The organism is Paucilactobacillus suebicus DSM 5007 = KCTC 3549, assembly GCF_001434475.1.
In the GTDB taxonomy this organism is placed as follows: Bacteria; Bacillota; Bacilli; order Lactobacillales; family Lactobacillaceae; genus Paucilactobacillus; species Paucilactobacillus suebicus.
In genome coordinates this window covers 1-57,671 of the sequence record NZ_AZGF01000014.1, presented here as the reverse complement: position 1 = coordinate 57,671, position 57,671 = coordinate 1, and the positions used below count along the sequence as shown (strand labels likewise).

At 38.8% G+C, this 57,671-nt stretch carries 57 protein-coding genes (1 of these 57 running past the window's edge); 26 read left to right on the top strand and 31 right to left on the bottom strand.

The genetic code is table 11. From position 1 onward, the window contains the following. A protein-coding gene (locus FD16_RS07190; protein WP_010622690.1) for an Nramp family divalent metal transporter crosses the window boundary here: on the bottom strand, positions 1-1,185 show its 5' portion. It extends 186 nt beyond the left edge of the window; only the first 1,185 of its 1,371 coding nucleotides appear in the window; its start codon is at positions 1,183-1,185; its stop codon lies off the left edge, out of view. A gap of 478 nt (positions 1,186-1,663) precedes the next feature. Between FD16_RS07190 and FD16_RS07185 the strand changes: the two genes are divergently transcribed. Together FD16_RS07185 and FD16_RS07180 are read left to right on the top strand one after the other, a co-directional pair. After that, the gene (locus FD16_RS07185; RefSeq protein WP_010622689.1) at positions 1,664-2,899 is read left to right on the top strand and encodes a multidrug efflux MFS transporter; all 1,236 of its coding nucleotides are present in this window, start codon (positions 1,664-1,666) and stop codon (positions 2,897-2,899) included. Positions 2,900-2,926: 27 nt separating this feature from the next. Beyond that, positions 2,927-3,610 (top strand): YjjG family noncanonical pyrimidine nucleotidase, encoded by a 684-nt coding sequence (locus FD16_RS07180; RefSeq protein WP_010622688.1) that lies wholly within the window; start codon positions 2,927-2,929, stop codon positions 3,608-3,610. Positions 3,611-3,668: 58 nt separating this feature from the next. Here FD16_RS07180 and FD16_RS07175 read toward each other — a convergent pair whose 3' ends face one another. Next, on the bottom strand, positions 3,669-4,607 hold the full coding sequence (locus FD16_RS07175; RefSeq protein WP_010622687.1) for an amidohydrolase family protein: 939 nt from the start codon (positions 4,605-4,607) through the stop codon (positions 3,669-3,671). Between the two features lie 100 nt (positions 4,608-4,707). Between FD16_RS07175 and FD16_RS07170 the strand changes: the two genes are divergently transcribed. Both FD16_RS07170 and FD16_RS07165 read left to right on the top strand, forming a co-directional pair. Beyond that, entirely contained in the window at positions 4,708-5,289 is a 582-nt protein-coding gene (locus FD16_RS07170; RefSeq protein ID WP_010622686.1) for a TetR-like C-terminal domain-containing protein, read from the top strand. A gap of 59 nt (positions 5,290-5,348) precedes the next feature. After that, the gene (locus tag FD16_RS07165; protein ID WP_010622685.1) at positions 5,349-6,185 is read left to right on the top strand and encodes an SDR family NAD(P)-dependent oxidoreductase; all 837 of its coding nucleotides are present in this window, start codon (positions 5,349-5,351) and stop codon (positions 6,183-6,185) included. 15 nt (positions 6,186-6,200) lie between these two features. On the opposite strand, the gene FD16_RS07160 is transcribed toward FD16_RS07165, so the two are convergent. Both FD16_RS07160 and FD16_RS07155 read right to left on the bottom strand, forming a co-directional pair. Beyond that, the gene (locus FD16_RS07160) at positions 6,201-6,605 is read right to left on the bottom strand and encodes a MerR family transcriptional regulator (RefSeq protein WP_235778174.1); all 405 of its coding nucleotides are present in this window, start codon (positions 6,603-6,605) and stop codon (positions 6,201-6,203) included. A 17-nt stretch (positions 6,606-6,622) separates the two neighbouring features. Next, positions 6,623-7,153 (bottom strand): TetR/AcrR family transcriptional regulator, encoded by a 531-nt coding sequence (locus FD16_RS07155; RefSeq protein WP_010622683.1) that lies wholly within the window; start codon positions 7,151-7,153, stop codon positions 6,623-6,625. A gap of 93 nt (positions 7,154-7,246) precedes the next feature. Here FD16_RS07155 and FD16_RS07150 point away from each other — a divergent pair, with 93 nt between their 5' ends. Continuing rightward, positions 7,247-8,950 (top strand): MFS transporter, encoded by a 1,704-nt coding sequence (locus FD16_RS07150; RefSeq protein WP_010622682.1) that lies wholly within the window; start codon positions 7,247-7,249, stop codon positions 8,948-8,950. A 146-nt stretch (positions 8,951-9,096) separates the two neighbouring features. Continuing rightward, positions 9,097-10,287 carry an MFS transporter gene (locus tag FD16_RS07145; RefSeq protein ID WP_010622681.1) on the top strand — a complete coding sequence of 397 codons (1,191 nt, stop codon included), beginning with the start codon at positions 9,097-9,099 and terminating at the stop codon, positions 10,285-10,287. Positions 10,288-10,360: 73 nt separating this feature from the next. On the opposite strand, the gene FD16_RS07140 is transcribed toward FD16_RS07145, so the two are convergent. The 3 genes from FD16_RS07140 to FD16_RS07130 all read right to left on the bottom strand — a co-directional run bounded on the left by FD16_RS07140 (position 10,361) and on the right by FD16_RS07130 (position 13,773). Then, positions 10,361-11,365 (bottom strand): GGDEF domain-containing protein, encoded by a 1,005-nt coding sequence (locus FD16_RS07140; protein WP_010622680.1) that lies wholly within the window; start codon positions 11,363-11,365, stop codon positions 10,361-10,363. A gap of 199 nt (positions 11,366-11,564) precedes the next feature. Then, on the bottom strand, positions 11,565-12,029 hold the full coding sequence (locus tag FD16_RS07135; protein ID WP_010622679.1) for a hypothetical protein: 465 nt from the start codon (positions 12,027-12,029) through the stop codon (positions 11,565-11,567). Positions 12,030-12,552: 523 nt separating this feature from the next. Then, positions 12,553-13,773, bottom strand: a complete 1,221-nt coding sequence (locus FD16_RS07130; protein WP_010622678.1) for a YhgE/Pip domain-containing protein — start codon at positions 13,771-13,773, stop codon at positions 12,553-12,555. 150 nt (positions 13,774-13,923) lie between these two features. Here FD16_RS07130 and FD16_RS07125 point away from each other — a divergent pair, with 150 nt between their 5' ends. Both FD16_RS07125 and FD16_RS07120 read left to right on the top strand, forming a co-directional pair. Beyond that, positions 13,924-14,571 (top strand): TetR/AcrR family transcriptional regulator, encoded by a 648-nt coding sequence (locus FD16_RS07125; RefSeq protein ID WP_010622677.1) that lies wholly within the window; start codon positions 13,924-13,926, stop codon positions 14,569-14,571. A gap of 155 nt (positions 14,572-14,726) precedes the next feature. Next, positions 14,727-15,251, top strand: a complete 525-nt coding sequence (locus FD16_RS07120) for a GNAT family N-acetyltransferase (RefSeq protein ID WP_010622676.1) — start codon at positions 14,727-14,729, stop codon at positions 15,249-15,251. A gap of 347 nt (positions 15,252-15,598) precedes the next feature. Here FD16_RS07120 and adhE read toward each other — a convergent pair whose 3' ends face one another. Continuing rightward, positions 15,599-18,202 carry a bifunctional acetaldehyde-CoA/alcohol dehydrogenase gene (gene adhE, locus FD16_RS07115; RefSeq protein WP_010622675.1) on the bottom strand — a complete coding sequence of 868 codons (2,604 nt, stop codon included), beginning with the start codon at positions 18,200-18,202 and terminating at the stop codon, positions 15,599-15,601. Between the two features lie 671 nt (positions 18,203-18,873). On the opposite strand from adhE, the gene nhaC reads away from it, so the two are divergent. After that, complete coding sequence (gene nhaC, locus FD16_RS07110; protein WP_010622674.1) at positions 18,874-20,268, top strand: Na+/H+ antiporter NhaC; 1,395 nt, start codon at positions 18,874-18,876, stop codon at positions 20,266-20,268. Between the two features lie 285 nt (positions 20,269-20,553). Here the strand turns inward: nhaC and FD16_RS07105 are convergent, their stop codons facing one another. Further along, positions 20,554-20,751, bottom strand: coding sequence for a hypothetical protein (locus tag FD16_RS07105; protein ID WP_010622673.1), 198 nt, complete (start codon positions 20,749-20,751; stop codon positions 20,554-20,556). Positions 20,752-20,756: 5 nt separating this feature from the next. Then, positions 20,757-21,956 carry an MFS transporter gene (locus FD16_RS07100; RefSeq protein ID WP_010622672.1) on the bottom strand — a complete coding sequence of 400 codons (1,200 nt, stop codon included), beginning with the start codon at positions 21,954-21,956 and terminating at the stop codon, positions 20,757-20,759. 210 nt (positions 21,957-22,166) lie between these two features. Between FD16_RS07100 and FD16_RS07095 the strand changes: the two genes are divergently transcribed. The 3 genes from FD16_RS07095 to FD16_RS07085 all read left to right on the top strand — a co-directional run bounded on the left by FD16_RS07095 (position 22,167) and on the right by FD16_RS07085 (position 25,268). After that, positions 22,167-23,063, top strand: coding sequence for a LysR family transcriptional regulator (locus FD16_RS07095; RefSeq protein ID WP_010622671.1), 897 nt, complete (start codon positions 22,167-22,169; stop codon positions 23,061-23,063). Positions 23,064-23,232: 169 nt separating this feature from the next. Next, the gene (locus tag FD16_RS07090; RefSeq protein WP_010622670.1) at positions 23,233-24,396 is read left to right on the top strand and encodes an MFS transporter; all 1,164 of its coding nucleotides are present in this window, start codon (positions 23,233-23,235) and stop codon (positions 24,394-24,396) included. A 77-nt stretch (positions 24,397-24,473) separates the two neighbouring features. Further along, positions 24,474-25,268, top strand: a complete 795-nt coding sequence (locus tag FD16_RS07085; RefSeq protein WP_010622669.1) for a CPBP family intramembrane glutamic endopeptidase — start codon at positions 24,474-24,476, stop codon at positions 25,266-25,268. A gap of 337 nt (positions 25,269-25,605) precedes the next feature. Here the strand turns inward: FD16_RS07085 and FD16_RS07080 are convergent, their stop codons facing one another. Then, on the bottom strand, positions 25,606-27,000 hold the full coding sequence (locus tag FD16_RS07080) for an FAD-binding oxidoreductase (RefSeq protein WP_010622668.1): 1,395 nt from the start codon (positions 26,998-27,000) through the stop codon (positions 25,606-25,608). A gap of 159 nt (positions 27,001-27,159) precedes the next feature. On the opposite strand from FD16_RS07080, the gene FD16_RS07075 reads away from it, so the two are divergent. After that, positions 27,160-27,642: a MarR family winged helix-turn-helix transcriptional regulator gene (locus tag FD16_RS07075; RefSeq protein WP_010622667.1), complete on the top strand. Its 483-nt coding sequence runs from the start codon at positions 27,160-27,162 to the stop codon at positions 27,640-27,642. Positions 27,643-27,741: 99 nt separating this feature from the next. Here FD16_RS07075 and FD16_RS07070 read toward each other — a convergent pair whose 3' ends face one another. Next, positions 27,742-28,320 (bottom strand): TetR/AcrR family transcriptional regulator, encoded by a 579-nt coding sequence (locus FD16_RS07070; RefSeq protein ID WP_010622666.1) that lies wholly within the window; start codon positions 28,318-28,320, stop codon positions 27,742-27,744. 149 nt (positions 28,321-28,469) lie between these two features. On the opposite strand from FD16_RS07070, the gene FD16_RS07065 reads away from it, so the two are divergent. Beyond that, entirely contained in the window at positions 28,470-29,243 is a 774-nt protein-coding gene (locus FD16_RS07065; protein WP_010622665.1) for an alpha/beta hydrolase, read from the top strand. A gap of 106 nt (positions 29,244-29,349) precedes the next feature. Here FD16_RS07065 and FD16_RS07060 read toward each other — a convergent pair whose 3' ends face one another. Next, the gene (locus tag FD16_RS07060; RefSeq protein ID WP_010622664.1) at positions 29,350-29,949 is read right to left on the bottom strand and encodes a TetR/AcrR family transcriptional regulator; all 600 of its coding nucleotides are present in this window, start codon (positions 29,947-29,949) and stop codon (positions 29,350-29,352) included. A 160-nt stretch (positions 29,950-30,109) separates the two neighbouring features. Between FD16_RS07060 and FD16_RS07055 the strand changes: the two genes are divergently transcribed. Both FD16_RS07055 and FD16_RS07050 read left to right on the top strand, forming a co-directional pair. Beyond that, entirely contained in the window at positions 30,110-31,525 is a 1,416-nt protein-coding gene (locus tag FD16_RS07055; RefSeq protein ID WP_010622663.1) for an MDR family MFS transporter, read from the top strand. After that, positions 31,525-32,229, top strand: a complete 705-nt coding sequence (locus FD16_RS07050) for a DUF4811 domain-containing protein (RefSeq protein ID WP_010622662.1) — start codon at positions 31,525-31,527, stop codon at positions 32,227-32,229. Before FD16_RS07055 ends, FD16_RS07050 begins: the two co-directional genes overlap by 1 nt. A gap of 38 nt (positions 32,230-32,267) precedes the next feature. Here FD16_RS07050 and FD16_RS07045 read toward each other — a convergent pair whose 3' ends face one another. After that, positions 32,268-33,029, bottom strand: a complete 762-nt coding sequence (locus FD16_RS07045) for an SDR family NAD(P)-dependent oxidoreductase (RefSeq protein ID WP_010622661.1) — start codon at positions 33,027-33,029, stop codon at positions 32,268-32,270. 132 nt (positions 33,030-33,161) lie between these two features. Next, positions 33,162-33,575 (bottom strand): arsenate reductase (thioredoxin), encoded by a 414-nt coding sequence (gene arsC, locus FD16_RS07040; RefSeq protein WP_010622660.1) that lies wholly within the window; start codon positions 33,573-33,575, stop codon positions 33,162-33,164. Positions 33,576-33,792: 217 nt separating this feature from the next. Here arsC and FD16_RS07035 point away from each other — a divergent pair, with 217 nt between their 5' ends. Further along, positions 33,793-34,128, top strand: a complete 336-nt coding sequence (locus tag FD16_RS07035; protein WP_010622659.1) for a hypothetical protein — start codon at positions 33,793-33,795, stop codon at positions 34,126-34,128. A 218-nt stretch (positions 34,129-34,346) separates the two neighbouring features. On the opposite strand, the gene FD16_RS07030 is transcribed toward FD16_RS07035, so the two are convergent. Beyond that, positions 34,347-34,823 carry a transcriptional regulator, SarA/Rot family gene (locus FD16_RS07030; protein ID WP_010622658.1) on the bottom strand — a complete coding sequence of 159 codons (477 nt, stop codon included), beginning with the start codon at positions 34,821-34,823 and terminating at the stop codon, positions 34,347-34,349. A gap of 113 nt (positions 34,824-34,936) precedes the next feature. Here FD16_RS07030 and FD16_RS07025 point away from each other — a divergent pair, with 113 nt between their 5' ends. After that, positions 34,937-35,536, top strand: a complete 600-nt coding sequence (locus tag FD16_RS07025) for an NADPH-dependent FMN reductase (protein ID WP_010622657.1) — start codon at positions 34,937-34,939, stop codon at positions 35,534-35,536. A 112-nt stretch (positions 35,537-35,648) separates the two neighbouring features. Continuing rightward, entirely contained in the window at positions 35,649-36,035 is a 387-nt protein-coding gene (locus FD16_RS07020) for a hypothetical protein (RefSeq protein ID WP_010622656.1), read from the top strand. A gap of 5 nt (positions 36,036-36,040) precedes the next feature. Here FD16_RS07020 and FD16_RS13030 read toward each other — a convergent pair whose 3' ends face one another. Together FD16_RS13030 and FD16_RS07015 are read right to left on the bottom strand one after the other, a co-directional pair. Continuing rightward, the gene (locus FD16_RS13030) at positions 36,041-36,190 is read right to left on the bottom strand and encodes a hypothetical protein (protein ID WP_010622655.1); all 150 of its coding nucleotides are present in this window, start codon (positions 36,188-36,190) and stop codon (positions 36,041-36,043) included. A gap of 249 nt (positions 36,191-36,439) precedes the next feature. Continuing rightward, a complete protein-coding gene (locus FD16_RS07015) occupies positions 36,440-37,669 on the bottom strand; it encodes an ROK family transcriptional regulator (protein ID WP_010622654.1) in 1,230 nt (409 codons plus the stop codon). Between the two features lie 133 nt (positions 37,670-37,802). Between FD16_RS07015 and FD16_RS07010 the strand changes: the two genes are divergently transcribed. Together FD16_RS07010 and FD16_RS07005 are read left to right on the top strand one after the other, a co-directional pair. Continuing rightward, on the top strand, positions 37,803-38,279 hold the full coding sequence (locus FD16_RS07010; RefSeq protein ID WP_010622653.1) for a hypothetical protein: 477 nt from the start codon (positions 37,803-37,805) through the stop codon (positions 38,277-38,279). Between the two features lie 6 nt (positions 38,280-38,285). Next, positions 38,286-38,765 (top strand): XRE family transcriptional regulator, encoded by a 480-nt coding sequence (locus FD16_RS07005; protein ID WP_155804381.1) that lies wholly within the window; start codon positions 38,286-38,288, stop codon positions 38,763-38,765. 75 nt (positions 38,766-38,840) lie between these two features. Here FD16_RS07005 and FD16_RS07000 read toward each other — a convergent pair whose 3' ends face one another. The 3 genes from FD16_RS07000 to FD16_RS06990 form a co-directional block, all read right to left on the bottom strand. Continuing rightward, complete coding sequence (locus FD16_RS07000) at positions 38,841-39,359, bottom strand: hypothetical protein (RefSeq protein ID WP_010622651.1); 519 nt, start codon at positions 39,357-39,359, stop codon at positions 38,841-38,843. A gap of 667 nt (positions 39,360-40,026) precedes the next feature. Then, on the bottom strand, positions 40,027-40,857 hold the full coding sequence (locus FD16_RS06995; RefSeq protein WP_010622650.1) for a transporter substrate-binding domain-containing protein: 831 nt from the start codon (positions 40,855-40,857) through the stop codon (positions 40,027-40,029). Between the two features lie 502 nt (positions 40,858-41,359). Next, entirely contained in the window at positions 41,360-42,265 is a 906-nt protein-coding gene (locus tag FD16_RS06990) for a LysR substrate-binding domain-containing protein (protein WP_010622649.1), read from the bottom strand. A gap of 144 nt (positions 42,266-42,409) precedes the next feature. Between FD16_RS06990 and FD16_RS06985 the strand changes: the two genes are divergently transcribed. Beyond that, positions 42,410-43,738 carry a D-serine ammonia-lyase gene (locus tag FD16_RS06985; protein WP_010622648.1) on the top strand — a complete coding sequence of 443 codons (1,329 nt, stop codon included), beginning with the start codon at positions 42,410-42,412 and terminating at the stop codon, positions 43,736-43,738. A gap of 194 nt (positions 43,739-43,932) precedes the next feature. Here the strand turns inward: FD16_RS06985 and FD16_RS06980 are convergent, their stop codons facing one another. The 4 genes from FD16_RS06980 to nudC form a co-directional block, all read right to left on the bottom strand. Further along, a complete protein-coding gene (locus tag FD16_RS06980) occupies positions 43,933-44,241 on the bottom strand; it encodes a cupin domain-containing protein (protein WP_010622647.1) in 309 nt (102 codons plus the stop codon). A gap of 153 nt (positions 44,242-44,394) precedes the next feature. Continuing rightward, complete coding sequence (locus tag FD16_RS06975) at positions 44,395-45,390, bottom strand: LacI family DNA-binding transcriptional regulator (protein ID WP_010622646.1); 996 nt, start codon at positions 45,388-45,390, stop codon at positions 44,395-44,397. Positions 45,391-45,460: 70 nt separating this feature from the next. After that, positions 45,461-46,753, bottom strand: a complete 1,293-nt coding sequence (locus FD16_RS06970) for a hypothetical protein (RefSeq protein ID WP_010622645.1) — start codon at positions 46,751-46,753, stop codon at positions 45,461-45,463. A 292-nt stretch (positions 46,754-47,045) separates the two neighbouring features. Further along, positions 47,046-47,882 carry an NAD(+) diphosphatase gene (gene nudC / locus FD16_RS06965; RefSeq protein WP_010622644.1) on the bottom strand — a complete coding sequence of 279 codons (837 nt, stop codon included), beginning with the start codon at positions 47,880-47,882 and terminating at the stop codon, positions 47,046-47,048. A 380-nt stretch (positions 47,883-48,262) separates the two neighbouring features. On the opposite strand from nudC, the gene FD16_RS06960 reads away from it, so the two are divergent. The 3 genes from FD16_RS06960 to FD16_RS06950 all read left to right on the top strand — a co-directional run bounded on the left by FD16_RS06960 (position 48,263) and on the right by FD16_RS06950 (position 50,830). Continuing rightward, complete coding sequence (locus tag FD16_RS06960) at positions 48,263-49,210, top strand: alpha/beta hydrolase (RefSeq protein WP_155804385.1); 948 nt, start codon at positions 48,263-48,265, stop codon at positions 49,208-49,210. A 143-nt stretch (positions 49,211-49,353) separates the two neighbouring features. Further along, positions 49,354-49,929: a TetR/AcrR family transcriptional regulator gene (locus FD16_RS06955; protein WP_010622642.1), complete on the top strand. Its 576-nt coding sequence runs from the start codon at positions 49,354-49,356 to the stop codon at positions 49,927-49,929. Positions 49,930-50,002: 73 nt separating this feature from the next. Next, positions 50,003-50,830 carry an oxidoreductase gene (locus FD16_RS06950; RefSeq protein WP_010622641.1) on the top strand — a complete coding sequence of 276 codons (828 nt, stop codon included), beginning with the start codon at positions 50,003-50,005 and terminating at the stop codon, positions 50,828-50,830. Between the two features lie 337 nt (positions 50,831-51,167). Here the strand turns inward: FD16_RS06950 and FD16_RS06945 are convergent, their stop codons facing one another. The 5 genes from FD16_RS06945 to FD16_RS06925 all read right to left on the bottom strand — a co-directional run bounded on the left by FD16_RS06945 (position 51,168) and on the right by FD16_RS06925 (position 56,529). Then, positions 51,168-52,319 (bottom strand): MFS transporter, encoded by a 1,152-nt coding sequence (locus tag FD16_RS06945; protein WP_081479634.1) that lies wholly within the window; start codon positions 52,317-52,319, stop codon positions 51,168-51,170. Positions 52,320-52,528: 209 nt separating this feature from the next. Beyond that, the gene (locus tag FD16_RS06940; RefSeq protein WP_029508408.1) at positions 52,529-53,014 is read right to left on the bottom strand and encodes a MarR family winged helix-turn-helix transcriptional regulator; all 486 of its coding nucleotides are present in this window, start codon (positions 53,012-53,014) and stop codon (positions 52,529-52,531) included. A gap of 44 nt (positions 53,015-53,058) precedes the next feature. Beyond that, positions 53,059-53,745 carry an FMN-dependent NADH-azoreductase gene (locus FD16_RS06935; RefSeq protein WP_010622638.1) on the bottom strand — a complete coding sequence of 229 codons (687 nt, stop codon included), beginning with the start codon at positions 53,743-53,745 and terminating at the stop codon, positions 53,059-53,061. 120 nt (positions 53,746-53,865) lie between these two features. Beyond that, complete coding sequence (locus tag FD16_RS06930) at positions 53,866-54,186, bottom strand: hypothetical protein (RefSeq protein ID WP_155804379.1); 321 nt, start codon at positions 54,184-54,186, stop codon at positions 53,866-53,868. Between the two features lie 147 nt (positions 54,187-54,333). Beyond that, entirely contained in the window at positions 54,334-56,529 is a 2,196-nt protein-coding gene (locus tag FD16_RS06925) for an alpha-galactosidase (RefSeq protein WP_010622636.1), read from the bottom strand. 135 nt (positions 56,530-56,664) lie between these two features. Between FD16_RS06925 and FD16_RS06920 the strand changes: the two genes are divergently transcribed. After that, complete coding sequence (locus tag FD16_RS06920; RefSeq protein WP_056938542.1) at positions 56,665-57,339, top strand: MmcQ/YjbR family DNA-binding protein; 675 nt, start codon at positions 56,665-56,667, stop codon at positions 57,337-57,339. Between the two features lie 51 nt (positions 57,340-57,390). On the opposite strand, the gene FD16_RS12765 is transcribed toward FD16_RS06920, so the two are convergent. Then, on the bottom strand, positions 57,391-57,564 hold the full coding sequence (locus tag FD16_RS12765; RefSeq protein ID WP_155804378.1) for an LPXTG cell wall anchor domain-containing protein: 174 nt from the start codon (positions 57,562-57,564) through the stop codon (positions 57,391-57,393). Positions 57,565-57,671: the final 107 nt, after the last annotated feature.

Here is a 57,671-nt window from a genome sequence, read left to right as displayed (position 1 = left end):
TGATAATGTCAGCAAATTTTCAATCTTTGCTTCGTTACCGTGGTAGTAGATAGCGAATGCAAGGACAGGAGTGACTGAGATCAAACGGGTGATCAGACGTTGTGCCCATAATGGAATTCTCAAACGAATGAATCCTTCCATAATGATTTGACCTGACAAAGTACCAGTAATCGTTGAGCTTTGACCTGATGATAGTAAGGCGACAGCGAACAGCATGCTTAATGCTGGGCTGGCAATTGCACCAACCACGTTGCTATTGCTTAATGCGTTGAACAAATCAACGAAGCGACCAACTGAACTGTTTGTACCATAGAACAATGCAGCACCTAAAATTAGTAACAAGCTGTTTACAATGAAAGCAATGAATAACTGCATGTTAGAATCGATCGTTGAGAACTTAACTGCCTTAGCCAGTTCCTTACGATCCGATCGATCCACTCGTCTTGTTTGTGAAATCGATGATCCTAAATATAAATCATGAGGCATTACCGTTGCCCCAACAATCCCCAATGACAAGTAGAGCATTGAGTGATTCGAAATGATCTGGGTTGACGGAACATACCCACCAATGATTCCTGAAATACTTGGATTTGATAGTAGTACTTCATAAGCGAATACCAGCAATATTACGGCTACTAGAGTTGCGACAATTGCTTCAATCTTGCGAAATCCTAACTTCATTAATAATAGCAAAATCAATACATCGGCTGAAGTAATGATAATTCCACCAACCAAGGGAATCTTGAACAGCAGCTCAAGTGCGATGGCTGATCCAATGATTTCAGCAACATCAGTCGCCATAATAGCTAGTTCGGTGATGATCCATAGGACGAATCCAACACGCTTTGAAGTGTGTTCGCGAGTTAGCTGAGCCAAATCACGGCCAGTCACAATTCCTAATCTTGATGACATCGCCTGAAGTAACATAGCAATCAGGCTTGAAATCAATACAACTGACAATAACTTGTAACGGAACTGAGCACCACCAGCAATTGAAGTAATCCAGTTACCTGGATCCATATACCCAACAGCGATTAAAATACCTGGACCGGTATATGCAAGTAATGTCTTGAAAAAGCCTGCATTCTTTGGTACTTCAATACTGCCATTTACTTCGTCTAAACTCTTGTTGTCAGCACCGGTCGTGCCAACTAAATTCTTCTTTAGTTCGATACTCTCCTTCATATTGAACAACCTCTTTTCTATTGGCTTAGAAATTCGGCAACTATAAATTTGATGGAATCAAAACATTCAAATTGATATATTTTTTAGCCTAGCTTAAAGACATATCAATTCAGTTGTTCTAACAATGTTATCAAATATCAAGTTACAATTAATTGAGCGCCCGCTCAATTTCCAATACTTACTTTAACACGATTTAAGAATAATACAACCTTTTACACTTAATTTTTTAGATGAAAGCGGTATTAAGTTTAGGAGTACCAAAAAATCAGAGTGTGGAAGCCCCACGGGTTGAGACCGGTATGTAAGAGTACTATGTGAATTGATCGTGGGCTTAGCGATTGATTTGCATAGTGCTCCTACATGTTAGGTCTCAGTGGGGCTGGAGCACGTTTCAAAATCCCCACCCAACAAAACACTCAACAGGTGTAAAATAATGCATAAAGTAAGCGATAACATCACACCTAAAGAAGGCCGTCTCATGCAAACTCTCAGAACAAAAATATTTCGTCCACGTGAACCTTGGGAAAAGAATCTCATCGTGCTCTGGTTTAGTTTGTTTGCTAACGGAATGGCCTTTTCTGAAATTATGCCATTCATGTCCCTTTATATCGATACTCTAGGAAAGTTCACCAAGAATCAACTTAACTTCTATTCTGGTTTAATTTTTTCAATCACGTTCCTAGTTTTGGCAGTCATCTCTCCGCTTTGGGGAAAGCTTGCTGATCGATATGGGCGTAAACCAATGATTGTTAGAGCGTCCGTCGGAATGACAATTATCATTACTTCAATGGGATTCGTTACTAACGTTTGGCAGTTATTCGCATTGAGATTTATTCAAGGCATCTTCTCTGGCTATTCTAGTAATGTCAATGCCCTGATTGCCACGGAGGCACCAAAAGAAAAAAGTGGCATGGCACTAGGAACATTGATGGCCGGATTCACTGGCGGTAACTTGCTTGGCCCACTTGTTGGTGGCTTTTTATCATCGACATTTAATTACAGAGTTACTTTTATGGTAACTGGGTGTCTTCTATTATTTGAAGCCATTCTTACAATTTTTTTCGTTCACGAAACTAATTTTCACCCCGTAGAAGCAAAAAAGCTATCAAGCACCAAGCAAGTTTTTAAAGCACTTAAAAACCCTCAGATGATCATCGGATTAATCACTACAACATTAATTATCCAAGCAGCGAATAATTCCATTACCCCAATTATTTCATTGTACGTTCGGGAATTGATGCATCACACTGGCGACGTCACCATGGTTAGTGGGGTGGTAGCGGCCGCACCTGGAGTTGCCACGATTATTGCCGCACCGATGCTGGGCCGCCTTGGTGATCGAATTGGAACTGAGCGTATTCTCAGTATTGGATTCATATTAGCAATCTGTTTCTTTATCCCCACCGCGTTTGTGACCAATATTTGGGAGTTAGGAATTCTTAGATTTTTAGTAGGTATTTCTGACGCTACCATGTTGCCACAAGTACAGACGTTGCTGACAAAAAATACACCAAATGAAATTACGAGTCGTATTTTCAGCTGGAATCAAAGCTTTCAATCACTCGGCAACGTCATTGGCCCCATGCTTGGAGCATTCGTAGCCGGCTACTTTGATTACGGTGGTGTGTTTTTATCAACCGCACTACTGGTTGCATTAAACTTTGTTTTATTCAGAATCAACGTTGCCAGCACTAAACATGCTAAAATAAGCTAACTAATCAAAATAGTGAGGATTCAGCACATGAAATATCCAGTCTTGTTATTCGACATTGATAGTACATTACTTGATACACCGGCCAATGAAACAACCGCTCTAATCAAAATGAGTCAAGATATTAATTTTGATTTAACGCCTGCAAAAATTCAATATTATCACGATCTCAATGAAGATTTATGGCAAAAGTTTGAAAGCCATCAAGTTGAGAGACAATATCTATTAGATAATCGGTTTCGTTTATACTTTGAACATTTTGGCATGCATGTTGATGGACCAAAATACCAACAAATTTACCGTGGCTACTTCTACCACGAATATCAGTTGGTCACTCACGCAATAGAGCTGTTGCAGGCAATACATTCAAATCATCATCTTTATATCATCTCTAATGGCACGCCTGCTAAACAGGATACTCAGTTGAAAGGATCACACATCGATCACTTCTTTGATAAAGTATTTTTATCTGAAACAATCGGTTATGCTAAGCCTGACAAAGAATTTTTTGCAGCGGTCGAGGCACAAATTACTGACTTCAATGCTAATGATATGTTAGTCATCGGTGACTCTTTAACTGCTGACATTGCTGGTGCTAATAACGCTGGACTAGATAGTGTCTGGTACAATCCTCATCATGATTCAATCAATGCACGTTTCAATCCAACCTATGAGGTATCAGATTTGTTAGAGATTAAGGAAATCACTAAATAAATTAATTTCATATAAAAAATGACGATCAGCTTTAATTAGCTGCTCGTCATTTTTTGATTTAATTTGGTAACTTAATTAACTTTCTAGCCGTGTCAGAGAAAATTTGTTGCTTTTGCTGATCAGTTAGCTGATCAGTTTGTTCTAATTGGTCTGCTAAGCCGCCGACTACCTTGTTAGGTGTGTACGGAAAATCCGAGCCATAAACTAGCTTGTCTGCAGTCGTCATCTTCAACAACGTTGGTAATTGATATGGCAAAACCATGCCGGCTGTATCAAAGTATAGGTGTCCCATTACTTCAAGCATATCGTCAGGTTCTTGGTCGCCATCATTTAAGAATTTACCGCCAACTGAAATCCGTTGCGCAATGATAGGCAACAGTGCCCCAGCATGTGGAATTAGCCATGTGATATTAGTATACTTACTGAAAATATTATGCTGTGCCATATTAACAACGGTTCTAGTCGTGTCAAAGAAGAATTCCATCAATGGCACTTTTACATCTGTCGCCGCTGAAGTCATTGGTTGTGGTGCATTAGGATGCAGTGTAACTAATGCATTTACATCATTTAATTTTGCCATAACTGCGTCAAAACTATCATCCCCAATATACGTACCTTGGACGTTAGTTGGTAGAGTAAAACCTTGAGCGTGCAGGCTAACTGCTTCGTCAATACTCTTAATTGATTCATCTACATACGGCAATGGCAATGATGCAAAGAAACCAAATTTAGTTGGATGAGCATCAGCAACGTCTGCAGCAAACCCGTTCACATCCTGCGCCAACTGCACCGTGGTTTCTTTACTGCCGGCGCTCAAATGCGGGCTTGAAATTGAAAGTACTGAGTAATCAATATCAAAGTCTTTCATCAACTGTAAGTGATCCTCAACATTCCATTTTGGAGTTGCAACTCCATCGCCGTATCCATTAAAATAGTGATCCAAATAATTTACATATTCTGGTGATAAATAGTGTGCGTGAAAATCAATTTTTCCCATTTTTAAGTTCCCCCTTTATTCGATGTCATTATTGTATGCTAGAATTTAACCAATACTAAGAGACAAAAAATCGATTTTTGTTCCAGGCAGGTGAAAAAAATTGAAATCAAGCACCGAAAAGCTACTGGATGCATTGGCAGAAATGCTCAAGCGAATGCCAATTGATCAAGTCAAAATATCTGAGTTACTAAAAATATCATCGGTTTCTCACTCCACTTTTTATCGAGACTTTCCAACAAAAGACGATTTCTATTCATGGGTTCTAAAGTACTATCTCAACGGTCTATCATCGATGTCTTTCAAAAATGCAGCCACCCCTGAAGACTTCTATACCCACTACTTTAATTTTATTTACGACAACCGGTTATTCTTCAAAACTTTTGCTAATCAAGCAATTTGGCCACAGTTCAACTACTATCTCTACCAAATGGGAGTTGAACGGTATTCCGTTATTTTAAAACAAGCGTTTAAATCCCCAAAGGATGCGAATTTAATCAGTAACTATGTAGTTCATGCCCACGTAGGAGTGGTTCTAGAATGGTTAAAGGAAGAACCAATGACTCGTCCAGAAATTCTAGTTAGTCGTGTTACTGCAATGACCAAAGCTGCACTATCATCACAAAAAATCGACATGAGTAAATTATTTCCAAATAATTTCAATAAAAGTAGTAATTATTCTTGACTTAGAGTGACTCTAACAAACTATACTCCTCGTATATTAAATATTTGGAGGTCATTAACATGACAAAAACATGGTTTGTAACAGGTGCATCACGTGGACTAGGTCGCGCAATTATTGAAAAGCAATTAGCTGATGGCAATAACGTTGTTGCAACGGCTCGTCATTTAGATCTATTCGATAGCTTAGTAACAAAGTACGGTGATCAAATTTACCCACTTCAGTTAGACGTTACTGATGTTGACGCGGTTAATAAAGCAATTGCAGATGCAATTGAGCACTTTAATTCAATCGATGTCCTAGTTAATAATGCGGGGTTTGCCGACATGGATTCCGTTGAAGAAATGTCATTAGATAGCTTCAAGGCTCAAATGGACACCGATTATTACGGAACGTTGTACACAATTCGTGCCGTTTTGCCTTCTATGCGTCAAAACAAATCTGGCCGGATTATTAACATTAGCTCAATTGGTGGTCGCATTGGCGGTGCTGGCCTTGGAGCATACCAAAGTGCCAAATTTGCGGTCAATGGATTAACAGAGGTTGTGGCTCAAGAAGTTAAACCATTTGGCATTCAAGTAACTACCGTTGAACCTGGTGGCATGCGCACCGAATGGGGTGGTACTTCAATGTCCGCTGCTAAAAGCGACACCTATAAAGAAACAGTTGGTCTCGCAATCAGCTATATCCACGACGAGTGGCATTCAGAAATGCCACGTTATGTTAGCGAACCAAGCAAGGTAGCAGAAGCACTTGATACCTTAAGTAACATGGACGAAGCTCCTGTACATCTTTTAATTGGCAAAGATGCCGCTCAAGCTGCTAAAGCACACGCAGAATCATTGGCACAAACTGATGAAGCAAACATGAACATCACTGAATCAACAGGTAATATGTAATATAAAACAAGCAGCTCATACCCACTTTTGGTATGGCTGCTTGTTTTTTGTCTGACTATCTTTGGCCTGTTGGTAGTAATTATTGATCTTAGTTTTGATGATCTCACGTTGGTCATTAAGATGGTTGATTTTTTCATCCAATTCACTAATTTGTGTTTCTAACATCCCCAGGCGTTCACTAAAAGTATCCTGTCCCTGGTACGTTAATTCAATATATCGCTTAACATCAGCAATCGGCATGCCCGTGCTACGAAAAGCAATCACGAATTGCAGCCAGCCAATGGCATCATCATCAAACACACGTCTTCCCTGCTCATTGCGGCCCACGCCTGGAATTAAATCGATATTATCGTAATAACGAATTGTGTGCTCTGATACATTTAATTTTTCGGATACTTCTTTCATTGTTAGTTTCATCATTTTCTCCTTTAGCGATTCTAATTTCTGCTCAAAAACTTCGCCACGTTCTCACCCATCGCAGTAGCGGATTCAGTCATTCCATCTTGTAACCAAGCCACCATCATGTTAACAACGGCTCCAGCAATGAAATCAGCCCAGTATTTATTGTTTGTGAGCTGACTTTTAGAAATTCGATTCTTATCAAATAAATATAGATACACGGATTTGAATGCCTTAATCAACACACTCTCCTTACCAGCCCTAATTAAGATGAGCGTATCCTCATAGCTCTCTTGATTCAGTCTAAAATAATGCTGCATCATTGTCGATAAATCGAGAATTTGCTTGCTGGGTAGAGCTCTCATATAGGCCACAATCGAAGAAACCTGAAACTCGCTAATAACATCATCCATGCTAGTGAAATGATGATAAAAATATGTTCGAGAAACTCCTGCCAGGTCACATAATTCAGTAATCGAAATATCTTCAATTTTCTCATTAGCCATCAATGTCATTAACGCTTTGTGTGTGTCTTCCAGCTTCTTTTGTTTTAACTCCTTTGGTGACATAGTTTACAAAATAGCTCCTTTTGTAATCAAAGTATTTTAGATTATTGTAACACAGTCTAGAATACAATCTTGTGTCACAAAGGGGGAATTATTATGACAATGAAAAATAAAATTATTATTGTAACAATGGCCGTTGGCATTTTTATCTGTATGTTAGATACCACTGTCATGAATATCGCTTTACCGGCAATTCAAACCGGTCTAAATACAAATCTTTCCAGCCTATCATGGGCATTAAATATCTATACAATTATGTTTGCAATTTTTACCATTCCATTTGGTCGCATCGCCGATATTGTTGGGCGCAACAAGGTCTACGTACTTGGATTATTTCTATTTTTGACAGGATCTGCCATTTCTGGGATTTCGGTTAACATAGCTATGCTAATTGCGGGCCGTGCCATTCAAAGTCTTGGCGCAGCGATCGTCTTCCCGTCTAGTATGACAATTGGGATCAGTTCGGTCACAATGGATAAGCGAGCGGTAGCAATTGCAGTCCTTGGTACCACCCAAGGTTTAGCGGCTGCACTTGGTCCAACCATTGGCGGGATTGTGACTCAATTTATGGGATGGCGCTGGATTTTCCTAATTAACATTCCGTTAGCAATCATATCTTTGGTTCTTTGCTTCAAATTTTTACCATTTACTAATGAAAGCAAGGTTAAAACTGGCATTGACTTACCCGGTGTTTTGACATCAATGGTGATGCTCTTCAGTCTCACACTGGCGCTCATCAAAGGATCAGATTGGGGCTGGACCAGTTTAACCACAATTGGCTTATTTTCCATCACCGTTATTAGTCTCATCGTCTTCGTGATCTTGGAGACCCGTAGCAATGATCCAATGGTACCACTGCAGTTGTTCAAAAATCGCCAATTTACCGGCGCTTCTTTGTCAATTATGCTATCAGGTATCTTTTTAGTCGCAATTATGGTGATTATGCCAACCTTTTTCACTAAAATTCAAGGTGAATCGGAGCTCATGGCAGCACTGATGATCACACCAGCTTCAATCATGATTTTTGTAATCGCACCACTTAGTAGCACAATTCTGCCTAAAATTGGTGCCCGAACACTAATTGCACTTGGGTTTACATTAATTGTGCTCGGCTACATTGTTCTGGCATTATGTAATCCAACTCACTATGGTCAAATTCTTGGCGCCCTGCTACTGATTGGCGGTGGTTTCGGCATTGTAGTTGGTCCAATCATGGTTCTCGGTGCCGCCGATTTTACTGGCACAATGCTGACGGCATCACAAAGTGTGTTAGGTGTTTTACGTCAGGTTGGCACTGTGTTAGCCGTTGCAATTTATGTCTCTGCACTAACCACCAACATCGCAACTGCTAAAAGTAAGACTTGGAATTCCACACAAAGACAAGCTGAAACCCTTGCCATATCTGCCAGTGCCAAAAAAGCCGTTCTGAAATCAGTACACCAAGGTTTATATGGTAATAGTGTTGGAACAACCACTAAGAACGGCCAATACATTTCTGAAACTAAGAAACAACAAATTACTAACCAAGCTTATGAATCAGCACTAGCGAAAAACGATGCTAATCAAGCAACTAAATCGGAAAAAAGTGCCATTCGTGCGAAAGTTCAACAAAATGTTAATCGGCAGGTTAATCATGAAAATCATTTAATTGCTGGTCAAGTGACCAAAACTAAAAATAGCATTCAACACAATCTAAATAATGCTTTCATGTCACTATACAGATTATCGGTGCCAGCTACTATACTAGCAATTGCCGTTAGCCTTCTATTCAAGAGAAAACGGCAGGCAGCTAAACCATAACTTGCAATAACTAAAAGGCATCTGTTAGAATGGCACCAACGTATCTGATAGCGAATGAAATTCGTCATGTTACTAGTTTGGGCGACCGACTAGGCGAGAACGCCTAGTTTGTCGCCCATTTTTTTATACAAAAGGAGTTTAACGTTATGAAAACTACTTCACACCGCATTAATTTTACTGTCGCGCTTGTATTAATTGCCGCTAACTTGCGAATGGCAATCATCTGTATTCCACCGCTCACAAAAACACTAGAGAATTCATTAAATTTATCTCAAACACAAATTGGTTTTCTAACTTCTATTCCATTGATTTGTTTCGGAGTTTTTTCAATCATTATCGGTTACATCGTCCAGCAAATTAATGTTAAGTTATTAATCGCTATTTTTTTAAGCTTATTAGCTATTTTTAATTTTGTCAGAGTCTACAGTCAGTCAATGCTTTATATTGGTACGTTTTTCACCGGTCTATCAATTACTGCTTTAAATATTTTGATTCCAGTTATTATTTTGCAACGAGTGAATGTCAATACCAACAAACTTAACGGCATTTACACTGCCACGTTCAACATATGTGCTTCAATTGTTAGTATTATCATCGTACCGTTGTCGTCAATTATAGTGTGGCAGACTTCAATCCAGTTGCTTTCGGTACCGGCATTGCTGGGCTTAATTGGTTGGATGTTCACTAGTCAACCAAATTCTGTCACGCTTCATCCCCACAAATCGCAACCACAACATAAAAATCGTTATTTACATTTTTTAACTACAAAGAGAGTTTGGATTCTCACATTCTTCTTTGGCATGCAATCTTTTACCTTCTATGTGACTTCCGCCTGGCTCCCAAGTATTCTCAACAGTCACCACATGACTACCACCACTGCCGGAATTTTATTTGGTATTTTTCAATTTATTGGTGTCCCTGCTTCATACATAGCTCCCCAGTTCATGAATTCTAATCGTGGATTATTCAGATTAATGATTATAATTGGATGTGGCTACATTGCGGGATTTATACTATTAAGTTTCAACAATGGTATCATTATTTCGATTCTCGCCTGTCTTGTCTTAGGCTTAACTAGCTCAGCTTCATTTGCGTTAGCATTAAGCTTTATCACTACCATCTCGCCGTCTGCTAGTGATGCTGGCGCCATTGGTGGCATCGTTCAGTCGTTTGGATATCTCATTGCTAGTAGTGGACCAACACTGACCGGCATAATGATTGAACGAACAGGCAATTGGAATTTGGTTTTAATTTTGCTAGTTGTAATTTCATTTATTCTAATGATATTAGGTATTTCACTAGTTAGATCTGTATCAAAAAAGCATGTCGTAAATTAGAAGCTGGGACAAAATTACCCATTAATCTGTATACAGTACTAAAAAATTATTTTAATTCTTCAATCTATACGGGCTATATGCGGCAAACAGTTGCTCCAAACGAAGCAGTAATTGTAATTTGATGACCTGTATCCCGCACAAGTAACTTTCTGATCGCAGTCTGACACAACCGTGCCGTGTACTTGGCAGTTTCTATCGAGCAGTTTGATAACACAATCGCAAATTCCTCGCCACCAGTTCTGTAGAGACAATCACAACGATCCACGCTATTAAGTGTCGCGTTGACCACACTAGTTGCACTCATCAAAACTTGATTACCTGCTAAATGGCCATAGGTATCATTAATATTTTTAAAATGATCAATATCAAATACGATTAACGCTAACGACTGTCCTCTAGAAACTTTAGCGTATTCTCGATCCAAATCATCGCTAAACATTTGCCAGTTCCGTGCCCCTGTCAATCCATCATATTGAATTTCCTGGGTCAACTTTGCCAACACCTGCTGATCTGTTCTCAAAAAATGATTGTACAAAAATAGCACCACACAACCAATCAGGTAGTTTAAAATGTGGATTAGCAGACCCACATTAACCATCGGTGCGACCATATAAAGAGTAAACCATGCGCCAATACCAATTATTGCTGGTGGCAGAAAATACAAAAAAGGATGCTCATCAAAAAATTTTCCATAGAGCCGTTCGGTAAAAATAATTCCACCAGCAAACATATACACAATAAATAGAATCGGCGTAAGCATACCAGTACTCCAAAAAATTACGGCTCCCGTTCCTTGGATAATGATGAAACTACCCACGGACTTTAACATTAAATTACCATAGACGGTAACAACGAATAATAGATTCAAGATCACCCAATAAATACTATTCCACGCTGTTTTTTGCCACCACATTGCGGCTAGCAAACTGAGAACAATCATCATTGCACACACGTACAAAATTAACGAAATTTCCTGTTTGAATATTCCAAGGCGATGTTGTTTTATTGATAGACGGTGGCTGACAGTTTCAATACTTGCAAATAGTGCAGCAAATCCAAGTGATATAAAAATCATCATAAACGCTGAAATACCAAAATTTTGCAGTAATAATGTCGTGGTGCCATCTCCTTCACGTTTAGATGATTATCTTCTAATAACATAGTATATGTATTTATATGGACCGCTTAAAAACATTAATTAAAACAATCCACGCATCAATTCGAGAGTTAAAAAAAAATTCGGACCCATCCACAAGTTGGTTCCGAATCTTAAATAGTTAATCTAATGATTCACGATTAGCTGCAGTTGTTAAACAAGAATACTTTTGCTGAACACGTTGTAGCGCGAAAGCCGCTTGTCTTTCCGAACTAAATTTACCATAGAAAACCGTTTTACCTTGAAAATCAAGTTGAACCATGAATGCTTCTGCTTTTTCATCATACCAAATACAATAATCACGATGATTTTGACGTAATTTATTATGGGTTTCTACATAATTAACTTTTGAATCTCTATTTAACTTAATAAGAGCATTAATTCTCCGCTGCCGTGGTGAATTTGCGCAATTACCGCAGTTGGCAACCATATGATTCTCTAATTTATAACTATCAACTCGTAACTCATTACCACACCTGCATCGGCAAAGGTACACTGAATTGCCATCAACAGATTTATAATTTGTTTTGCCTAACACGTGGAGTTGTCCAAATGTCATGCCTGTTAGATCAAATAAGTTTGCCATATGTATTCCTCCATACCTCTACAAGATGATTGTACAAACTAGTTGCATTAAACCGATAGACTAGAAAAACTTTACCATCGTCATCTCTAACCTTGTTATGCTTAGCTTACCATATATACGGATAAGAATGTAGTCATTATGCAACTATTTTTAGATAAATTATGATTCAATAACTAAAGTTAATTGTTGCGTTCGATCATTGTTATTGATATATTGTAAGCGTACTCGATTGCCATAAGTCGAGTACAACGGCAAGTTTTGAAACCCTTTTTGATAAACTTGCAACCTTTTCTATTTTTTGCAATGCCATTCGTAGTGCGACGAATGACTGTGCATCCTGGCATCCAATCGTTAACTCCAATTGACGATGGGTGTCTTTTTTTAGAGTGCGAAACAAAGCGATTAGCTACGTGTATATACTTAGGAGCTGCTTTGTGTAGCACATCTAATCCAAATAAATACAAAGAACAACAAAAAAGGATTAGCAAAAAGCCAACCCTCAAAAATCTATCCATAAAAACCACTAAGCTGGAATAACTCGAGATAACCCCCGCGCAGTCTTCCCTCGATACCCGACAGCAACAATAATCAAACCTGCAACCAGACCGATAACTATAATCCACCACAGTGAGGAAGTATAGGCACCAATTGACCCCATACCATGCAAATGATGAGCAATCGTCTTAACACCTTGATACATCGGTGTATTGGCGCTCAACCATTGATAGAACTTAGGCATCGCAAACCTTGGTAATACTGCCCCGCCGGCAACAATTTGCATTGCAAATAATGGTAGCTGAACAATAATTGATGGTAATCCGGCGAATAATAGTGAAATGCTACTAGTAAACTCAAATACCACTAAATCAAACAACCACATGCCCACAAATATGCCTCCGAAAGATTCAACATGAATTAATGACATCGTTGCAAGAGCAACACATAATGAAACCAGCAAAGACATGACCACACCACTAATTTGGAATCCAAGAAAGGCTAGAAACTTATTGCCAACTTTAAAACGAATCGACATAAAGGCCATTGATAGAATAATGGTAGCAATTAAAATTCCCAGGTACTGTCCCATAGTCATAAACATCGGTGCCATTGTATATCTCATATTACTGTGATCAACACCGATTTTTTGTGTCGAGCTACCCAAATTGACCGTTAGTTTATTGGCAGCAGCAGTCGCCTGTTTGGTGATCTGTGCTTGCTGAGCTTTTGCCGCAGTACTATTGGTAGTCGTTGTTGCATTAGAATGATTGGCCGATGCTGCCATTTGCTTTGCCAACATGCCAATTAATGCCTTAGATTGTAATTGTTGTTGGACCATCGTATTAACCCGAGTAGCGACACTAGTCCCAGTGTTAGATTCCAACGTTCCGACAGAGGAGTTCTCAATATAATTCAATTGAGGTTTTTGATTACTTTCTGCTTTTTGCGCAAATCCTTTAGGAATCACTACTACAACCGACAAATTATCTTTTCTTACTTGTGACTTTGCTTTAGTGACTGAATTATCAACATCAGTAATTTTAAACGGCAGATTTTGTTTCAATTTTCTAGCCACCGTGGTCGAAATTTGATTATTATCCTGGTTAACAACCGCCACTCTCATATTCTTAATTCCATCCGGCATTTTGCTAAAACTTGGTATTAAACTAAAAACAAACGTTAAGCCAACAAAAATAGCAATAATCATCGGAATCCAGGTAAATTTATTCTTAAACCAATTACTCATTATTCACGCCTCCACTTTTTTAATTTTCTCTTATGAATGAACAGTCATTCATTCTTACGAATATAGTATAATTTAAATTAATTGTTTGTCAATCACAACTCTAACCTTATAATGTAAGAAATATCAAAATTCCGGACGGAGGCAACTGATTTGACTGAAGAAAAAAGTTTTAAAGGAATCTACGCTGAAACTCTAAAAAAAATGGACGACTTAACAGATAAGCAAAAACAAGTTTTAAGCGTTGCACTTGAACTGTTTTCAACTCAGGGATTCGATGCAACATCTAGCGCCCAAATTGCCGAGCAAGCTGGAGTATCACTCGGATCGGTTTATCATCACTTTCCAAACAAACAGGCCCTTTTGATGGGTGTGTTAACACCATTATTTGAAGGAGTCTTCCAGGTTGCATCCAATGAATTTGTGACAAAGGTTCAAAACTCTCAATACGTTACGCTTGAAGAATTCGTTCAGTTTATTTTGTCAGACAGGATTAAATTTTTACACGATAATTTTAAAGAGGTAAAAATTATGACTGGGCAAGTTTTAATCAGCTCCGAACTGTCTGTCCAAATCAAAAACATTTTTGCTGATCGCTTTAACTCGTCTGTGTCACCAGTAATTGATATTTTGAAGAAAAACAAATTGATAGTCGACCTGCCAAACAATGTTATTCTCGAATGTATTATGGGTCCAATCGCCACTTACTTTGACAAGTTGGCTCTAAATATACAAATCAAATCAATTGATGAGGACATTAGCAACGCAATTACTTTTGTCACTAAAGCACTAAAGCCGTAAAAAACAGGACTGAAATCATATTTCAGTCCTGTTTTTGCTTATTAAAATATATAACTGTTGCAGTTGAATCAAAACTAAAGTACAATAATTGAGTTTCCAAAAAATCACTTATTTGACTAATTAGTTTTTTATTATTATAAAGGAAGTGTTAACCTATGCCTGCAACTTACTTAAGACTCGCAACTACCAAAGATTTACCCGCTATTACTTCAATCATTCACGATGCAAAAACCTATTTGCATCAACAGGGTGTCGATCAGTGGCAACACGGCTACCCAGAAGATAGCGACCTGCAAACGGACGTCGATAATGGTATTACGTATGTAATTATCGTCGACGGTAAAATTGCTGGAACAGCTGCGCTTCATCAGGAATTAGATGTTAACTACCTGCACATTGAAGACGGAAGCTGGATTAACGGTGTTGAGGGCCGTTACACTGCTATTCATCGAATTGCTGTATCTGGAAACTACCGTGGACAGCACTTATCAGAGAGATTAGTTAGTGGATTACTAACGATCTCAAGCATCCTAGGATACAAGGATGTTCGGATTGACACTCATCCAGATAACAAGGGAATGCAACATGTCATTACTTCAAATGGTTTCGAAAGAAGGGAAACCATTTTCATGCACGAACCAAAGGAACCAAGATTTGCGTATCAATTGTTGCTAAAGTAGTGTGTGGAACCAAGCGGTTAGATACTTTGAAATAAACGGAAAAATGATTAACTGTTCGCACTTTGAACAGTTGATCATTTTTTTGCTTATTTCATGAGTATCTGCTTGGTGGAACATTATTAATAGTGTGCGTAACCAAGCGGTTAGACATTGTAAAATAACGAAGGAACAGGTAAATCGTTCGAACTTTGAACGGTTTTCCTGTTCCTTCGTTATTTTATGGATGTCTGCTTGGTGGAGCACTATTAATCTATAAAGTTTCACAAATCCTACAAAAAAACACGCACCAGGCCTTCATCAATCCTAGTGCATGCTTTTGTCATGCCGTCACAAGCTAGCCACAATAGCTACTTCTCTACATTCTTACCATCATAATCATCAATCAAGATTTGTTTCAAATCTGAGATTAATGGTTCCTTTGGGTTGGCGACAGTACATTGATCTTCATAAGCCAATTCAGCCATATGATCTACAGACTTGTCAAAATCAGCTTTCTTAACTCCATTCCCTTTCAAACTCAAGTTAACACCAACAGCGTGTGCCAACTTGATGAGCTTCTGAACTAATCCATCAATTAATTCTTCGTCCGTATTACCTTGCACCCCGACATACCGCGCTAGATCGGCATAATCCTTGTTTGCATGGAAATATTCATACTTAGGCCATGCTTGGAACTTCTGTGGTTCCTTCGCGTTATATTTAACAACGTGAGGGTAAGTAATTGCGATACACAATCCATGAGGAAGTCCGAATTCCCCACCAAGCTTATGAGCAACTGAGTGGTTTACACCCAAGAAGGCATTTGCAAATGCCATTCCGGCAAGGGCAGAAGCATTATGCATTTCTTCTTTAGCGTGTTGGTCTCCATTGTAAGATGCTTCCAAGTTATCAAAGACCAGCTTGGCAGCTTGCAGTGACCACGGGCGAGTATAATCTGAAGCTAATGCCGAAACATATGATTCAGTAGCATGTGATAAAACATCAAGTCCAGAAAATGCAATGGTACGCTTTGGTACTGTTTGGATAAATTGTGGATCCACGATTGCCACATCTGGAGTCAAAGCGTAGTCAGCCAATGGGTACTTGACATGTGTCTTGCTATCAGTGATAACGGCAAATGGTGTCATTTCTGATCCAGTTCCTGAAGTTGTTGGAATTGCCACAAACTTAGCCTTGTTTGGTGTGCCAAACTTGTAAGTCCGTTTGCGGATATCGAGGTACTTCTGCTTAGCACCAAAGAAGCTTGACTCTGGATGCTCATAGAACATCCACATATTCTTACCAGCATCCAGTGCAGAACCACCACCAATGGCAATGATCGTATCTGGCTCGAATTCACGGATCTGTTTCAAACCACGTTCAACAGTATCTGTTGATGGATCTGGTTCAATATCTGAGAAGATTTCGTATTGCATTTCGTTGCCATTAGGACGACGTTTTAATTCATTAATCACGATGTCCGCATAGCCAAATTTAACCATACTTGGATCACTGATAATCATAACCTTTTTAACACCCGGCATATCTTCTAGATAACGAACCGAAGTTTTTTCAAAGTATACTCGAGGAAGTTTTACCCATTGCATGTTATTACGTCTCTTTGCGATCGTTTTAATGTTGATTAAATCAAATGATGAAACGTTATGTGAAATAGAATTTTTGCCCCATGATCCTGTTCCCAATGTTAGAGAAGGAATCATTTCGTTATACATATTACCAATACCACCCAAAGCTGATGGTGTATTAACAATCACACGACTAGCCTTCATTTTGATACCAAACTTCAGAATCAAATCATCGTCTTGTGACTGAATTCCAGCTGTGTGACCCAATCCACCGAAGTGAAGTAATGCATCACATAGATCAAATGCATTTTGCGTATTCTTGGCGTGATAGATAGTCAACACTGGTGAAAGTTTTTCTGCGGAAAGTAATTCTTGAGGGCCAACTTCACTAATTTCAGCCACTAAAATTTTAGTTTCCTTTGGCACCTTGATACCAGCTAACTTAGCAATGTTGTAAGCTGACATACCTGGAATTGGTCCACGTACACCACCACGCTTTGGATCAAACATTGCATCACGCAAAGCCTTTTGATCCTTTTTGGCAACAAAGAAGGCATTGTGTGCCTTAAATTCTTGGCAAACTTCCTCATAAATTTCATCATCAATAACGGCACTATTTTCAGAAGCGCAGATCATACCATTATCAAATGTTTTTGAAAGTAAAATATCGTTAACAGCTCGTTTGATATTGGCAGTCTTTTCGATGTAAACAGGTCCATTACCGGGACCAACACCTAAAGCTGGTTTACCAGTTGAGTATGCAGCTTTAACCATGGCTGGTCCACCAGTGGCGAGGACACTTGCTACACCATCATGATTGATTAAGGCAGTTGTTGCATCCAAACTAGGCTTATCAATCCACTGAATAATATTTTCTGGTGCACCAGCTTCAACAGCAGCCTTTAAAACAATCTTAGCGGCCGCAACACTACTACTTTGTGCTTGTGGATGGAAGGCGAAAATAATTGGGTTACGAGTTTTAACTGCTAACAATGATTTAAAAATAGTTGTTGAAGTTGGGTTGGTAACTGGTGTGATGCCGGCGATTACACCTAAAGGTTCAGCAACCGTAATCAATTGACGTTCTTTATCATCTTTAATTACGCCAACAGTTTTATCATTTTTGATGGTGTGCCAAATATATTCTGAAGCATAGATATTTTTAACGGCTTTGTCTTCAACAACACCACGATGAGTTTCTTCAACGGCTAACTCTGCTAATTCCATGTGATGGTCCAATGCAGCCATCGCCATCTGATGGACGATATGATCTATTTTCTCTTGATCATAATCATCAAGCTCATCCAATGCAGTGTGACCATTAGCAACTAATTTGTTGATCATCTTAGAAACGTCAACTTCTTCTTTAACAGGTTCTTTTATCATTTTTAAATACCTCCATTACCAATTAGAATTGTTGTGAATTAATTAACATGAACACAGTATAATCCATTTTTGCATTTTGTAAAGTGTTTTATAAAACGTTTTTATATAATTCGCAAAAATCGTTGTGTAGCAAATAAAAGCGCATACAAAATTTCACAATTTCAAATGCCTGTGTATTTAGTATTCATCAGAGATATTGTGAAGAAAAGAACTACTATTCAAGTGAAAAAATTTTTTTTAATGTTTCGTGATCTAAATTAAGATTCATCACTTTTAAGGCCAATGGACAAGTTCTTGCTTTTCAAATATTATAGTTTTATACTTTTAATCAAATAATTAACGTCAAATTACATTAAGTAGTTGCTTATCTGGGTGTCAGAAAGTTGGTGGTTGCTGCGAACCAATCAGGGTAAGTTTTACGAAATACCGTAATATAATGACAATGGTCAATAGCTAGAATCCATTATCTTCTAGTGAGTGGTGCGTATGATACGCACAATTTGGGTGGTACCACGGTCAAAGTTCAATCGTCCCTATTGCATTGGTTTGCAATAGGGACGATTTTTATTTAGGAGGAAATTAAGATGTTTCAAACTACTAATGGCGGTATTGGCCGATATTAATTAACCGATCTATCTCACAACAATATCTGATAAATGAGGCTAAAAACTATGATGAAAATTAAATTAAGTTTACGAGAAGCAATTATTGTATTGATTATTATCTTGGCAATTATGGGATATGGGGTAATTGGATTAGGTCTGTCACCACAGGTTCCCGTTTTATTGGCAATTACAGTCACGATTTTCTGGGCTAAATTCAAAGGCCTAAGCTGGGATCAAATTAACGCTGGGATCAAAGATGGCATTGATAAAGGAATCATCCCCATTGTCATTTTCATTCTCATTGGTGCAATGATTAGTACTTGGATCGCAGCCGGTACGATTCCCACCATGATGGTGATTGGCTTCAAAGCACTAAATGCTCAATGGTTTTTGCCAACAGTCTTTCTGGTTTGTTCACTCGTTGGCGCGGCAGTTGGTAGTTGCTTTACAGTAGTATCAACCGTAGGAATCGCCTTTTTTGGCATCGGTGTCACAATGAACTTTAATCCCGCTTTGGTAGCTGGTGCCATTGTTTTTGGTGGTGTATTTGGTGACAAACTTTCACCGCTTTCTGAAACCAATAACTTGGCCGCAGCGGTCGTTGATACCGACCTATTCGATCACATGAAAACTATTTTATGGTCAACCATTCCCGCTGCGGTTATTTCTACAATTGCATTTGCGATACTTAGTTTAGGCCACAATCATGCTAACATGACCAAAATTCATACAACCGTGACCGCCTTAAATAGCGATTTTAGTATTTCAATTATTGCTTTAATTCCAATCGTTTTAGTATTCGTATGTGCTGGATTCAAAATGGCAGCCATCCCTACCATGCTGCTAAACGTTTTTGTTTCGGCTATCATGATGTTTTTTAACAATCCCGGACTTACCATCGCCAAGATGAGCGATATTATTTTGAATGGCTATGTAACCAAAACATCTAACCACGAAGTTAATTTACTACTCTCACGTGGTGGAATTGTCAGCATGATGCCAACTGTTGCGCTGATTGTTTTAACACTTTCATTAGGTGGCTTATTAGTTAATTTTGGTTTAATCAGTGCTGTAATGGCACCATTAGCACATCACCTGAACAGCCACGCCAAATTGGTAACTGCTGCAATTGCATCATGTATTGGTGTTAATATTTTTGTTGGTGAACAGTTTCTCTCGATCATTTTACCTGGACGTTCATTTAAGAAAACATTTAACGATGGCGGTCTTGATAATTCCGCACTAGGTCGTGTGTTGGAAGATGGTGGTACAGTTCTTAACTACTTAGTTCCATGGGGTGTTGGCGGTGTGTTTATTGCAAACACTCTTGGTGTACCAACAATCCAATACCTGCCGTTTGTCTTCCTCAGTTTGCTTTGCCCCGTCTTTTCATTGATTAGTGGGTTTACCGGTATTGGACTGCATACTAGCGATTACTCGAAGACAGGCGTTGAAGAGTAGGAGCAGGTTTTTTTATGGCAGCTTTGTTGAAATGAACTACACAGACCAGCTTTCTGCGCTTAACCAAACAAAGAGCACGACCCCAAAGTTCAGGGATCATGCTCTTTGTTCCGTTAATGCTCAAAAGCTAACCGGTCTGTTCCGTTCTCTGCTCTAAAATGAACTACACGAACCAGTTCCCTGCGCTTAACCAAATAAAGACCAGCAACTCTCACAATTCGAGAGTTACTGGTCTTTATTCCGTTATTGCTCAGGAACTAAACGGCTCGTTCTGTTCTCTATTACTTAATACGTCTCTAACGTCTCCAACAAATTGCATACTAAACTCTTACGTTCCTCTTCCGTTTCATAGAGCGGTGCATCGTGTGCGTAGATGTTACAAAGTTCAGTAGCTGCCTTGTCTGATCTGCATTCTTTTCGAATCAAACTCAACAACTCACTTGCCGACAGCTGATCTTGCGTTGTTTGGTCAATATAGTTCATTGGATCTACCTCTCCTTTGATTGACTATCCTCCACGTAACCCGGTAAAGTTGCCGTAAACCCAAAAGTTAGGGTCAGTAAACTAATTAGAATCATAAAAGCAAACGAAAAATTATAATTGCCAGTCCAATCTTTTAGCCATCCAAACACCAACGGACCCAGAGTTGCCAACATATAGCCGACAAATTGAGCAATCGATGATAGAAATGCCGCACCTCCAGCCGTTTTACTTCGTAGGTTAAATAACTGAAACGCGGCGGGTACCGTCAATAATCCTGGTGCTGCAATGACCACCCACGCCCATGATAACCCAGGCACGAGCCAAAATCCAATAAATGTTAGCGTTTGCAAGAAGACCGCCAACACAATTAAGTAGTATGGATGCTTCATCCTACCAATCACTAGTGGAACAATAATTGAATGTCCAATGCCCAGAATATTATATAAGAACATCATTGTCCCAATATTGTGACCGCTGAATCCAACCGTTGCAAGATAACTCGGCAGCCAGTTGATCATCGTGTACATTGGTAACATGCCGCCAACTCCAAATAGCAGAGCAATTGAAATCGTCATTTTCATTTGATAATGCGGGTGACTACTATTCCTCGTTTTGTCCGATATCTTAACAGTAACTTCTTGTCGATTCAAAACTGTTTGCATCAACCACGGTAATGCTGCTACCAGGCCCACAATTGCCCAAATTCCTAGAGAAAATCTCCATCCCAACGTGTTAACAGTATCTGATGAAATTATCGAAGGTGTCCCCGCTGATACAGCCAGTAAAACTGCATAAATGGCAGTTACCATACCAATATGATCTGGAAAATATTTCTTAAACAGTGGTGGCAATAACGTGTTGCCAAACGCCATTCCGGCTAATGCAACGATTGTACTGGTCGCAAAGCCAATGAAAGTTGGCGCTAGAATCCTTAACCCCAGTCCTAAAGTCACAAAGATCATTGAAATTAATAGCGATATTTCATAACCAAAACGACGAGCCAATAATGGCGCTAATAAACCAAATATGGCAAACGAGATTAAGGGCAACGTTCCAATCATCGATATATCAAAACCGTGAACACTTGATGCCACTGAATTAAAGATGTCGGATAATGACGTGACAGCTGCTCTCAGGTTGAGTGAGCTCAAAATTACACCCACAAAAACAATGGCCGTGCCACGGAGACGGTTTCTTTGAATCATGCTAATACTTCTTTCAATCACTTAATTGTTAGCAGTTTAACGAGAATTTACGTGCGGTTCAATTATAAGATGAGGTATCCAAGAATCCTTGTTATACCAGCTAGTCCAGCGTCCAGTAATTTTTAAAGTTAAGGTATTAATGATTTACATGTGTGTTTATTATAGTTAAACTAAATATTATATATAGGTATTAACTATGAGGTGAGTCAAGTGAATCTAAACCAGTTAAGGTACTTCAAATCAATCGTTGAAACAGGCAGCTTTCAGCGAGCTGCCAATATTTTAAAAGTGTCACAGCCATCCGTGAGCAATGCCATTATTAAGCTTGAAGCAGAGCTAAACACTCAATTATTTGATCGAACTAACCGTGATCTGCAAGTAACACCACAGGGTATGGATTTTTATTACTACGTTAACGAATCACTCGCTACATTAGATAGCGGCGCTAAGCAAATTCACGTTCACAGCACTAAGAACACTAAATTAAATCTTGGATTTTTCTTCTCAATTGGTTCCCAGTTCATCCCCCAAATGATCAGTGAATACTGGAAACATTATCCAGATGATCAATTTAAGTTCATTCAAAAAAGCTCATATAATTTACAGAACGCATTAATTAATCGCGATTGTGATGCCGTGGTTTGCTCATTACCGGCCAAACAAAATCCACACTATATTTACACACCAATCCTAAGACAGAACTTTGTGGTTGCTGTCAGTACACAACATCGATTGGCGCGAAGACATCGAATTTCACTCAATGAATTAGATGGTGAAACGTTACTGACTTTTCCACTGCAAAGCATCGCACGACAGTATATCAATAACTTGTTGATCGCAGAACACATTTCACCAAAACAAACGATCGATTTTGAAGAAGACCGCACCATTTTAGGATTTGTTGCCAAAAATATTGGCTACGCAATACTCCCTAAGACTGAAGTGACTACCTTTCCAGGAATTAAAGCATTAACCTTATCGGAAATTATTCCATTTCAAAATATTTACCTCGGCTATCCTAACGAAACCGATCATAATCCGGGATTAAGGCGCTTTGTTGAATTTACTAAACAGTATTGTCAGAAACACTACGATGAATTTAGTTAGTGCAATATGATTTCTTGACACTTAATCCTAATTTCTGTAAATTAGATCTATAGTTAATCGGAGCGTCTTAAAATAGACGGATAAGATATATTTCGGACGGCAAAATGCCAGACAAGATTATACACATCTTGCCTGGTATTTTTTCGTTCTTAGGAGGAAAGCGGACATCATGACAACTTCAAAATCTCTATGGACAAAAAATTTCATTATTCTTTTTATTTGTAACGCTCTGTTGTTTATGTCTTATAACATGCAAGTCCCTGTGCTACCACTTTATGGCAAAAAGCTCGGTATGGATGCAGCTCAAATCGGCTTGTTCGTTGGAGCATTGATGTTTGCTGGTCTCATTGTCCGTTTCTTTTCTGGTAGACTACTCAAATACTTTTCAAAGAAATTATTATTGATCGTAGGCGTTAGTCTGTATTTGCTCACATCAATCGGTTATCCTCTACTGACACCATTCGCATTTTTAATTGTGTTACGAGTCATTAATGGGTTAGGACACGGACTCGCAACCACCTACTTTGCGACAGCGGCGGCAGATGAATTACCGATGAACCACCTTGGTCAAGGCATGGGCATGTTCGGCGTCAGCAGTATGTTGACTGCGTCACTTGCACCATTAATTGCAATTCCACTCGTTGAACATTTCTCATTTAATGCATTTTTTATTTTTTGTGTCATTATTTTGGCCATTGCAACAATGCTATTAATCTTTTTTTCACCAAGTTCGACTCAAGTAAATGTTCATCAAGCTCAATCATTGTGGGCCGGTTTTGATAGAAACTTTATTCCGCATGACATTCTCATGATGTTTCTTGGCATCATCACGAGTGGTGTTTTATCTTACATCACATTGTTTACACAAAAAGTAGGCATTGCTGGTGTTGCTTGGTTTTTCTTTGCTTCTTCAGTAGTGGGTGTTTTAATGCGCCCGTCCATGGGCCGTTTGCTGGATCAGCGAGGACCATTTTTCACGATGATTCCCAGCATTATCTGTATGATCATTAGTCTAATTCTAATTATTTTGGTCAATAGTACCGTAATGTTAATTATTGCGGGCATCTTTTTTGGCGCTGCTGATGGTGCTATTTTTCCAACACTCCAATCATGGGTATTGAAGGATGCACCCATCGACAGACGTGAATCAATTACCGGTGTATTTTTGAACTGTTACGATTTAGGAATGGGGCTAGGATCGTATTTAATGGGGATCATTATTGATTGGACTTCTTACACAGTGATGTTTTCTGTTTTAACAGGTTTAACCGTTATTTACCTACTTATCTCAGTTACTTTTAAGTACCGGTTAAAGACTTTTTCAAATTTATAATCGTATTGCGCAAATTTAATTTTAAGAGGACAATATCGGAAGTAAAGGAATTACTTATTTTACTCTGGAGGGATTATTTGTTTAGTCTAGTTACAAAGGGTTCCCAACGCAACAAAATTGCCATGATTTTGATTGGTTTGATTATTTTGTTTGGTAGTGATTATCTGCTTCAAATGATGCACTTAGGTCATTCATCCATTCAATATTTCGGACTACGAATTTTTATCATTCTCATTGCGATTATTAACTTATTTACTCTTGGGACAAATAAAATCACTAGCCAGCGCATTGGCTATCGTCGTCCAGTCAGAACAGCATGGATCTTAACAATTATTTGTTTAGTCATTGTTTTCATGATGAGTGGTTTTATTATTAACGTTGCTCAAGTTATTGAACAACCCAACCACATATTACAGGTTATTATAATGGCACTTTCAGCCGGAATGTTTGAAGAAACCGTCTGCCGTGGCTTAATGTTTTCCGTGTTTGCAAACATGGCTAAGAATGGTAAGCATCCGTTATTATGGGCCGGCATCCTAAACAGCGCAATTTTTGGTCTGTTGCATTTAAACAATTACTTTAGTAATGGCCAGGGACTTAACATCACCGTTCAACAAGTGTTCTACGCTTTTGCGATTGGATTAACATTTTCAGTCGTTCATATTGCTACTAATGGTTTATGGGTTGGAATTATCCTGCATACATTATTTGATTTTCAACCAACGATTAGTTCTGCAATTACGCAGGCTAATAATTGGATTGTTTTATTGATAATATTTGTACCAATTATTATTATTGCTATCTTTTACTTGGTAAAGGCTGATAGCCTTGTTAAGCCTGGGATGGATATTCGGTTTAATATTCAATACTAAAAATGGCAAGTTCAGTTTTTATATCTGAACTTGCTATTTTTTTGGTTGGTTTTCAAATGTGTGCTTGAATGCTTTTTTGTCGAAACGTGCTTATCAAGCACTGAGGCCCAATAAATTAAGACGTCCACGTAAATCAATCGCAAAACTCGCGATTAATCTACGTGGACGTCTTAATTTACAAGCCTCAACCCGTGCTTGAACGCACTCTAGTTGAAATGTGCTTATCTGTCGCAGACGCCTAACGTGTAAAGCAACTATGGCCATCAATTGTCAAAAAACGACAATCGATGGCCATAGTCACTTTACACACCGGCATCTAAACGCGACATAACGCACTCTAGTTTATTTTTCTCTTCGGGTTCAACAATCCCATTGGATCAAACAATGCCTTGATTTGGTGCTGGATTTGATCCACATCCTCACCAAGCTCTTCATTGTTCCACTGATTCTTTAACATCCCGACGGCGTGTTCGCCTGAAATAGTGCCACCTAAATCTAGTGTCTTATGGAACATTAATTGTAATGCTTCAACGACAGCTTGTGGCGTGTCAGTCTCTTCCTTTGACCATACAATCGTTGGATGCACATTACCATCACCGGCGTGACCAGCTACATAAATCTTCAAATTGAGTTTTTGACCAAGTTCAGCAATATAATCCATCATTGGTGCTAACTTGGACAACGGCATTGCCATATCTTCCATGATATGATTTTGACCGGCAAAAATCGCTGGTAACATATCACGACGCAACTTTTCCAGATCGGCCTGTTCCTGCTCATCGCTGGTAATTTGAATATGGTTGGCCTCGTATTTACTCATTAGTTCATTCAGTACTTTTTCGGTTTCAGGCGTGCTGCTGTCAATCTTAAATATTAACATTGCCCCACTGTTATCACTGTAGTGAGTATGTTCATAACGATCAAGAGCTACAATTGTTGCATTATCAAGAGCCTCCAGCATGCTTGGATAAACACCTGAAATTCTGATAGCAGTGACAGCCTTGGCTAGTTTAGTCATATCGTCAAAGAATGCAATTCCCATTGTGGGTGTTCCTAATGGAATTGGCATTAACTTAACTGTAACTTCCGTAATAACACCAAGTGTGCCTTCCGATCCGACAAACAATTGAGTTAAATTATAACCAAACGCCTGCTTCAATGTCCGACCGCCGAGTTTAATTTCTCGACCATCAGCAAGCACAGCTTTTAGCCCAAGTACGTTATCCTTGGTAGCCCCATACTTAACAGTGCTCATTCCACCGGCATTCGTTGAAGCGTTACCGCCGACGCTTGAGATTGGTTTTGAACCAGGATCTGGAGCGTAAAACATCCCCTGTTTACGAGCCTCCGCATCCAAGTCACCATTAATCACCCCTGGCTGTACAACTGCGACAGAATCTTCCTTGCTGATTTCGATGATCTTGTTCATCTTATCCGTTGAAAGAATAAAGCTACCTTCAACGCCATCCGCACCGATAACTGTACTGGTAAAACGTCCTTGTGGTACAACTGGAATATGATACTTACGGGCTGTCTTCATGACGCCCTTAATATCTGCAGATGAACCGGCCTCAACAAATGCCAAAGCTAATCCACTATCGTCTCCCGTTAAATTAGGACTGTAAGATTGTTTTTGCAGAATTTCATGATCTGTTAAAACATCACCATCTTTAACCTGATCCTTCAAGAAAGTAATAATTTCATCGTCCGAATATGCTTTAAAAACAGTCATTTTCCACGTTCCTTTCTATACTTCATCGTTAAATTTACCTTGCTCCTGGTTAATCTTACGCTTAAACAGTGGAATAAATCGACCATTTGCTTTATTATTGTTTCCAAGAGAAACAATAACGCAATCTTCAAAATGAGTCAATAAAGAAGGAAGATTAAAATGACTAAATTTGATTATTTTAAACAGTCAATTGAACCCAGCATTCAAACAATTGCAATGCAGAGATCAACCGGTGATGAATTTGAAAAACAGTGGATTAGGGACAGACTTCGGGACCCGCACTTATGTGACATTATCGATCAGTTATCAATCATTAATATGCACACGTTGAAAGCAATTGCGACAAACCATTTGATCAACGGAGTCGAACTATCTTCTAAATTAGGTGTCACACGTAGCACCATCTCCAAATCAACCAAACGTTTAGTTGATTTCGGGTTAATTAGGTATGAGCAAACGGAAGACAACCAAAAAGAACGACATTATTGCATCACAGATACTGGTAAGATAATTAACATTCAACACGAAGCATTGGAAACATATATTGAAAAACAAATCCACGGACTAATTAACGATTTTCCTGAAGATTCGTTGGAAACAGTAGCCAAATTTTTACGTGGTATAGCGGAAATTCATCCGTAAAATGTACAAACAGAAACTTTTAATAAGGCATTTATAAAAAGCAGGAAGCTACCAGTGAATCATCGGCGGCTTCCTCATTTTAATTTAGGCATTAAAGTTTCAATCAAAAATACTATCACTAATAATTTGTTTCAGATACCGTTGAGCTTCTTCAAGTGGCACCACTTTTTTTGAGAAAAAGCATTTTTTCAGCACTAGTAAGCATGTACTACTCAAGTATTCAGATAGCATGTCAGCAGGTAATTTACTTTCAGTCACTTGCTCACACTGAAGAAAAATTGCATTCAAAGTATTATTGATCGAGCTTCTAAAGCTAGTCCATAATTGATCGTTAATGTCATTATGTTGCATGATCAATTGAATATCATCACGATTCTCTTGCACTAACTCATACGAACGACTAAAAAATAATTCAATAATTTGACTTGCTAATACCCGCTTACCGTCATCAAAGTTTAGCTTAACTATTTGTTCATTCCAGCATTGGTTCATTAGATCAAATTTGTCATTAAAGTAATTATAAAACGTTGAGCGTGGATAATGACTTTCAGTGCAAATCTCTTGCACAGTTATCTTTTCAAAAGACTGATGTTCCAGTAACTTAAACATTGCGCTAGAAAAATCGCGGACCGTTCGTTGCTTATTACTACTTTGGTTAATTTTAAGATCTCGCTGCATTTTGTACGCCTCACAAATAGACAATTCTGCTTAATTGTCCATATTTGGACACTTCACTTAGATTGTCACTCGAAATATTTATTAAGAAATTCTATCATTGATTACGTGCTTGGACAAGTGTCCATAATTTAATTAATGAAAGGAATATCATGTTTAAAAAGCGCAAAAGGTATGTAGCAATTTTAGTTTTCATGGCCTTGTTGATTGGACTAGTAGCATATGTGCATCACTTTGTCACATCAATTTCATCAACAGCTCAGACAGCCCTGAAAAGTAATTCACTAGTAAAAGTAACCAATGGCAGTCAAAAAACCGTTTTTAAACCTAAAAATGGTATTAAGCGTGCCCTAATTTACTATCCGGGTGCGACAGTGACCGAAAAAGGATTTAGTTATGTAGCGCAAAAATTAGCCAAAAATAAAACTGAAGTGTTCGTGGTTCACGCCCCATACTATATTCCATTAATCAAAATGAAGTCATTAAAGTACGGTGATCAAATTAGAAAGCAGCATCCTCAAATTAAGCACTGGTTTATGATGGGTTATTCTCAGGGTGGCCGAGCCGCCTCATTTTATTTGCTAAAAACAAAATATAAGTATGACGGATTTATTTTAAACGACAGCATTGTTAGTTCAGGCAAAGGTAAATCACTTTATCAACAGAGAAACAATTTTACCGAACCCGTGTTGGCCATCAGAGGTACTAAGGATGGAATGTTTCCTAAAAATACTTTAAAGCCCAACCACACCTACTATCCAAAAAACACTCAGTTTGTCGCAATTAAGGGTGCCAATCACTCGAATATGACAATGTGGAATGGTGCATCAAAAATTCCAGGTGATGAGAAGGCCAACATTACTAAGCGCCAACAAAATAATGAACTTAGCAATATTATTACCAAATTCATGAACCAAAATATGTAGTTTAAAACAGACTACTTCAATATTTAGTTTTACGTGGCTTTCACGTTAAATTAAAAAAACAAGGTCTGAGAAATTTGCATTTTCTCAGGCCTTGTTTAGTTTCTCATTACTTATCCAAACTATGCTTAAACACTGGCATCACAACGTCATCAACGATATCAACCAGATCCTTTTTAGTTAGCATTCCTTGTGACAACACGGTGCTAATCAGTAACACTGCTGGTAAGCTCGTCACCCGCGCATCCATGTTATCCATTTTAACCTCACCACGCTCATCGGCACGGTGCAAAATAGGCGTAATTATTTTAGTAATCGGCGCTTCATCACCAGAGATATGCTCAAATAAACCGTAGATTTGATCCCCAACCTGATCAGCAATTAGTCCCTGAACAGCTTCCTTACCAAGTACTTCAAATAATTGAATTGGTGGTTCCATCATTGTAACTAGATCATCGCGTAAATTACCAGTATCTACCGGATCCATATTAACTTTGGGGCCAAACTCTTTAAATGAATTAATTAAGATAATTGCCTTGTTCGGCCACCGACGGTAAAGTACCGTCTTGGTTGTTTCAGCACGTGCGGCAATACCTTCCATGGTTAATTTATCATAACCCTTATCTTGAAACTCGTTCCAAGCGGCTTCCAGCAAGTCATGTTCTAGTTCTTTGCCACGTCTTCTTTTTGAATGTTCATTTTTTGTCATAATTTTTCACCTAATTAGCTTGCATTTTTATCTAAACAAGTTTAAGATCTTGAATTATAGATACGATCGTACCTTATTCAAGCTTGATAATTTAACGATAGTATACCATAAATTCAATTTTAGATGACTATAGTATCTAAAATAATAAGAGGTCTTAAACATGACAAAGAAAAATAGTTTGGGCAGTATTGCCTTTGTTTTAATTATTGGTGCAATTGCACCAATGCTTGACACCACCATGACCAACATTGCCATCAGTACCATCATGAATGATCTTAATACATCTGTGGGTACCGCACAATGGGTCACTACCGGTTATGTTTTAACATTAGGAATTGTTATTTTGTTCACCGGATGGGCCGTTGACAAATTTGATGGTAAAAAGCTCTACATCAGTGGCTTATTAATATTCTTGGTTGGCTCAATTATTTCTGGAATGGCTAACAATATTACTATTCTGATGGTTGGCCGCCTAATTCAAGGTGCCGGATCAGGGATCATTATTCCATTACTAACAACACTTATTATAAGAGCAGCCAACGGTGTTGGACTTGGTAAGTTAGCGGCCACCATTGGTTTGCCAATGGTTGTCATTCCAATTCTCGGCCCAACAGTTGGCGGGTACATTATCGATCAGTTAAATTGGCACTGGATTTTTTACATCAACATTCCAATTGTTGCCATTGCTCTAGTCCTCATACTTATCTTTATGCCACATTTCGAACCATTAAAGAAGGATTCTAAGCTCGATTGGATTGGATTTATCATTCTTAGTGGTATGTTCAGTGGATTGCTGGTCGGTATTGTTAACTTTAGCAGTCACAATACGTTTTCGAGTTTAGATGTTTTACTACCCATTTTTCTTGGCTTAGATTTACTAGTTGCTTATGTTTTTTACGCTCACAAATATCCGCAGCGGGCATTGGTAAACCTTAACATGTTCAAAGTTCCTAACTTTTCCGGCTCTACCGTAATCTTACTAATGTCAGGTGTAGCAGTCAATGGCGCCATGTTTATCTTACCGTTATATTTGCAAAACGTCCGTGGCCTAAGTGTGATCTGGTCAGGAACCTATTTAATTGCACAAGGTCTTGGTTTACTAGTTACCAGAACTCAGGTCGGCAAATTAACGGATAGTATTGGCGCTCGCTGGGTTGTACTTGGTTCCATTGCTATTGCCGTTATTAGCACTATCCCATTTGTGTACTTCGATGCCAACACCAGTAAATATCTAATTTTGATTGCACTATTTGTGCGTGGTATGGCACAAGGTGGATTAACAATTCCCGTCATGGCTGATTCCTATATCAATATTCCAAAGGAACAAATCGCCCAAGCTACCACTGCTACCCGGATGTTGCAAAACGTTGGTGGTGCCTTTGGTTCAGCCGTTTTAGCGACGGTCATTCAAAACCAAACCAACGGACTTGTACCAACCGTTAGTAACTTAACTAGTGCCTACCACACTGCGTTTGTTTGGTCGATTGTGATTACCCTAGCTGCAGCAATTCCTGCCTGGTTCCTCACTCATCACACTGCAATCGCTAAAAATTCTGAATTGGCGGGTGAAAAATAATGTTAATTGCACTCAGTATCATTGCCGTTTTTATACTAGTGATTTTGATTGTAAATTCTAAAATTAAACATCGCTTAATTGGTATTGTAATCACGTTGATCCTACTACTTTGCTTGCAAGCGTTATTGTTGGCGGACGTGCACGAACATTGGGGCACCACTCTTGAAACTAGCAAAACTACTCAATCAATTAATTCAATCGCTGAATTACCAGGTAATCGCAACTTATTAGTTTACAAGAATGTCGGTAAAGGTCAGAATCAAAATCAAATTTATATCTATTCAGTTCTTAGTGATCGCCATATGACTTACTCAGACGGTGTCCAGATTAAACTTCACAGCACTATAAGTACTTCAGCAACTAGGACTAAAGCCATCACACGTTATCATTACACCAATAATTTTAGTCAGATTATGTTTGCAGGAATTGCTAACAATAATCAAGTTAAAAAAACAGTTGTGACGTTTAACCTGCCCAACAATTGGTCGGTTGTATCGAGTACTAATGCTACTAAAATTGGTAATTCTCTTAAGAAGAATCAAGTAGCAATGCAATCCACAATTAAAGACCAATTGACAACGGATATTAGTAATCAGCCTAAATTAGCTCAAAACAACAAAGCTCTCAGCAATGAAAAAGAAAAGCTAATTGGCAACTATGTTCAGCGGATCATTAATCAGCATCATAAAGTCAAAATTAATTAACAAAAGGATCTTCAGCGTGCTGAAGATCCTTTTGTTAATTACCAGCCAACATTACCATCTATGTTAGAGAAGGTGGCAGTAATTGTGCTATCTGAATCCGTTGCCAGTTCAACCGTTCTAGCAACTCCTTCACTCACTGGCAGACCACCGTGAGCCTTTGATACTTCTGGTGAAACCCCACCAAATTCGGTGGCCACCATGCCCGGATCAATTGCATTCACCGTAATTGGAACACCCGCATTGATGAATTCCTTAGCCAATTGAACAGTATACATGTTAGCTGCCGCTTTAGCTGACTGGTACCCAACAGCAACCGCACGATACACAGTGGAACTAGGATCTAACGCCGCAGTTTTAGAGCCCATCATACTCGAAATATTAATGATTTTAGCCCGAGAACTCTTTTTTAATAACGGCACCATTTTTTCAGTAACGTCAATTAAGCCAAAATAATTAATTTCAAAATCTTGGCGCACATCGTCAAGATTAATCGTGGAAGCCGCTTGGCGAAAATCAAATACTGCTCCTGCATTATTAATTAAAATAGATAGATAGCCATAATTAGTCTCAATTGTTTGAGCTGCCTGTTTAACAGAACTTGGATTGGTCACATCCAGTTGAACAACATCTGCTTTAATTCCTAAATGGGTTAATTGCTCGATGGCATCCTGACCCTTTCCAAGGTTTCGTGCGCCAATAATTACATGTTGACCCTTTTGTCCCAATTCCTTAGCAATTTCGAAACCCATACCACGGTTTGCACCGGTTACAAGCGTAATATTTTCATCCGCGCTCATCATTAATTACCTTCCTTTCAATTGATTAATAGCTAATGTAACACGCTGTTGTTACACCAGCGCAAGAAAAAGTATTTTTAGCTAAAAAAGTACGTATCGTGAATGTTAGTAGTGACATACCTTCTAAATCATCACTTACTTGATTGTTGATTTTAGTTGAATTAAGTTTTCTAAGATTTGATCCCGTACTTGACGAAACGCCATTAAAATTTCATCTTCAGTGCCTGTCGCTTGTGCTGGATCCATTAACGGCCAATGCAATTTGGCAACTGAATCTGGTGTGATTGGACATCTATCCCGTGCATCCCCACATAAAGTCACAACTAACTGACAACTGTTCAAATAAACGGGATCAATTAATTTTGAGCGCTGTTCACTGATGTCTATACCAGCCTCACGCATAACTCTCACCGCATTGATATCGACGCCATGTGCTTCAATTCCTGCGCTCTCTATATGCCACTGATCACCTAAAATATGCTTTGCAAATCCTTCTGCCATCTGACTACGACAGGAATTGCCTGTACAAATAAAATATATGTTTTTCAAATTCATCCTCCACAATGAATTATTTACCTATTCATAGTATTACAAACAACTTGAAATTGGTAAACATAATCTTTGGTAACACGTCACAATTATCATCTGCAAATCATTGAATTGTATTATATAATTAAGATAGTAAAATCAAACTGAGTACGCCGATAGATATAAAATCAATGGGTGCTGTCTGAGCGGCCATTAATTCAGAAAGGAAATCTAATCGATGAATGATGAACTGCAAAAATGGCAAGAACAATTTGAAGAACGAAACGAACGTAAACCAACTGAAGAAGAATTAGAAACTGCCAAAAAACATATTTCAAGAAACAGTAATGCCCAACATCACGTGAGAAGTACACATGTTGAAGAAAATTGGGTCAACGATGAGGATCCAAACAATCCTTTTCCACGCAGTCAGCAACAGCAAACAAGTAATAGCGATGCTCCTGCAAATGGACGATTTGCATGGGTGTTTGTTGTCGGGTTAGCTGCCTTAATCATAGTTGGTGGCATTATCGCCTTTAAGATTGGAACTGCTCACGGAACATCCTTGTGGTAAAAAATTGAATCAAGATAAGATACTAGAACAAAAGTACCTATTGATCTATAAACAGTACTAAAATACTAGTTTAATTCTTTTAATTATCTTAGTATAAACGTGCAACAAACGGCTGCTCCCGGCCACATAAGGCTCCTAAGACCAAAATCCAAAAATTCAGGATTCTAGTCTTAGGAGCCTTATTTTGTGGGAGCGAAACGCCTTTTTTTCACTCTTTTTCACTTTGCACGAATCTGCCTAATATCATGAAGCATACTAACAAATTTAGCTAAATCATCCCTTGAGTACTTTTGCATCACTTCTTGAGCCTGCTTTAATAATGCTTGATCTAATTTGGTGTGAACAACCGCCAATTCACGTCCTTTATCCGTCAATCGCACTAAAACTTCTTTATTATTTTTGGTATCTCGATATTTATATGCAACATCGTATTTTTCCAACTTAGTCAGCACCCGTGAGACCGTCGCCTGAGAAACACCCGTCAACGATGGCAACTGTTTGGCGTGGTATGAGTCATCCCATGCTAGTTGAACCATGACTTTGATATCTGTAGTACTCAAGTGGGCAATAATTTCTTTTAGTTGCGGATCATCGACATGATTTGCAGCCCATATTTTTTCATCATCTTGAATGCCATCCTGGCTAATAAACATACTGAGTTCATCAAAAATATCATTAACGTATTGATCAGCCATTGTAATCTCCTTGCTATATTTATTCATGTGAATAAATAATTGAATTTTTGTTATTAATGCCTATAATACAATATGTATTCACATGAATCAATAATATGAAGGGAAGTATTATCATGGCAAAAATTGCTGTAATCCTTGGCAGCGTTCGTCAACACGGCGTTGGCATTAACTTATTTAACTACTTAAAAAATCAAAAATCAGATATTGAAACATCATTGAATGTAGAACTGACATTTCTGAATCTAGGACAATACAACTTACCGGTCTTCGATGAGGACGTACCCCCAATGGCTAATCAAAATCGTCAACTGCCAGCCAATCAGCAACAATGGCTTGACGACATTCAGGATGCTGATGGCTATATTCTCATGTCACCAGAGTACAATCATTCGTTACCAGGTGGTCTCAAGAATGCGCTCGACTACCTCGCATTTCAGGCTCAGGGTAAACCAGTTAAAACACTGGGTTATTCTGATAATTCGCGCGGTGGTCAGTTTGGGGTGGCCGCACTTATTCCGGTATTGCAGCGGTTAGAGATGATTGTTTTACCAAAACCCGCTTTAATCGGCAATATTCCCGCTATTCTTGATGCAAAAGGCACCATCATAGATGATCAAGCTAGTACCAAATTACACAGCGGTGTGGTAAAAATGTTTAAGGAAATTAGTTTCTATACAACATTGCTAACTGCCAATCCATTTCCAAGAAATTAAAAAGAACTCTATTAACTAACTACACGTGGTAGGATTAGTTAATAGAGTTCTCTTTGTCACATGTATTTTATGGGCACGGACGAACTTGGACTAAGCGATTGGAGTTGGCGAAATGAACTACAATGTTTCATATAATGACTACATTATGACTGTCAAAAATGACTTGAACACGTATCAAAAAATATTATTATCAAAGGGATTATCTGAAGACGACCTAGAAACAATTAGAAATACTAGTGATATTTATAAACTCCCATGGCGCATCATTAGGCCAATGACAAAAGCTTACATGGAACTCCAAATTGCCACCATGAGTCAGGATGATCAATTTGTTTTGCTAAAAAGTAAAATTATCCGCCTATTAAGTGACGAGACCGATGGATCAGAAGAAGGAAAAATGATGGAGGATTTGTTTCTATTACTTTCTGACGATATGGCTGCTAATGTGCGGCTGTACAATAATTACAAAGTCCTAAAGCACGACCAAAAAGAAAACTAGGTAACCTACCGCGCCGATGTTCGGTGCTTGCTCAGGTATGATATTATCAAATCTTCTAACAAATCGGCAACACTTGTATCGTTTTCAACAGCGATAATCTTCATACGCTTGATTAATTCAGGATCAAGTGTCGTCGTAAATTTCTTCTTTTGCATTTCATCAACCCCTTAACCATTATTTGCCTACACTGTACAGGACTACTTCATAATAATAAACACGTATACAAGACTTTTTTTATTTAATTATTAACAAAATTTTATGAATGTTTGCTAAAAAATGTTTGACCATATTAATGCATTCGGCTATCAAGTATGCACGCATGCCCGACAATTGGGCCATTCGAGTGACCAAAAAAACTAAGAGGCTGATAGCCATCTTAGTTCTTTTTTCATTCGTTACTAATTTTATTTTTCTGTACACATACCGTTATCACTTGGACGATGAAACATCAATTCAGCGTGTTCTAAATTTAATACCCGCCGCGTTATTAAAGAAAATGCTCCCCAGATACTCGAAAACTCGGCACGTCTCATTTGAATAATTGGAATTGGTAGTAGTTGCTCCGATAGTCGGTCTCGGTACTGACGATTAATGTCCGATAACAATGAAGGAATTGTATCGATCAAGCACGAACTGATAAATATTTGGTCCGGATCATAATACTTACTTGAATTGATTATTAATTGAGCTAAATGCGCCGTGAATTCATTTAACACTTTCACTGTCTTTGTGTCGTGTTGTTGATACAAACTCGCAATTTTATCACGGTTTAATTGTGACACAATTCGTCTACCAAGCACTTTTTTGACAACAGCCTCCTCAGAACAAAAGTCTTCCGCTTTATAAGACATTTGCTGATTATCTTTGCTGGTCGCAATCACGTGTCCAATTTCTCCTGCACCACCACCATCCCCATGGTACAGTTGATGATTGGCAATCGTACCTGCTCCAAGACCTCGGTGGATACTAATCGCTAGTAAATTACGTGTTTGGCCGGGGTTTGAGTGAAAATCTCTTGCACAAATTGCAACTAAGTTAGCTTCATTTTCTTGGATTACCTGAACATGGTAGCGCTCTTCAAAGTAGGCGGCCAAATCAAGATCATGCATATCTAGAAATGGTGAATTAATTACTTGATTATCTACCACTGGTCCATGAATAACAAAGCTCAACCCCAGCAAACCATGGTCAGTCTGATCTTGGCTTTTTAGCATCTTTAACTGATTCTCGATCATATCCAGAATGCTTTCAATCGATTTGCCGTCAGTGTTAGATTTATGAAATGTCAACACGTGGCCAGATAGATCATTACTGACAATTAACATTTCATGGATGCCAAAATCAATTGAAACACTATAACCATAATCGTCATTGATCGCTACCATCACTGGTTTACGTCCACCATTTTCACCCACGGAACCTTCGCCGAGCTCCACAACGTACCCAGCACTCTCTAATTCACGGAATAATACGGTAATACTAGACCTAGTTGTGTTCATCTGTTGTGCTAATGATGCGCGAGAAACCGGCTGTTCATTCAGAATTCGTGCCAGCACTGCATGGAGATTATGTTCATGCAATAATCGTGGGTTGATAATTTGGCTGTCAATCGGTATTTCATCTAAGAACGCCATTGGTTTCTCCTTTGAGTTGAAAAGTTTAAATTAGTCACCGTTAATATTACAATTTCCTAGTTTCAAATCAAACCCCCATTTTAAATTAAGTCACAAAAGTCCGATGTTCTAAAAAATTATAAAACTATAATCAATGCGGCAATTTGATTTATCAACCAGTAACATCCTGTGCTATAATCTGGGCATGCAAATTAAATATGATCAAATTCAAATAGAAAAATTTTTAAATAAATATTGGCCCAATGATTTATTCACATTAGACTGGAACAATGTTCTGTCTAATAGTAAAGATCCACAATTGTTTGCTGCGTTTGATGGTGACAAACTCATTGGCATTGTTGCATACAACGAGGGAATTGACAAAACCTACGCAAATTTAATCAACATGGAAGTAATAAATTCATATTGGTGCAACGATGTCCGTGAAGCGTTACTGGCAAGAGTGATCCAAAAGTCGTCGGACATATGCTCTGAAACATATATCCAAGTTAACGTTAAAAATGGTGATTCACAATTCTACGAAGACAACGGTGGTGTTCTGTTCGGCAATCGGGTGATCTTTTTCCCCAGTGTCAGTCAGGAAGTTATTAAAAAATATTTATCGAGGTAAATGAAATTGGACTCAATTAATAAAGCAGTTGACCCAACCGATATTAGTGAAGTTGAGCAACAATTAAATATTTTTAAGCAAGTTTATGCTACTAGTGCTACCGGTTCCGCAGATTTTATTCAGGCAACACAACAAGATAATGAACTAACCTATTCTAATGTCCCTTTTAGACTATTTTTGTTGATTGCATATAACTTAGATCACGAAATCACGGTCCACGATACCGCTAAGTTAATTGTTGCTGGAGCACGTCATGAAGATTTAAGCACGGTTTTGCCTCTTGATCCGGAAACAAAAGTTGCAATTAGGTTCCAAGAAGCACGGGTAAAGTCCGGCTTAACGGAAAAAGAAATTGCGGCAAAGTCTGTAGAGCTAGACGAATATAAATTAATTAAGGCCGAATATGCGAGAATTCCACTTTCAATTAGCACCTGGGCGGAACTATTCAAAATTATTGGTACTAAAATCACGATTGATTTGTTTTAAACGCAAAAAGATCAGCAGCTACGCAATTAGTTGTTGATCTTTTTTTCTGGTGTATTACATTAATATTTCTTTTAATTATTGACTAACAGTAGCGTCAGCAGTTTGCGCTTCCGTGTAACTACCACCTTGTCGGCTTCCTGATGATACATGGATATTATATTGAGCATTTGAGGTTGGTGAAACGGTAAAGATGTCTTCACCCCAACCGTTACCAACAGCTTCAACTGAATAGCCACCGTCAGATGTAGCGTGACTATTATCTGGATCTGGAGTGTCTGATACGAGGAATGCACTGACGTTATCTGGTGCTTTGTGAATTAACGCAACGGCTTGATCGTACGTTAATGCTTGTACGGCGGAACTAGAAGAACTTGACGAACTGCTAGAACTGCTTTGTGATGAAGCAGTATCTGAGCTAGTTTGCACGGATGAATCTGAACTAGAGGTCTTCTTAGCAGATTTGTGTGAACTAGACTTCTTAGACACACTGGTTTTACTACTTGATGAACTGGATTTTTTATTACTCGAGTTACCGCAGGCCGCCAGTGATAATCCCATAATTAGGGTGGCAGATACAACTAAAGCTTTTTTCATATGATGTTATCTCCAAATTATTTATTTACGGTTTTAATTATATAACTATAAATTCAGTATTGTGAGAGCATCGTTATTTTTTTATTTTGCCTCTCTCTAGATTTGTATTTGGCATTTCAGTCTAAAAACAACTGACATCAAAGTTCAAAATACTCATTTTTATTATTTTCTTGCCGAAACGTAAAAAAAAGGCCAGATGCCTGCCATGTAAGCCAAAAAATCATCGTATCCACAATTCAGAATACTTATTTTTACTATTTTCTAGTCGAAACGTGAAAAAAAGGCCAGATGCCTGCCATGTAAGCAGAAAAAATCATCGCATTCACAATTCAGAATACTTATTTTTACTATTTTCTAGTCGAAACGTGAAAAAAAGGCCAGATGCCTGCCATGTAAGCAGAAAAAATCATCGTATCCACAATTCAGAATACTTATTTTTACTATTTTCTAGTCGAAACGTGAAAAAAAGGCCAGATGCCTGCCATGTAAGCAGAAAAAATCATCGCATTCACAATTCAGAATACTTATTTTTACTATTTTCTAGTCGAAACGTGAAAAAAAGGCCAGATGCCTGCCATGTAAGCAGAAAAATCATCGCATTCACAATTCAGAATGCAATGATTTTTCTGCTTACATTACGGCATCTTAACGGCCTTTTTTTCACTCTTTATTTTGCTGTACCATACTTCGCCTGAATATCTTGTGCTTTTTGCAGCAACTTAGTCATTTGACCATTCTTTTGAAGTTTAGTGATTGTCTTATTAACTTGTTTCATCAACTTCTTATCACCCTTACGTCCAGCAACACTTAAGTGTTGATCCGTCTTTGGTGTCGTTAACTTGATCTTTGCCTTAGCATACTTGTCTGGATAATTCTTAACGTAGTTGTCAGCAATTTCACTTTCAACAACAACACCGTTTAACTTGCCGGACTGCAATTCAGTCGTCAAGCTTGTGACCAATCCTTCAGTGACGACGTTGCCACTTGTTTGAGCCTTAGCGATATCTTCTTGAGTTGAGGCTTGCTGTGCACCGATTTGTGCGTTCTTAGTATCCGCCTTGGTGTTGTACTTGTTAGCATCTGCTTTCCGAACTAACAAATAGTTGTTAACGGTATAGTAGCTCTTAGAAAAGGCTACTTGCTTTTCACGGGCCGGTGTATCGGTCATACCTGAGATAACAAGATCAACTTTGTTACCCTTCAAATCAGAAATCAATGATGAAAATTCGGTATTTTGAACCTTCAACTTAACACCCATATCTTTGGCAATTTGTTGAGCAATTAAAATATCATAACCGGTAATTTGCTTCTTACCATTCTTAACAATTGGAAATTCAAATGGTGCATAGTCGGCAGATGTTCCCACAACCAATGTGCCGCTATCCTTAATCTTTTTCAAACTAGTATCGTTGTTCTTGCCACAACCAGCTAGTCCAATTGACAATACCATGACGAGCCCCATCGCCACTAACCAACTTTTTTTAATCCACTTCTTCATAAACTATCCCTCCAAATATCTTTCATCTATTTTTGAATATATATCCATATAATTGTTCAAACCGTCGACAAATCAACAATACACGCACGTTTTACAAAATATGTTATGTATAATGTTTCTTTATGATGAGAACATTATAATGCTATTTATGAATAAAATCAAGATAAATTTTGATTTTATTGTATAATAATTCTTAAAATGTGAAATTAATTCGAATTATATTGAAGTCAAAACAGCTAAATCTCATATATATACATAATCATTCAACCTATTCTGATCAAATTATTTATGCCGATTTCTAGATGTAATCGATTCAAGGTAACAGCTAATCGTTGATAAGTAACAGATTGGCAAGAAAAAAGTCTTACCCCAGTGTTGGGTAAGACTTTTTTGTCTGTTTTTTAAGCAAAGTGAGAATTATTATTGAAGACCAGGTGCGAAGTGGTACTTCAATGTTGTTATTATACAAAATTTGTACCTACAAGTCATTTAAACTATCAGCTTAGTTTAGTAAAATTCCTTCACTAACTTGTTGAATTGCTTTTCGAGTGACCTGTATTGGTTTCATTTTTAATTGTGACTTACGCGAAACTAGATAAATATGACGTTGCTGTGCCGGAACTAACGACACTGTTTTTGTATCCGTCAGCTGTTTAGGAATCGCAATTTCGGGTAGTACACCGATTGCTAAGCCATGACGAACCACAGCTCTGATGGCCGCATAATCTTGAAACGTTGCAATTTGGTGTGGTTGATAACCTGCCATGTGACACAAAGACCAAATTTTTTCTCTCAAATAAGCACCAGTCGGCTCCATTGCCCAATTTTCATGGCGTAAATCGTTAATCGAAACAACAGATTGTTGTGCCAAGGTATTATGACGATTAATCAGCACTTTTAGTTGGTCGGTTCCTAACTCTACGGCTGTTAACTCATCTGGAATGGTCACCATTTCACCAATATATGCAATAATTGCTAAATCAATTTGATGTGAACTCAGAGCGGTCAGGCTCTCTGGTGGCTCCATCTCTGCTAACACAAACTCGATGGCACTATGTTTGTCAGTAACACTTTTTACTGCTGGAACAACCAACGCCTGTAGCGAACTTGAAAAGGCACCAATTCGAACGATTCCTTGATAGTCATTCGCAGATGCATTTAAATTGCTCTCCACCGTTTCTAGTTGGTCAAGAATTGGTCGGACTTGTTTAACTAGTTCCTTACCAGTGGATGTCAGTTCAACATTTCTTCCCACTTTTTCAAACAGCGTCACATTGGTCTGTTCCTCTAGCATTTTCAACTGTGCTGAAACAGTGGCCGTTGTTACCGACATGACTTCAGCCACCCTACGCATTGTCTTCAAAGTATCAAATTGAACTAACAATTTTAACCGCCATAAATCAAGCATCGAACTTCTCCTTTGTATGACTTCACTAAAGTAATCATCAAATAATATTTGATTTTTTTACTATTTTCGTTAGGTTATTATGAAGTATATCTTGATGGATGGGGATCGTCAATCTATCTAAAAATGTATTCCGGAGGATTACCAATGACAGAAAAAGTTGAACAATTGATACAACAATATCCATTACTAAATAAAATGCGAGAGTATCAGCCAATTGATTGGCACAACCCTGAATTTGAAGAAGCCACAAAATTATCATTAACTCAGGCGGACGTATTCGATGCAAGCGCTCGATTCAACAGATTTGCACCTTACTTTGTCAAAGCATTTCCAGAAACTGAAGCAACCAACGGTATATTACGTTCTCCACTGATTAAAATTGATCAAATGCAACAAAAACTAGAGCAAGTGAATGGAGCGGATATTCCTGGTAGTGTCTATTTAAAGGCCGACAGTATGCTGCCGATCTCTGGTTCAATTAAATCCCGAGGTGGCATCTATGAAGTCCTAAAATTCGCCGAACAGGTTGCCATGAAGGAAACCAACCTGACTTATTCAGATAACTATTCAATTCTAGCATCCCCCAAATATCACGAAATATTTTCCCACTATGGTATTATGGTGGGTTCAACTGGTAACTTAGGGCTTAGTATTGGTATGGCAGCGGCCAGTTTTGGTTTTAAAACCACCGTCCATATGTCTGTTGATGCCCGCCAATGGAAAAAGGACCTACTTCGCAAAAACGGAGTGACGGTTGTTGAACATGATGATAGTGTCTCAGTGGCCATCGCCGATGGTCGTGCGCAAGCTGCTAAAGATCCTCAAACTTACTTCATTGACGATGAAGGCTCAAAGGACCTTTTCCTTGGGTATTCCGTTGCTGGTATTGAAGTTCAAAAACAACTTGAAGATCTTGGTATTTTCCCCAGCAAAGAATCACCAGTTTTCGTTTACTTACCTGCCGGTGTTGGTGGTAGTCCAAGTGGTGTCAGCTTTGGCCTGCAAATGATGATGCCGGAGGGCATTTATCCCGTATTTGTTGAACCAACCCATGTTCCATCTGTCACGATGGGCATGATGACTCATCTGTATGATCAAATCGCTGTGACCGACCTTGGACTGGATGGTAAAACTCTGGCAGATGGATTAGCCGTCCCAAGGTCTTCTAAAATTGCTGGTAGAATTATGCGTTCTCTTCTTTATGGTTCACATACCTTTGATGATGATGACATTTATCGCTATTTGACCATGTTGATAGATACCCAAGATATCCGTGTGGAACCGTCAGCAGCGGCCGGATTTAGTGCAATTAAATCCACCGTGGCACAGTTTGAACATCCTGAAAAGTTAAAAAATGCTACCCACATTGTTTGGGCTACTGGCGGTAAACTGGTTCCAAGCGACGAGATGAAACGTTACTACGATAAGGGTGAAGGGTTAATGCGTGAACTTCAACAATCGGTTAGTCGTTAAGCCTGGGACAAAAATTCCCGTTAATTTATAATCTATACAAAATGGACTAATTTAATTGCTTAATTTATCTAGTCTAAACGTGCAATAAAAGGCTGCTTTCGGCCACATAATCCCCCAAAGACAAAAAATCCAAAATTCAGGATTTTAGTCTTTGGGGGATTATGTTCTGGAATCAAAATATTTTTTTACCACTTTTATTTTTCGGTAGGCTTCTTGACCACGTGAACAACCATTACTTCGCCATCCTCATTAGGTGCCTCCAACCAGTGAAATTCCAGTGGTTCCATCAACACTGCTTGGCCTGGCACTAACGTGGTTTCTTGATCGTCAGTGTGAAAGACAATTTCACCTTTAATTGCGACGACTGTCACGGTCATCATCGAACGGTGTCGTTTAATTTGGGTCCCCTTAGGGATGGCCAACCGTACCAAACTATAATATTTTTTGGAAAAGAGCCGGTCTGGTCCTTCTGTCACTTCTGGATTACTTGAGAATACTTGCATCATTAACCTCCGTCACTTCAAATATGTATTTCGGATCAATTCGTAATAATACGATTTTATATAATCCGTTATGACGATTATAGGCCTTTTAGTTAGATTACCAAGGTTATTTATTAATTAGTCTTTAGTAAATATTCCAATTATATATCCAAGTTAGATTGATTTTCTAATATTAATCTGCGATCTGATTACCTTCAGATTAGGTTCATCATTCGTATGACTAATTCGATCAATCAATGTCTTCATTGCTTCCGTGCCAACCGATAAGGTATCCTGTTCAATACTGGTTAATGGTGGATTAGTTAGCGATGTCCAGTTCCAATCATCGTAACCACTTAAACCAATATCGGTCGGAATCTCAGCACCAACCTCTTCAATAATTTGTAGCATTAACATCAATAGTCGGCTGTTGCTGGTAAACACCGCCGCACGGGTGCCAGTTGCTTTCTTAATTTTGTTAACTAGTTGACCTCGAGTAGATTCATGCTGCAATTCATCTACCTCAACTAATTCAAAGTTGATTGAGTTCGCATCAGCAACCGCTTTTAAACCATTAACACGATTTAGTCGTGCCTGGGAGACTGAAACGGGCTCACTAACCATAATTACATTTTTGTAGTGATGACTGGCAATTAACTCACCAATCTGGTGAGTCGCATCAAAGTTGTCAACAACGACACCTGGCCACTGTTTGTTATCAGTAACTCGATCGACAAAAACCGTAGGAATAGTACTGGCTAATTCTTCATACACTTGGCTATTCCTGCTCATCGGCTGAATAATTAGTCCCTCCAATGCCTGATCACGTAATTTAAGTAGCGAGTCATGTTCCAGCTCAATGTCGTTAACAGAGTCCATCGTCAGTACTTGATAATTATGTTCACGTGCTACTTTGCTTGCACCACTGATTAGCCTTGAAGAGTACATGTTGGCCATATCCGCAACAACAAAACCGATCAACCCGCTCTTTTTGGTTTTCAAAGTTTGTGCCTGCCGGTTAGGATGATAATCTAATTCTTTGATCGTCTTTTCAATCTTTTGACGCGTTACTGGTGACATTTTTTTGAAATTACCGTTCAGATAGCGAGAAATTGTGGATTTCGACACTCCAGCCTGTTTAGCCACTTCACCAATCGTTAACTTAGTCATTTTGCCAGCGCCTCCGTTCAAACATACTATCCACATTGTACCCGTTAACAATAGTCTTTCACAGACTGATTTAACCGAACATGCTCCACGCGATCAATTCATTAATAATCGCAACAACCCAAACGACTGGCAGTCCTGTTTTAATAAATTGTCGACTATCTAGCTTAGTATAGGTTAGCGCCCAAATGTTCCACGACTGAGTTACATCAATCGCCACTGCCAAGAGTGTTGGCACATACAGCACTGGTAATAAAAACCATTGTGAGAACAAATGAGTAGCAGTTAAAACAGCCGCAGTGGCCGCACCGGCACCCCACACGTGTAAAGGTCCTCTAAATAAGGCTAGCGGAGCTAAAATACCCAATCCTAGCGCTAACCACAATGTGTTATGTGGTAAAATTGCCGAAAAAATAGTTCTAAATCTACCAGTATTCAATGCGGCCGCCGCAGTGAATGTCGATAGTGCCAGTAAGAAGAATATTAAATCGGCAATATCAGCAACCGCCCTTTTCATTGTACTGTTCATAAATGCCAGCCCATGGTCTTTACTAGTCAACTGGCCCGTCAGTAACATGACTAGAACGGTAGAAATAACCAACGCCGGTACCGCATCCCACCCAAATAACATGTTTAGAAGAACTGGCACAATTGGAATAATATAGGTTACGTATTGCCAGCGATGATGTATCTGTAAAATTGCAGTCTTCGACGTTGCCGCAGTATCACTCATCTTTTTACCACGTAAATTAAACTTTTTCCTATTCAATAATAGAAAAATAATTACTGCAATCATTTGAATCGTCGCCCCAATCCAACCAAACCTCAAGTAACGGGTGCCATATGTGACATCGGGGAAGAAGGTCTTCACCTGATTAAACAGCACCACATTAACGTACATAGCTGCGCCAATTGACATTGTAAATGCAGTTACCGAAATCTTTTTGGGCATACCTAACGAAAATAAGATGGGTAATAATATGACTCCGATCGCAATAACTGAGCCCACACCGTAAGCGCTAACAAAAATAAACATCGTCACTAAACAAACTAAGATTGCGGCAATAATGGGGCTTTTTTTACCAACCTTTTGAGTTTGATAACTAATACTCCCAGCAATCCCGCTATCGACTAGTACTCGGCCAAACCAAGAACCGAAAACAATGTAAATAATGGTCGGTGCATAATTCAATACCGGCTTCGCAAATACCTCACTGATAGCTTGATTGAACGGGATCATCCCAATCACGGACCAAATTATCGCCATGCCAATAAAGCCAACCGTCAAATTACCACCTTTGATGATGTATACAATAAAAAGTACAAACGATATCAATAATAAACTCCCAATAACTGTATTAACCATAATTTCATCTCCTGGTAATTCTTTTTTGGGAAACCGGTTTCCTAAAAACTTTAAACTGAGTATAATCAGTTATCCGTCACTTGTCAACAATCAAAAAAATGTAAGAATAAAGAATTTTGTTTACATAAAATAAGGTCTTCAAGACTAAATCAAAAATAATTTAGTCTTGAAGACCTCTGTTATGGAACTTTTTTTGTGCACGTTTAGGTAAAACAAATTGAAATAATAAATTAGTAGTTTTAATAGATAATAGGAGCTTTTATCCCAACTTTTAAACTTTAATATTCAATTTCTATTTAATTTCACCCTTCCGAAAGGCTTGAATCATTGTCCAGGTTAAGCTAAGGGTATTGTCGTCATTTGGTATGTCTTGCCGTCTAAACCACTTCGTGACTGCTAGCTCTTCGCGATCATCCTTGTACTCATCATTTTCGTATGTTTCGTTATCGGCTAAATCAGCAAAAAAGCCGACTAATACCGACTGTGAAAATCCCCACGGCTGACTATGATAATACTCAATGTTTTTAACTTCTAAACCAGTTTCCTCATAGACTTCTCGCCGCACAGTTTCTTCCAGTGTCTCACCAATTTCAACAAAGCCAGCAATCAACGCATAGTGATTATAACCTGTCGAATACTTAGTTAGTAACAACTTATCATGGTTTCGAACACCCACAATAATTGCGGGCGAAATCCGTGGAAAAACTTCATTACCACAATTTGGACACACCATTTTGCGTTCACCATCGCCTAGCTGCATGTGGGCACCACAATGTCCACAGAATCGCGTTTTGGTGTACCACACAGCTAAATGAACCGCAGTCACTGTTGCGAATGCTTGCCATTTCGGCCTACTAGCTCGCACCACATTAAGTGAATCATATGCCAAGTTATCCCGTTCTGGTAATTCGCGATCAATAAAAAAGAAATCACGACCATGAATCGATAGTAAATGGATTGGAGTAAAGGACTGAGTCGGATAGTTTTTTTTGATATCCGCCATTACCGGCAGATGGTCATCGATAAACAGCGCTTGTTGCCCCTTAACGATGACCACATTATCAGTCAGCTTAATTTGCCGATGTACATATTGAGTGTTCATAATTTTTGGTTTAATATCCTGAAACATTATTAATTAACCTCTTTGTTTCTTACATTTAGTTAGAATACTATCACAGTCAGAGCCCTTTGACCGCAAAAAAAGTCCTGCTCTACAGCCAAGCAGGACTTTTACCGTTAATTTCTTTGAATAATACCTTGGAGAAATTGAAGTAATCGTGCGCACAAATGCTTCAATGCCTAAAATATACCAAACTAATTCCATCTTTTCATCTAAACTAAGTTAATAGTTTAATAAACTAACAACGAACGATGAATTTAAAGTCGCTGACTTAAGGACGCTGAAAATTGTTCAATCAATATCCGTTCAATGTCCGTTCGAAATGTTTGATAAATGAACGTTACATTGCTTATGATGATTGCGAGGCCATCAACCTTCACAGAAAGGATATGATTAAAGTGACAGAAAAAGATGAAAAAGAGTTTATTGAACCACTGATTGATTGTAGCTATGAAGATTTTCCTGAAGACAAAACCATCCCCGATGGCATTAAAAATTTAGATATTCCATTAACACCTATTAATCCCACAGTTCAGTTAAACGTACCATACGCTGTAAAGAGTGGTATTACTTTGCACCTTCACATCATCACACCACCCGTTAATCAAGATGATACGCGCCAATTTCCTTTAATCATGTGGGTGCAAGGATCTGCATTTCATAAACAAGATACAGCTGGTCAACTACCGGCCATGATTGAAGCAGCACGACGCGGTTTCGTTGTCGCCATGGTCGAATATCGTTGGGCACCAGATAATCCATTTCCAGCTCAAATTAAAGATTTGAAAACTGCAACTAGGTTCATGCTAAGCCACGCAAACCAGTATCACGTAGACCCACAACGATATCTTGCGTGGGGGAATTCTTCCGGCGGTCACACCGTTTCAATGGCAGTTGTAACCGCCAATATGCCTGAATTTGATGATGAGGATCCTACCGTGATGCCACTGAATTACCGGTGTTGCATCGACTACTACGGTCCGACAGACATTAGTAGAATGAACAAAGTTCCTTCAACACAAGATCACGTTACCGCACACAGCCTCGAAGGTGAGTTTTTTGGTACCAATAACGTGTACGAGGTCCCGAAGATGGTTCAAAAAGGTAATCCCATCACCTACGTCACAGATAAAAAACTACCACCATTTCTAATCATGCACGGTAATCACGATCGATTCGTTCCATTCAATCAAAGCGTGTTATTCTACAAGGCACTCAAGCAACATAATCAAAATGTGACTTTCTATCGATTGAATCATAGTGATCACACTAGCGACACTTTTTATTCAAAAGAGTCATTTGATATCACGTTTGATTTTATTAACAAGTATATTTAACCAGTAGCGGCTGAGAAATCTCTCGGCTGTTTTTTTTGCTCTAAGCACCGTAACAACAGCATCTACAATGATAATTTTTTGTTAATGAAAAATAATTATGTTTTTTTATTGACAATAACTGATCGATCAGTTATATTGTTCTCATGCGAAAAAAGAACCCACAAAACTTAATTTCAATTAAGCAAGCCGTGTACGATATCACCATTAACGATGGCTATCAAAACTTGAGCATGTCCAAAATTGCCAAGAAAGCCGGTGTCCCCCAAGCAACTATCTATCTTTATTACGAGAGTAAAGAGAAAATGCTGACTTCAATTTACGTTGAAGCTAGAGACATGCTGGATAACCAAACTAAAGTGAATTCCGAACCCGGTGATCATGTTGAAACAGAAGTTAAACGCCTATTTACCAGTTACTCAAAAACTCTTTTACTGCACCCTCAGCAAGCATTATTCATGAACATTGTTAATAACACACCTGAATTAATTGAAACAAACGTATACAAAGAAATGATGAATCGTAATCGCGACATTAGAGAACTAATTGACTACGGTCAAAAGACAAATCAAATTGCTGATTTACCATTTAACGTTATCGTTGCTTTCACATTTGATTCACTAAATTCACTACTCGAATATAGTTATAGTAGTGACGTTGAGTTAACAGACAGTCAAATTAAACAAGCAGTTAATTTATGTTGGAAAGTTATGGAAGCCTAACTAGATAGGCTTTATTTTTTAAAACAATTATAACTGATCGGTCGGTTATAAAAACAAAAAGGAGAAAACAATTATGAACAACAAAACAGCAATCGTTACAGGTGCATCAGCAGGAATCGGCAAGGCAACAGCAATCTATTTACACAAGCAAGGATACAAGGTATTTGCTGGCGCACGGCGGATTGATCACATGCAAGATCTAGTTCAACAGGGTATTGAAGCCCACGCTTTAGACGTAACCAGTCCTGAATCAAACCAAGCATTCGTAGATTTCGTTTTAGCAAATAGTAATTCAATCGACGTTATTGTTAACTCAGCTGGTTTCAGTATGCAGGGTGCATTGGAAGATGTAGCTCCTAAAGATGCTAAGAGTCAATTCGATGTTAACGTCTTTGGCCTAATGAATATCACTCAATTAGTACTACCAACGATGAGAGCACAACACTCTGGTAAAATCGTCAACATTTCCTCGATTGGTGGGCAAATGTACTCACCACTCGCTGGCTGGCACTATGCTTCAAAGCACGCTTTGGAAGCTGTCAGTGACACACTGCGAATGGAAGTAAAAAGATTCGGCATTGATGTAATTATCATTGAACCAAGTGGCACCAAAACTGAATGGGCTGGTATCGCGATGAAGACACTACTGGAACAGACACCGAAAGATTCGGCATATCGCGATATTGTGGAGGCCTACGCAGATGGAAGCTTCGATGGATTTTCAGACACTCCCGAACAAATTGGCGAATTAATTTACAAAGCAATTAATGCTCCTAAACCAAAGACCAGATACCAACCAAGTTTTTCAGCCAAAATGATGGTCATTGCGGCAAGAAAGCTATCTTACAAGGCATTTGATCGACGCTTATTTAAGCAATTTAGGGCAATGATTTCAAAATAGAGTGCGTAGAATCACGGTTTGAGACCGTGGGATAAGGAATATAAGGTAAATTAATTGCGTCCCTTGCAATTGGTTTGCCTTATGTTCTTTATCCGTTAGGTCTCAGTGATTCGGAGCACGTTTCAATAGAGTGCTGGAGGCCACGGGTTGAAGCTGTGGGATAAGAAGAAATATGTGAATTGATTGCGAGTTTGGCAATTGATTTGCATATTTTTTCTTATCCGTTAAGCTTCAGTGGTCTGGAAGCACGTTTCAAATACAGCCAAAGACAAAATTCTACAACACATCATTCCACTAAAAAAAGAAGAGTCAAAAGTTGACTCTCCATACATAAACCTTATTCAACAACTTGTTTAGTCTCAATAACTTTTCCCATTGTCTCTTTACCAAGAACCAGGATAGCAACGACAGCAACCATAATTGCCACAAAAAAAATGGTAAAAATCAACGTAAATGAGACATGAATCGCAATTAATTGTCCAACCATCAGAGGCCCAATCACCCCACCTAAACGTCCAACGCCAGCTGCAATTCCTGTTCCAGTTCCTCTAACAACCATCGGATATTGCTCGGGTGAATAAGCATATAGGGTCCCCCAGGCGCCTAGATTAAAGAATGAAAGTAGAATACCGGAAGTCAATAACATTGGTAGCCCTGTAGCATTACCAAATAAAAGTGCACTCACCGCAGTCCCCGTTAAAAAGACCGCCAACACAGACTTACGTCCCCATCTTTCAATTAACCACGCAGCTGAAAAATACCCTGGTAATTGCGCCAGTGTCATAATTAGAACATACCCAAAACTATCCACAATACTATAGCCTTTCATTACCATGACACTTGGTAACCACAAAAACATACCATAATAGGAAAAGACGACCATAAACCAAACTATCCACAGCATAATCGTTGATTTAGCGTACTGTCTTTGCCAGAGCGTTGCCATCCCCTTTATCGGTGACGAATGGCGCCTTGAATTTTGTTTCACCTCATTAAATGAATCATGAATACTATATCTCAGATAAATTCCATATAAAGCAGTTAGTGACGCCCCCAAAAGAGCCACTCGCCATCCCCAAACAGGAATCACAAAGTATGAAATTATGGCAGCTAACAGCCAACCACCAGCCCAAAAACTTTCAAGCAGTACAACTGTGCGTCCACGTTTCGCTACCGAAACACTTTCAGACACAAGTGTCGATGCAACGGGTAATTCTCCACCCAGTCCAGTTCCAACAAAAAATCGAATGATGATAAACATCGTGTACCCAGTTGCAAATGCTGATATTCCGCTACCAATCGAAAAAATTAATAGCGTTAAAATCAGTACATCTTTACGTCCGAATCTATCGGACATTGCGCCAAAAAAGATAGCACCGATCGCCATACCAATTGAGCCAACACTTCCTATCCACCCCATTGAAACACTGTCCAGTTGCCACTCTTTACCAAGTGCAGCGATCACAAATGAAATCATGCCTACATCCATTGCATCAAATAACCATGCAATCCCGGCAGATGATAATAACCGTTTACTTGTTTGTTCCCCGTTCACAACAATCAACCCCAATTTCTCTTTTTAGTTTATATGGTGTCAAGGCACCATAAACCACGACATAATGCTAATGTAGATAGGGTGTCTTGTCAACCAAAAATCGAAATATGTGCACAAAAGTAGCCACCAATCTACATCGGTGGCTACTTAAATTCATCTTCATGATCCGACAGATCGTTCATAAACCTAGCAACTAACCGTAATTCATCTGCCGAATATTCATTAGTTATTTGATCTATCATTCTTTGTTGAATGACCTGATGCATTTGATCATGTTGACGTGCAATTTCGATTCCTGCAACGGTCAGGTGGTAAAAAATTTTCTTTTTATCATCGGAATGTTTAACTGTTTCTACTAATTTAAACTGTCCTAACTTGCGTGCTGCTCTGGTAATGCCACCCTTTGTCACATTCTGTTGCTGAGCCAGCTCAACGCCAGTTCTTTCTCCATGCTCAAGTGCCGAAAGTATGTGTAACGCAACGATTGAAAGATGTGGCACGATCTGTTTGAGTTCTGACGATGCTAAATGGTTAATAATCCAGTTCTGTTCTCTAGTAACTTGGTCATTGCCATGTGAAGTACGCAATCTTCGCAAAGCCACTACCACATCATTTATTGTGTCGTCCATTAGATTCACCAGCCTGATCGTAATTTGCTTCAAGTATACTCTACCTAGAAATTGATTGCCTTAGTCGATGCCTCCACCAACGCCCGGTCCAAAATCACTTGTAGTTGATCACGATGGGCATCAGCACCCTCGATAAATAATTTATCGATTTCATCAATACCATAAAACTTCATCATGTTGGTTAAATACATATCACCCAGATCCATCAAAGATGAGCCACCCGTACTTTTAACACCAAAGGCTCGTTTAATTAAAAATTTGATCGTTGCCCATTTTCCACCAGCGTGATAAACATCACCGGATGCCTGAATATGAATCACTTTCTTATTTTTCAGTAACCCAACAGACCCATGATCCGTATACTTAAATGTCTTATGTGCGATTGCCGTTAAGTCTAAATACTGTTTCAATTCGGCAGGAAGAAAATGATTGTACATTGGGTTAATAAAAACATACTTGTCAGCGTTAATGAACTCATTTAACCACTCATCATGACGCTGCAACAACGTTCTTTCATCATCCGTCAACGGTTCTTCCATGTGTTGTTTCCTCCACGCATTCATCGTGAGGTCATTCATGGCAGGAACCCCGTCTGCTGCGTAAAGATCACGGGTAATGATTTCATCGTTTGGATGAGTTTGGCGATACTTATCGATGAATGCCTCACCGACCGTTAGTGAAAGACTATTTTCAATATGTGGATGTGCTTGAATTACTAATACTTGTGTCATAATACATCTTCCTTTCAAAGTTCACCATATAGTTGCTTGTCAACTAAATTTACTAATTATTATATCTATTTTTAGTTGCTTGTCAACTAAAAATAAGCAAAAAAACAAGGAACCACCATTTTAGTTGGTGTTCCCCTTGTTTCCGTTGTTATTCATCTCGCGCCTAAGTATCTCCACACCGTCAAATATCGATTCGACAATGTCCGTTATGTACACCTGTCGAACGTCCTCGCTAATCCTCAGTTTTGTGATCATGTCCATCTGCTCAGCATACTCTGAGTGGTGAGCATATCTCGTCGCCGCGTTAATTACCTCATGCATTGCTGGAGTCATGCTAAGGTGACCCGGTGCCACAAACTTCGGATTGGTGACCTCGACATAGTGCACAATTGCCTTAATCAGCACCCCATACATATCCATTTCGCTTTTCAGATCTCCCATTTACTGAATGCTTACATTTTGTACATGTATATATCATACATCAGTCCGCCGTCTAAACATACACGTATGATGATATATTTTTACTTTTTTGATATTTTTAATGGTTAAATACGTTAGCACGTGTTAAATAAAAGTATCACCATAAATTTACTTGTTCTTAACTATAAAATACCTAATATCGGCGGAAAAATCACTCGACTGAATCGGCTGATCATACAATCCGACATTCATTAGTTCATCCCCACCAAACTGCATCTGAGATTCAGTATCTGTGTACTGCTTATTAGCATCTAGTCCAATTAATTTAGTCAGATGAAAATCATTTTGGATCTGACTCAGCACGACAAAATTAAATAACAAAACTTCATTTTGATCAGGACTAACAAACATCCAAGCTACATGGTTCGATTCAAACGGACTCTCTAGTCGATAAAAATTTCCATACTGAATTAAGTGACGATGTTGCTTATAAAATGATACCTGTTCACGAATTTTATCTGTATCTTCTTTTGCTAATTTTGATGTATCAAGCTCGTAGCCTAACGTGCCACTGGCAGCGACCGCTCCACGCATATCCATGGAGGTATACCGGCCCAACAATTCATCCGGACTGGTGCCAACATGGGCGGTAATCGCCGAGATTGGATAAGCCAGCGATGTGCCGTACTGAATCTTCAATCTCTCGATTGGATCATTATTATCTGACGGCCAGCTCTGCGGCATATAGTACATAATTCCAGCATCAAAGCGACCGCCTCCGCCAGAACAACCCTCAAACAAAATATCGGGATAGCGTTTGGTTAATTTTTCCATCAAACTATAAAGGCCCAGCACATACCGATGTGTTGTCTCCCCCTCGTGTTCAGGAGTCACGGTATTTGAAAACACCTCAGTCAAATTACGATTAAAATCCCATTTGATATAGTCGACTGATACATGATCCAAAATCTTAGTCATTTGTTGATAAATATTATCAACAACCTCTGGCCTCGAAAAATCCAGCACGTATTCATCACGTGAAATAGTTCGCCCTCTATTTGGCACGCCAAGCACATAGTCTGGATGCTGACGATATAGATCAGAATCCTCCGAAATACACTCCGGTTCAAACCACAAGCCGAATTGCATTCCCTTATCATGTGTGTAGTCAGCGACTTCTTCTAACCCACCAGGTAATTTCTTAGTGTTAACAAACCAGTCACCTAAGGATGTCTTATCATTATCACGATGGCCGAACCAACCATCATCCAGCACAAACATTTCAATATTGCAGGACGCCGCCGAATCAATAATCTGTTTTAATTTAGCGGTATTAAAATCAAAATATGTGGCCTCCCAATTATTAATGACGATCGGTCGATCCGTCAGTTTATGCTTACTTGTCGCCACTCGTTCACGCAACAGGCTATGAAACGCTTGTGACATGCCATTTAATCCATGATCTGTATAGGTCATTAACACTTCTGGAGCCGCAAAAGTTGCCCCTTCTGCCAGCTGCCAGTCAAAATTATAGTCACTAATTCCAGCCATCAGTCTCGTTTGGTGAACTTGGTCGCTTTCCAAACTCATTTGATGATTGCCGGAATACACCAGCATCACCCCTAATGCCTCCCCGTCAAATTCATTGGTATTCGGTGCAACTAAGGCCACAAAAGGATTCATATGATGTGAACTAGATCCACGTTGACTTTCAAATTGGGTTAACCCACGCCTTAATGGCTGACGTTCAATTTGGCGCTCACGAGCGTAGCTTCCCGGCAGTGAAATTACATCAAGGTTTTGCTTGGGTAAATCCATTTGCATTGAAGCAATCTTTTCAATTGAAAATGAAGACGATGATTCATTTTTTAATTCAACATGTCGTGTAATGACCGGTCTGTCGCGATAAATTGTGTAGTACAACACTAATTTTGCATCAATGGTGGCATCTCGCATCGTGACCACCAAAGTCTGAGCCTCTTGATCGTTTTCTACATATGCGTGCGGCAGGCCACTAATATTCGGTTTGCCATTGATAATTTGATATCCCACATATCTGAAGTCAACCGTTCTCGCCCCATTGGCGGTTCTAATCACGCATGCTGGCAACCGATTATCGCCAGTATTATTACCAGAATATTCCTGCAACAATGTGTCCTTTGAAAATAAACGGTCGGTTGCCCCCGGTAAATTACCGGAATGACTGCGATCCATGCGCGGATAATGACGTTCTCCATGATACTGATTAACATACTTACCAAAGTAGAGGTGTGCCAGTAATCCACCATTCTCCACTGACAAGATGTACGAAATCAGACCATTGTGTAAGTGAAACACGTTTTCTTTTACTTCAATTAAATTCATCGTCATCCTCCAATTAAAGAATATTATCTAATTATCATTGTAACCGCTTCAATACCATTTTCAACGACTTCTACGTTGTCTTACAAAGAACATGAACATGGTATAATCGTCTCAAATAACTACTGGAGATAACATATGAGTCTAGTCGATCAAATTTTTAAAAATAAAATAGCCAATCAATCTAAGCTAATCGCCTACGGTTTCGAGCGTTCAAATTCTGGATTAAAATTTGTCACAATTTTGCCTGATAGCAAATTTAAAATGACGATTGTTATTGGTAAAAACAATCTAATTACCACATTAGTCGTTGATCCGGTCACGAATACTCCGTATACGTTGCACCTCAGCAACAGTAACGTCGGCGGTTTTGTCGAGGGCGTGCGTCATGATTATCAAACCGTCCTCAAAAGCATTGCTGAGCATTGCTTTGATACTGAAATTTTCAAGAATCCACAAACTAAACAATTAATTGAGTATGTTCGCAAACGGTATGGGGATGAACTAGAGTTCTTGTGGCAAAAGTCCCCGAATAATGCAATATGGCGAAGACCCGACACGCAGAAATGGTACGCAACTATTTTAACGATGGACACCCACAAACTAGGGGTAAAAAATGGTCATGTTGATGAAATTATTGACCTGCGAATCCAGCCGGGAAAAATGGCCGATCTTGTTGATAATTATCAATATTTTCCCGGGTGGCATATGAATAAAAAAAACTGGTATACGATTGTGCTAGACGGATCAGTACCGTTTTCTGAATTGGTCGAGAGAGTCGATAACAGTCGAAACATGAATCTAACAAAATAGCACAAAAAACTACGGTGCGTTATTTATTCAACGCACCGCAGTTTTTTCGAATTATCTATTTTTCTTGGCACCCAATTTTGAAAGGCCAAATAATCCTGTAAATGCTAGAGCTAGAAGTCCCCAAACTGAAGATTGTTTTTGATCGCTTGTCTGTGGTAATTCTTCACCGCTTCCAGTCTTCTTAGCTGTGGCCTTGGTACTTTCCTTATTTGTTGTCTTGGCCAATGAAACAGTCTTCACAACTGGCTTAACTTAAGAATAATTTTCCTGTTCAGGAGCATCAGATTCCATCGGAGATTCCGGATCCACTGGTTCTTCTGGATCCACTGGTT

Excerpts from the sequence above, each read along its gene's own strand:
- FD16_RS07185 (WP_010622689.1), top strand. The coding sequence starts at position 1,664 with ATGCAAACTCTCAGAACAAAAATATTTCGTCCACGTGAACCTTGGGAA.
- FD16_RS07180 (WP_010622688.1), top strand. The coding sequence starts at position 2,927 with ATGAAATATCCAGTCTTGTTATTCGACATTGATAGTACATTACTTGAT.
- FD16_RS07175 (WP_010622687.1), bottom strand. The coding sequence starts at position 4,607 with ATGGGAAAAATTGATTTTCACGCACACTATTTATCACCAGAATATGTA.
- FD16_RS07165 (WP_010622685.1), top strand. The coding sequence starts at position 5,349 with ATGACAAAAACATGGTTTGTAACAGGTGCATCACGTGGACTAGGTCGC.
- FD16_RS07160 (WP_235778174.1), bottom strand. The coding sequence starts at position 6,605 with ATGATGAAACTAACAATGAAAGAAGTATCCGAAAAATTAAATGTATCA.
- FD16_RS07155 (WP_010622683.1), bottom strand. The coding sequence starts at position 7,153 with ATGTCACCAAAGGAGTTAAAACAAAAGAAGCTGGAAGACACACACAAA.
- FD16_RS07150 (WP_010622682.1), top strand. The coding sequence starts at position 7,247 with ATGACAATGAAAAATAAAATTATTATTGTAACAATGGCCGTTGGCATT.
- FD16_RS07145 (WP_010622681.1), top strand. The coding sequence starts at position 9,097 with ATGAAAACTACTTCACACCGCATTAATTTTACTGTCGCGCTTGTATTA.
- FD16_RS07140 (WP_010622680.1), bottom strand. The coding sequence starts at position 11,365 with ATGATGATTTTTATATCACTTGGATTTGCTGCACTATTTGCAAGTATT.
- FD16_RS07135 (WP_010622679.1), bottom strand. The coding sequence starts at position 12,029 with ATGGCAAACTTATTTGATCTAACAGGCATGACATTTGGACAACTCCAC.
- FD16_RS07130 (WP_010622678.1), bottom strand. The coding sequence starts at position 13,773 with ATGAGTAATTGGTTTAAGAATAAATTTACCTGGATTCCGATGATTATT.
- FD16_RS07120 (WP_010622676.1), top strand. The coding sequence starts at position 14,727 with ATGCCTGCAACTTACTTAAGACTCGCAACTACCAAAGATTTACCCGCT.
- adhE (WP_010622675.1), bottom strand. The coding sequence starts at position 18,202 with ATGATAAAAGAACCTGTTAAAGAAGAAGTTGACGTTTCTAAGATGATC.
- nhaC (WP_010622674.1), top strand. The coding sequence starts at position 18,874 with ATGATGAAAATTAAATTAAGTTTACGAGAAGCAATTATTGTATTGATT.
- FD16_RS07105 (WP_010622673.1), bottom strand. The coding sequence starts at position 20,751 with ATGAACTATATTGACCAAACAACGCAAGATCAGCTGTCGGCAAGTGAG.
- FD16_RS07100 (WP_010622672.1), bottom strand. The coding sequence starts at position 21,956 with ATGATTCAAAGAAACCGTCTCCGTGGCACGGCCATTGTTTTTGTGGGT.
- FD16_RS07090 (WP_010622670.1), top strand. The coding sequence starts at position 23,233 with ATGACAACTTCAAAATCTCTATGGACAAAAAATTTCATTATTCTTTTT.
- FD16_RS07080 (WP_010622668.1), bottom strand. The coding sequence starts at position 27,000 with ATGACTGTTTTTAAAGCATATTCGGACGATGAAATTATTACTTTCTTG.
- FD16_RS07075 (WP_010622667.1), top strand. The coding sequence starts at position 27,160 with ATGACTAAATTTGATTATTTTAAACAGTCAATTGAACCCAGCATTCAA.
- FD16_RS07070 (WP_010622666.1), bottom strand. The coding sequence starts at position 28,320 with ATGCAGCGAGATCTTAAAATTAACCAAAGTAGTAATAAGCAACGAACG.
- FD16_RS07065 (WP_010622665.1), top strand. The coding sequence starts at position 28,470 with ATGTTTAAAAAGCGCAAAAGGTATGTAGCAATTTTAGTTTTCATGGCC.
- FD16_RS07060 (WP_010622664.1), bottom strand. The coding sequence starts at position 29,949 with ATGACAAAAAATGAACATTCAAAAAGAAGACGTGGCAAAGAACTAGAA.
- FD16_RS07055 (WP_010622663.1), top strand. The coding sequence starts at position 30,110 with ATGACAAAGAAAAATAGTTTGGGCAGTATTGCCTTTGTTTTAATTATT.
- FD16_RS07050 (WP_010622662.1), top strand. The coding sequence starts at position 31,525 with ATGTTAATTGCACTCAGTATCATTGCCGTTTTTATACTAGTGATTTTG.
- FD16_RS07045 (WP_010622661.1), bottom strand. The coding sequence starts at position 33,029 with ATGATGAGCGCGGATGAAAATATTACGCTTGTAACCGGTGCAAACCGT.
- FD16_RS07035 (WP_010622659.1), top strand. The coding sequence starts at position 33,793 with ATGAATGATGAACTGCAAAAATGGCAAGAACAATTTGAAGAACGAAAC.
- FD16_RS07030 (WP_010622658.1), bottom strand. The coding sequence starts at position 34,823 with ATGGCTGATCAATACGTTAATGATATTTTTGATGAACTCAGTATGTTT.
- FD16_RS07025 (WP_010622657.1), top strand. The coding sequence starts at position 34,937 with ATGGCAAAAATTGCTGTAATCCTTGGCAGCGTTCGTCAACACGGCGTT.
- FD16_RS07020 (WP_010622656.1), top strand. The coding sequence starts at position 35,649 with ATGAACTACAATGTTTCATATAATGACTACATTATGACTGTCAAAAAT.
- FD16_RS13030 (WP_010622655.1), bottom strand. The coding sequence starts at position 36,190 with ATGCAAAAGAAGAAATTTACGACGACACTTGATCCTGAATTAATCAAG.
- FD16_RS07015 (WP_010622654.1), bottom strand. The coding sequence starts at position 37,669 with ATGGCGTTCTTAGATGAAATACCGATTGACAGCCAAATTATCAACCCA.
- FD16_RS07010 (WP_010622653.1), top strand. The coding sequence starts at position 37,803 with ATGCGGCAATTTGATTTATCAACCAGTAACATCCTGTGCTATAATCTG.
- FD16_RS07000 (WP_010622651.1), bottom strand. The coding sequence starts at position 39,359 with ATGAAAAAAGCTTTAGTTGTATCTGCCACCCTAATTATGGGATTATCA.
- FD16_RS06995 (WP_010622650.1), bottom strand. The coding sequence starts at position 40,857 with ATGAAGAAGTGGATTAAAAAAAGTTGGTTAGTGGCGATGGGGCTCGTC.
- FD16_RS06990 (WP_010622649.1), bottom strand. The coding sequence starts at position 42,265 with ATGCTTGATTTATGGCGGTTAAAATTGTTAGTTCAATTTGATACTTTG.
- FD16_RS06985 (WP_010622648.1), top strand. The coding sequence starts at position 42,410 with ATGACAGAAAAAGTTGAACAATTGATACAACAATATCCATTACTAAAT.
- FD16_RS06980 (WP_010622647.1), bottom strand. The coding sequence starts at position 44,241 with ATGCAAGTATTCTCAAGTAATCCAGAAGTGACAGAAGGACCAGACCGG.
- FD16_RS06975 (WP_010622646.1), bottom strand. The coding sequence starts at position 45,390 with ATGACTAAGTTAACGATTGGTGAAGTGGCTAAACAGGCTGGAGTGTCG.
- FD16_RS06970 (WP_010622645.1), bottom strand. The coding sequence starts at position 46,753 with ATGGTTAATACAGTTATTGGGAGTTTATTATTGATATCGTTTGTACTT.
- nudC (WP_010622644.1), bottom strand. The coding sequence starts at position 47,882 with ATGTTTCAGGATATTAAACCAAAAATTATGAACACTCAATATGTACAT.
- FD16_RS06960 (WP_155804385.1), top strand. The coding sequence starts at position 48,263 with ATGATTAAAGTGACAGAAAAAGATGAAAAAGAGTTTATTGAACCACTG.
- FD16_RS06955 (WP_010622642.1), top strand. The coding sequence starts at position 49,354 with ATGCGAAAAAAGAACCCACAAAACTTAATTTCAATTAAGCAAGCCGTG.
- FD16_RS06950 (WP_010622641.1), top strand. The coding sequence starts at position 50,003 with ATGAACAACAAAACAGCAATCGTTACAGGTGCATCAGCAGGAATCGGC.
- FD16_RS06945 (WP_081479634.1), bottom strand. The coding sequence starts at position 52,319 with ATGGATGTAGGCATGATTTCATTTGTGATCGCTGCACTTGGTAAAGAG.
- FD16_RS06940 (WP_029508408.1), bottom strand. The coding sequence starts at position 53,014 with ATGGACGACACAATAAATGATGTGGTAGTGGCTTTGCGAAGATTGCGT.
- FD16_RS06935 (WP_010622638.1), bottom strand. The coding sequence starts at position 53,745 with ATGACACAAGTATTAGTAATTCAAGCACATCCACATATTGAAAATAGT.
- FD16_RS06930 (WP_155804379.1), bottom strand. The coding sequence starts at position 54,186 with ATGGGAGATCTGAAAAGCGAAATGGATATGTATGGGGTGCTGATTAAG.
- FD16_RS06925 (WP_010622636.1), bottom strand. The coding sequence starts at position 56,529 with ATGAATTTAATTGAAGTAAAAGAAAACGTGTTTCACTTACACAATGGT.
- FD16_RS06920 (WP_056938542.1), top strand. The coding sequence starts at position 56,665 with ATGAGTCTAGTCGATCAAATTTTTAAAAATAAAATAGCCAATCAATCT.